The organism is Arthrobacter sp. NPDC058130 (assembly GCF_042884475.1).
Taxonomy (GTDB): Bacteria; Actinomycetota; Actinomycetes; order Actinomycetales; family Micrococcaceae; genus Arthrobacter.
In genome coordinates this window covers 168062-215856 of record NZ_JBHVTV010000009.1, presented here as the reverse complement: position 1 = coordinate 215856, position 47795 = coordinate 168062, and the positions used below count along the sequence as shown (strand labels likewise).

Below are 47795 nucleotides of genomic sequence, written 5' to 3'. Positions count from 1 at the left end.
AAAGCTTTCCACCCCCCACCATGCGATGAGGAGTCATATCCGGTATTAGACCCAGTTTCCCAGGCTTATCCCAGAGTTAAGGGCAGGTTACTCACGTGTTACTCACCCGTTCGCCACTAATCCCCCCAGCAAGCTGGGGATCATCGTTCGACTTGCATGTGTTAAGCACGCCGCCAGCGTTCATCCTGAGCCAGGATCAAACTCTCCGTTGAAGAAAAACAGACACAACCAGGCACCACGGGAAAACGCGGAACCAGGCTGCACAAAATTTGAAACCAGCTGTAAAAACCAGACCACACCACGGGGTGGCGGGCCCGGCAAAACAACCAATCCATTACAATAAATTGGTATCAACAAACTTGGCACACTATTGAGTTCTCAAACAACAGACACATTCGAATACTTGCCGAAACAATTCATTTCCATGAATTCCTATTTCGCTTTTCTTCGCTGCGATGTTTACAGCTTATTTCATTCATTTCCACTTTGCAAACCCGCGATTTTCATCGGAATTTCACTTTGTGGAGCGAATCCGCCCAGCAGAATTGAAGCAATTTTCACTATGTGCGCCTGGCGCATGAAGAATTGCTTCTCATTTGTGGGGGTTTGTCACCACTCCGTGGCGGCAACTCAGAAAACAATACACGCTCCTTCCCGGCCGTGCAAATCGGCTGGGAAGGAGCGTGCAGGGTGCGTTGTGGGGCGCTGATCAGGACACGGCGACTTCCACCGTGGCAAGGTTCTTCTTACCCCGGCGCAGCAGCAGGTAGCGCCCGTGGAGCAATTGGCTGGGTGCAATAACGGCGTCGGGGTCGGACACCTTCGCATTGTTGACGTAGGCCCCGCCCTCCCCCACCGTGCGGCGAGCGGCGGACTTGCTCTCCGAGAGACCGGAGGCAACCAGCAGCTCGATGATGCCCAGGCCGCCGGCGTCCACCGTGGCGGACGGCAGCTCGGAAGTCGCCGCCTTCAACGTCGCTTCATCCAGCGCGGAAAGATCGCCATTGCCGAACACTGCGGCCGACGCCGCAATGACCTTTTCCGTGGCGTCCACACCGTGAACGAGCGAGGTCACCTCATAGGCCAGTTTCCGCTGGCCTTCGCGGGCGAACGGCCGCTCGGCGACCGCGAGCTCCAGTGCCTCGATCTCGGCCCGGCTCAGGAAGGTGAACACCTTGAGGCGGTCCGTGACGTCGGCATCCGCCGTGTTGAGCCAGAACTGGTAGAAGGCGTACGGGCTGCACATGGCCGGATCCAGCCAGATCGCGTTGCCCTCGCTCTTGCCGAACTTGGTGCCGTCAGAGTTGGTGATCAGCGGTGTTCCGAGGGCGTGGACGTGTTTACCCTCCACCTTGCGGATCAGCTCCGTGCCGCTGGTGAGGTTGCCCCACTGATCCGAGCCGCCGGTCTGCAGCATGCAACCGTGGTCGCGGAACAACTGCAGGTAGTCCATGCCCTGCAGGATCTGGTAGCTGAACTCCGTGTAGCTGATGCCTTCCTCGGAACCGAGGCGGGATGCAACGGCGTCCTTGCGGAGCATGGTGCCGACGCGGTAGTGCTTGCCGATCTCGCGGAGGAAGTCGATGGCGCTCAGAGGCGCCGTCCAATCCAGGTTGTTGACCATCCGGGCGGCGTTGTCGCCCTCGAAGCTCAGGAAGCGACGGACCTGGGCCTGCAGGTAGCCCACCCATTCGGACACGGTGTCCTTGGTGTTGAGGGTACGTTCCGCCGTCGGCCGCGGATCACCGATCAGGCCCGTGGAACCGCCCACCAGCCCGAGGGGCTTGTGGCCGGCCAGCTGGAGCCGGCGCATGACCAACAGCTGGACCAGGTTGCCCAGGTGCAGGCTAGGCGCGGTCGGATCGAAGCCGCAGTAATACGTCACGGGGTCGCCGGCGAGGAGCTTTTCGAGCTCTGCCTCATCCGTGGAGACGTGGACAAGGCCGCGCCATTTCAGCTCCTGCCAGATATTGGCAAAGCTGGGGTCGTTCTGCTGGGCATCGAGAATATTTAGCTGGGACACGGAATCTAAGTTAGCAGGATCAACGGACCCGCATCACAGGTGACTCCGTGCCCCGGCCGCTCCAGGCCCGGCCTACTCCTCGATGCCGGCCGGGACGCTGGAGGCGGCGATGAGCCTCAGGCGCTGCGTGGGCCGGGTCATGGCCACGTACAGGTCCCCTACCCGGCCGTGCTCGTGGTTGAGCATGTCCGTCGGCTCCAGGACCACGACGCCGTCGAACTCCAGTCCCTTTGCCTCCCGGGGACTGATCACCACGATGTCCTGCGCGTAACTCCCCGCGCCGGTCCCTACACGGTGGCCGTACACGTCCCGCAGTGCCGCGTTGGCCGCGGGGAGGAGCTCGCCGTCGGCGATGACCGCCAACAGGCCGCCCTCGATGGCGTCCAGTTCCTCCGGGAGCACCTCCACCAGCTTGCTGACGATCTGGCCGGCGCCGACGCGATCGATGACCGGGGACCAGCGCCCTTCCCTGACGGCCTTGGGCGCGGAAACCACCAGGCCGGCCGCGGTGGCCATGCGGGCGGCGGCCTCGGCAATCTGGGACGGGGTGCGGTAGTTGACGGTCAGTTCCTCGAGCTGCCAGCGGTCGCCGAACATGGGGCCCAGGGCGCTGTGCCAGGAGTTGGCGCCGGCGACGGAACTGGTCTGGGCGATGTCGCCCACGATCGTGAACGACTTCAGCGGGCAGCGGCGGACCAGGAGCCGCCACTGCATGGGCGACAACTCCTGGGCTTCGTCCACCACAATGTGCCCGAAGGCCCAGGAACGGTCCGTGGTGGCACGCTCGGCAGCGGTCAGCCTGGCCTCACGCTCCTGGTTCTGGTCCACCAGTTCTTCGGCCGTGAACAGGGCGTCCACGCCGGCGGTTTCCATGTTCACGAGGGTCTGCTTGGCGTTCGCCAGGTCGCGGGCACGGTCCTGTTCCTGCTGCGCCAGTCCCCTTCCAGCGGCGGCATCGAGCTCGCCCAGCAATTCGGCGGCCTCATCGAGCAGCGGAACGTCGGACTCGGTCCACGGCGAATCCGCGGGGCGGAGCAGCAACGCGCGCTCCTCTGGGCTGAGGTTCGGGGTGCATGCCTCGAGGATGGCCGGCTTGCTCAGCAGCTCCCCCACGAGCTTCTCCGGGGTCATCGGCATCCAGCAAAGGTTCAGGGCGATCCGGACGTCCCGGGCCGAGCGGACATCCTCCGCCAGGTAGGAGCGGTCGGCGTTGTTGCCGATGTTGCCGGCCTCCACAAGCTCGGTCATCTGCTCGGTCAGCTCGCGGAGCAGGATCTTGACGAACGAGACGCGGGCCTCGTTGTGCGGTTTGCCCGTGGCGCGCGCCCGTTCCTTGGCGCGGCGGACCTGCCGCGGCGTGAGGACCAGCTTGCGGCCATCGACCTCAAGGATCCTGTTGCCGGCCGGAATGCGCTGCCGGTTGGCCACGGCGTTGGCGACCACCTCGGCCATGTCCAGCCGGCCCTTGATGGCCGCCACGGAGGAGTCCGGCTCGGCGACCGCGGCGATGCCAGGCATGAGCCGGCCCAGGCTCGCCATCACGACGCCGGTCTCGCCGAGGGAGGGCAGCACGCGTTCGATGTACTTCATGAAGGACGACGTCGGTCCCACCAGCAGGACGCCGGCGCTCTTGAGCCGGTCCCGGTGGGTGTAGAGCAGGTACGCTGCGCGGTGCAGGGCGACGGCGGTCTTGCCAGTGCCGGGACCGCCCTGGACCACGAGGGCACCGGAGATGGAGGATCGGATGATCCGGTCCTGCTCGGACTGGATGGTGCCGACGATGTCTGACATCCGGCCGGTCCGCTTGGAGTTCAGTGCGGCCAGCAGCGCCCCTTCGCCCTGGAGCGAATCGGTGTCGGCGAGCATGTCGGCGTCGAGGACGTCATCCTCGATGGCCTTGACCTCGCGGCCCTGCAGGATGAGGTGACGGCGGCGGCGAACGCCCTGCCGGTCGAACGCCGTGGCCTGGTAGAAATGGCCGGCCTCGGGCGCCCGCCAGTCCACCATGAGCCGCTGCAGGTCCTCGGTCGTCAAGCCGATGCGGCCGATGTACTGGGCTTCGCCGGAATCCAGGTCCAGGCGGCCGAACACCAGCCGGTCGTCGACGGCGTCCAGCTGGGCGAGGCGGTCCTCGTAGAGGGCCGCGAAGGCATCGCGCTCGGAGACGTTCTGCATGGTGCCCACGGCACCGGCACGGCGCACCTGGGCCAGCTGGGTGCGCTTCTCTGCCCGCAACTCATCGAGCCGGGCGTAAAGTCCGGCCACATAGTCGCGTTCATGGGCCAAATCAGCGTCGTGCATCGAACGTTCCCCTATCGAAAAAGACGGACCTACCATTCTACAGCCATTTCGGCAGACATAGCTGTTGTATGTCGCCGAACAGTGCCAAGGCAGTCTTCGTCAGGGAATTCTACCGATACGCCACGGATGGTCCAGCCGGCAGCACCTGCTAGATCCGCAGCAGGGAGCGGACGTTGTGGCCGGTCAGGGCCGTGCGGCCGCCCAGTTCGTCGAGTTCCATGACGACGCCGACGCCGGCCACCTGGATCCCGCACCGCTCGAACAGCCGCGCCGCGGCGCCGAGCGTACCGCCGGTGGCGAGCACGTCGTCGAGGATCAGCACCCTGCTCCCGGGCGCCAGATCCGTGGTGTGCAGCTCAAGGGTGGCGGTGCCGTATTCCAGGGCGTAGTCCTCGGAGAACACTTCGCGCGGCAGCTTGCCGGCCTTGCGGACGGTGATGACTCCGGTCCCGGTGGCGTACGCTGCCGCCGCCGCGAGCAGGAAGCCGCGGGCTTCCACTCCGGCGACGGCGTCGAACTGGCCTTGGAAGGGTCCCACCAGGGCATCGACGACGGCTCCGAAGGCGTTGCCGTCGGCGAACACCGGGGTGAGGTCCTTGAAGCTGATTCCGGGTTTGGGATAGTCCGGGATGGTGGCGCACAGGCGCTCGATCAGCTCATCCACGGGCAGTGCTGTCTTGGTCGGGTTCAGCTCGCTTTGATTCACTCATCCACCTTACTGGCTGGTAGCAGCACGTCCGGCGGCCCGCGCTCCCCGGGCAACCTCGCGGCCATCCAATGTTCATTTCGGCGGCGCCGGATTCGCCGGTCCCGTCCACCCGGCCGGTGATTGAATGCTCCAATGCGACACGATATCGTCCTCTCCGGCCACGGGGTCAGGCTGGTCCCATTGGCCCCGCACCACGCAGCGGGCCTCTTTGATTTTGTGGATCCCGGCATGTGGGCAGGCATGGCGGCCCCCATGCCGCGGACGGGCGGCGAACTGGCTGGACTCTTCGAGTCACGGCTGGATGATCCCGCCACTGTCCCGTTTGCCGTGACGGACGGGCGCACCGGCGCCCTGCTGGGCACCACGTCCCTCCGCGACTACGTCCCGGCCCAGCAACGCCTGGAAATCGGCGGGACCTTTTACGGGCGGCAGTTCTGGGGCAGCCACGTCAATCCGGCGAGCAAGCACATGCTCCTTGCCTACGCCTACGAAGTACTGGCAGTCCACCGGGTGGCGTTCCGCTGCGACGCCCGGAACACCCGCAGTGCGACGGCGATCGAACGGCTCGGCGCCCAATTCGAGGGGGTCCTCCGCGGCCACCGTGCGGCGCCCGGCGGGGGCCGGGCGGATACCGCCGTCTACTCGATCCTCGTCCGGGAGTGGCCGCAGGTGCGCGAGGACCTTCGCCGCCGCCTCGCCCCGTTCGCCGTCGGCGCCGACTTCGGGTTGAGCAGCTTCGCCGCCTCCTAGGAATTCCTACGTCCCCGCGGTTGGCGGCCCGGGTTCGGTAGGAGGCCCGGGTTCCGCTGCAGGCGGCCCGGGTTCCGCTGCAGGCCCGGCTTCGGTTGGAGGTCCGGGTTCGGCCGGTCCCGGCGGGCGCAGGAGTTCATTCGCAAGCCCGTAGGAGACGACGCCCAGCGCTATTCCCAGGGCGCGCTCGGCGTCGAACCGTCCGGCCGCCACACTGCTCAGCCGGGCGTAGTCCTCGGCCCACCCGGACCGGCGGAACCTGTCGGCGTCGCCGTGGAGGAGCCGCCCGTAGAGGACGTCCTCGAACAGGTCGTGGTCGTTCGCGGCGAATTCGGCCGTCCGTGCCTGGCGGTCCCGGATCATCTCGTTCGTGAACAACCTGGCCGTTTCGCCCGCGCCGTCGGCTATCCGGGCGTCCGCCGAGTAGTTGCACAGGCGCAGGGCCCGCACCACGAGTTTGAGCGAAACGTGCTCGTCCGGGACGATGAACTTCCGCAGCAGCGCCGCGCGGAACAGCTCAAGCCAGTGCCGGCGCTCTGCCTCGGCGGAGTCCGCCGCGGCCGGCGCCCGGGTGGGTGTGAACAGCTCAACCATGCGGAAGTATTCGGCGGCCAGCTGCGCAAAGATCTGGAGCCGTTCCAGCTCGCTGCCTGGTTTTCCGCGTTTCCCCTCGCCCATAGTGCTCCATCCTCCCTGGGCCGCTCCCGGGGCGCCGATGCTGCACATCAGGGTACGTGCCTGGCTACCCGCCCGGGGCGTTTGGCGCCTTTGCCGTTCTTGCCGGCTTTGCCGGCTTGTAGCGGGAGACGGTCGGGTCGCCGCTGAGCCAGAACCGCCAGGGGTAGTCGTGGCTGCCGCCGGCGCCGGACACGCCCACCCGGGGACCTGAGCTGACGCCCGCGACGCCATCCGGCGGATTCACGGGCAGTTCCAGCCGGAACGGCGGCGCCAGGGCATCCCGCCCGCTGTCCGCCGTCGTCAAGCCCAGCGCTGTGGCAAGCCGGGCGGGCCCGCTCGCGAGGTCGTCGTCCGATTTCGACGTCGGACGCCTGGCCCGGGCCAGATCATGTCCCGCCACCACTTCGCCGGCCCGCAGCAGCAGCGCCGACGCCACCCCTTCCGGTCCGCACACGATATTGGCGCAGTGGTGCATCCCGTAGGTGAAGTACACGTAGAGGTGGCCCGCCGGGCCAAACATCGGCGCGTTGCGGGCCGTCTGGCCGCGGAAGGTGTGGGAGCCCGGATCAGGGTGCCGCGAATCATGCGGTCCGAGGTAGGCCTCCACCTCGGTGATCCGCACGGAGACGGAGCCCTCGCGCCCGTCGTGCGTCAAGACGGCGCCGAGCAGCAACGGCGCCACGTGCCGTGCGTCGGCCGAGAGCGTCTCCCGGAGCGACACTGCCGTACCGGGTTGCGCGCCGGACTCAGTCATGTTCAGACTTTAACAAACGCCGCCTCAGATCCCACGGCCGTGTCCGAATTCCGCTAGCAGGCGCTTCGGGAAGCTGGCAGGATGGGGTCATGGACTTCTGGCAGCGCTACCGGGCAATCGACGCCCGGGACACCCGATTCGACGGGCAGTTCTACACGGCCGTCCGGACCACGGGGATCTACTGCCGGCCCTCGTGCCCCGCCCGGACGCCCAAAGCGGGCAACGTCACGTTCTATGAAACGTCGGCCGCCGCGCACGACGCCGGCTACCGGGCGTGCAAGCGCTGCCTGCCGGAGGCTGTGCCCGGTACCCCGGCCTGGAACGTGCGCTCGGACATCGCCGGCCGCGCCATGCGTCTCATCAATGACGGCGTGATTAACCGCGACGGCGTCGAGGGGCTGGCGGCCCGGCTCGGATATTCCTCGCGCCAGCTCAATAGGATCCTCAGCCACGAACTCGGCGCCGGACCCCTGTCCCTGGCACGGGCGAGCCGCGCCCAGACCGCCCGCACCCTGCTGGTCTCCACCGCCATGAAGGTCTCGGACATTGCCTTCGCCGCGGGATTCAACAGCGTGCGCCAGTTCAACGAGACCATCGGCGAGGTCTTCGCCATGACGCCGTCCGCGCTCCGTGCCACGGCCCGGCACCACCACGCCCCCGCTGCGACCACGGCGCTCACGCTCAATCTTCCGTACCGGGAACCGTTCGATCCCGGCGTCTTCGATTTCCTCGCCGTCCGCGCCATTCCCGGGATCGAGGAAGGCACGTCCCACTCCTACGCCCGGACCCTGCGGCTGACGCACGGCGATGCCCGTTTCCGGGTGGATTACGACGCCGGCGCTCCCGGGCGTCCGCTCGTGCTGACCATCGGCGCCGTCGATCTCCGGGACCTGGCCGCCCTGCTGAGCAGGGTCCGCCGCCTGTTGGACCTCGACGCCGATCCCGTCGCCATCGATGCCGCCCTCGCCGCCGATCCCCGCCTGGCCGCTACAGTGGCGCGCACGCCGGGGATGCGGATGCCCGGTGCCGTTGATCCGCAGGAACTGCTGATCCGGGCCATGATCGGCCAGCAGATCACAGTGGCTGCCGCGCGGACCGCCTTGGTCCAGCTTTCGGCGGCCGGGAGCGCAAGCCTGGTGCCCGCAGACGGCCTCCACCGGCTGTTCCCGACGGCCGCCCAGATTGCCGGGTCCGGCTTCGAACTGCTCCGCGGCCCGCAGCGGCGGATCGATTCCGTGCGCGGCGCGGCGGCAGCGATGGCCTCCGGAGACCTTGACTTCGGCTACGGCGATGACGTCCACGGGCTGGAGACCAAGCTCCTGCCCCTTGCCGGCGTGGGGCCATGGACCGTGGGATACGTCGCGATGCGCGTCATCGGCGCGCCGGATGTGTTCCTTGCCAACGACGCGGCCGTCCGCAACGGCATCCGGTCGCTCGCAGAGGCCCCCGGCGGCGCCGCGCTGAGCCCCGATTTCCGTGAGGTCAGCCCGTGGCGCTCCTACGCCACCATGCACCTGTGGCGCGCGGCGGCGGCTGCCCAGGCGACAGTGCGCAGGGCGTCGCAGACACCAACAACGGCGACAAAACAGACACCAACACCGACGACAAAACAGACACCAACACAGACTTCCGCGCAGACTCCGAAGAAAGCGAACCCATGAAAGCCCAGTTGTTGACCATGTCCACTCCGGACGGCCCTTTCACCATCATTGCCTGTGACGGCACTGTCCTGTCATCCGGCTGGACCGCCATTCCCGGCGAGCTGACCGGGCAAATCCATGCGGACCTGCTGCCGGGCGAATTCGAGACCGTTGCCGGGCTGGGCGCCATCTCCGAGGCCGTAGAGGCGTTCTACTCCGGGAATCCGGAGCCGGCCATGGCCGTGCCGGTGCTGCAGAAGTCCGGCCCCTTCCGCAACCATGCCTGGGACGTGCTGCGTACGGTCGCGCCGGGGCACCCCGTGACCTACACGGAGTACGCGGAACTGTCCGGCAACCCCAAGGCCGTCCGCGCGGCAGCCAGTGCGTGCGCCTTCAACGCGGCGGCCCTCTTTGTACCGTGCCACCGTGTGGTCCGTACCGACGGGACCCTGGGCGGCTTCCGCTGGGGACTGGCCGTCAAGGGCAGCCTGTTGGACCGGGAACGCGAACTCGCCCTCGCCACGGCGCGGCCTTAGCCCTTAGGCCAAAGGTCTTCCAGCCCGCCAAAGGCCGCGACGTGCTCAGTTGCTGACGGGCACGCCGGAGGGCCAGGGCAGCAGCTCCGGAAGGACGACGCCGTCGGCCGCCGCGGTAGCGCGCAGGCTGCCAAGGGTGGGGGTACGGCCGGCGAGCCACGCGGCGATGTCCGTCAGCATGCCGTTGATCACCGTCGAATGTCCGCCGCTCCCGATGGCCACCGCGGGCAGGCCGAGCGGCTGCAGCACAAAGCGCTGGCCCTCGGGCACCCGGGCGGAGAGGAATTCGAAGAGGTGCCCGCAGAACGGGCGGCTCCAGGTTTCCGGTCCGTGGCCGGTGCCGAGATCGTTGGCGTGGATGACGAGTTCGCGCCACAGGGCCAGGCCGCCGTCGAACACGACTCCCCCGCGGTAGGTGATGGGCTCGCGCCAGCCGGCCGCGTCGAGGGAGTCGAAGGCGCGCAGCGCCCTCTGGAGCGCTGATTCGACGTCGGCCCGGTGCTCGGCGAGGCTGTGGCCGGCCGCCATGTCGATGGCGCGGTTCCGCCCCTCGAACCCGCCGTCGTAGAGTTCGACACTTTCGCCGCGGGCGGCGTATTCGAGCTGGCGCGCCATTGCGTTGCCGATCCCGCAGATGTGGGCGAGCACGTGCCCGCGGCTCCAGCCGGGCAGTTCAGACGGCGCCTTGATGTCCCGTTCGGTCAGTTTCGCGGTGATTCCGGCCACGACGTCGGCGGCGCGGTGCAGTTCTGCCCGAAGGTTCTCTGGTGTGATGGAGGTCATGCCGCCCATCCTAACGGAGCCACCCAATTAACCCGCACTAACTGAACTGAACGCGGTTCAGCGGGGCGCGTAGCGGTGCCGGATGTGCCGGCGGTCGTGCCGTGCCTGCCAGAATTCGATCTCCCGCGGGCGGACGGCGTAGAGCTGCCAGTCTGTGTTTTCATTTTCGCTGCCGTCCGCGCCCGGCCGTGCCCGCCAGTCCGCGGCCGAAGCCTCGGCGGAGAGCTCCACGACGTCCCCGGCCACCCGGACTTGGCGGCCCTGCTGCTGCCAGAAGAAGTTCAGCGCCGCGTGCGGGTTGGCCGTGAGTTCCTGGCCCTTGCGGGATTCCCGTGAGGTGGCGAAATGCCAGCCGTCGGCGTCGATGTCCTTGAGGATCAGCATCCGCGACGACGGCCGCCCCTGCCCATCCGCCGTGGCCAGGCTGCACGCGTTCGGCTGCGGCACGCCGGCCGCCAGGGCTTCGGCGAGCCATAGCCGGAACAGCTCGGCGGGGTCCGCGGGCGCCGCATCCGGATCGAAGTCCGGCAGCACTTCGGGGAAATCTGGCAGGGCCCGCAGCATTTGGCGGAACGATTCGCTCATGCTCCCACCTTAAACGCCGCGAGTTGGCACTTCGCGGCAGTGTCATTGGACAACATTGCCGCGAAATGCCAACTCGCGTGGGGCGTAAGCGCCTCGGAGCCGCTAGCCCGCGTACTCGCGCACGCCGGCGAGTTCGCCCTCGAGGGCCAGCAGCTGGCGCTCGACGGCGGCCGGTGCGGTGCCGCCCTGGGAGTTGCGGCTGTTGAGCGAACCCTCGGTGGACAGGACCGTGCGGACCTCCGGCGTCAGGTGCTCCGAGATGGCGGCGTATTCCTGGTCCGTGAGGTCCCAGAGCTCGACGCCGCGGCTTTCGGCCTGCTTCACCGCGGCGCCCGAGAGCTCGTGCGCCTCGCGGAACGGCACGCCCTGGCGGACCAGCCATTCGGCGATGTCCGTGGCCAGCGCGAAGCCCTGCGGTGCCAGGGATTCCATCCGTTCGGTGTTGAACGTCAGCGTCGCGATCATGCCGGAGACTGCCGGGAGCAGGACCTCCAGGGTGTCGGCGGCGTCGAACACCGGCTCCTTGTCCTCCTGCAGGTCGCGGTTGTACGCGAGCGGCAGGCCCTTCAGGGTGGCCAGCAGTCCGGTCAGGTTGCCGATCAGCCGGCCGGCCTTTCCGCGGGCGAGTTCCGCCACGTCCGGGTTCTTTTTCTGCGGCATGATCGAGGACCCGGTGGAGTAGGAGTCGTGCAGGGTGACGAAGGAGAACTCCTTCGTGGCCCACAGGATCACTTCCTCCGAGACCCGGGACAGGTCCACGCCGATCATGGCGGTCACCCAGGCGAACTCGGCGAAGACGTCGCGGGAGGCGGTGCCGTCGATCGAGTTGTGCGCGGCCGAGAAGAAGCCCAGGTCCGCCGCGACGGCCTCCGGGTCCAGGCCGAGCGAGGAGCCTGCCAGGGCACCGGAGCCGTACGGCGAGACGCCGGCGCGCTTGTCCCAGTCGGCCAGCCGCTGCACATCGCGCAGCAGCGCCCAGGCGTGGGCCAGCAGGTGGTGGCTGAGCAGCACCGGCTGGGCGTGCTGGAGGTGGGTGCGGCCCGGCATGGCCACGCCCTGGTGGGCCTTGGCCTGGTCCACCAGCGCATCGATCGTGGCGAGCACGCCCCGGGCGATGATCCGTGCGTGGTCGCGCAGGAACATCCTGCCCAGCGTGGCAACCTGGTCGTTGCGGGACCGGCCGGCGCGGAGCTTGCCGCCGAGCTGGGTTCCGGCGCGCTCGATCAGGCCGCGCTCCAGGGAACCGTGCACGTCCTCGTCGGACTCGGCCGGCAGGTACGCGCCGGAGGCGACGTCGTCGTCCAGCCGGCCCAGTGCATCGAGCATGCCTTCGAGTTCGGCGTCGTCCAGCAGCCCGGCCTTGTGCAGCACGCGTGCGTGTGCCTTGGACCCGGCGATGTCGTAGCGGGCCAGCCGCCAGTCAAAGTGCGTGGACTTGCTCAGCGCCGCGAGGGCGTCCGCGGGGCCGCCGGCGAACCGGCCGCCCCACAGCGCACCGGTGTTGGTGGCCTCCGATTTTGTCCCCGGGCGCACCCCGGCCTCGCCTCGCTCGGCCGGGGACCCCTGCGCCCGTGGGCCCTGCTGCTGACTCACTTTCCGGCGACGCGGATGTCGCGGCGGGAGGCAACCTTGGCGGACATGCCCCACAGCTCGATGAAGCCGCGCGCCATCGACTGGTCGAAGGTGTCGCCGGTGTCGTAGGTGGCGAGGTCGAAGTCGTAGAGCGAGGTGTCGGAGCGGCGTCCGTTGACGACCGCCTGGCCGCCGTGCAGGACCATGCGGATGTCGCCGGAGACATACTTCTGGGTGTCCTCGATGAAGGCGTCGAGCGAGCGCTTGAGCGGGGAGAACCACTGGCCGTCGTAGACCAGCTCGGCCCAGCGCTGGCCGACGGTCGCCTTGAAGCGGGCCTGCTCGCGCTCGATCGTGATGTCCTCAAGGTGCTTGTGGGCCGTGATCAGGGCCATGGCACCGGGGGCTTCGTAGATTTCGCGGGACTTGATGCCCACCAGGCGGTCCTCGACGACGTCGATCCGGCCGACGCCCTGGGCGCCGGCGCGGCGGTTGAGTTCCTTGATGGCCTGCAGCGGCGTGACCTTGACGCCGTCGATCGCGACCGGAACGCCGGCCTCGAAGGAAATGATGACCTCATCCGGTGCCGGCGGGAATTCCGGGGTGGCGGTGTAGTCGTAGATGTCCTTGGTGGGGGCGTTCCAGATGTCCTCGAGGTAGCCGGTTTCGACGGCGCGGCCCCAGACGTTCTGGTCGATCGAGTACGGGTTCTTTTTGGTGGTCTCGATCGGCAGTCCCTTTTCCTCGGCGAAGGCGATGGCCTTGTCGCGGGTCAGGGCGAGGTCGCGGACCGGGGCGATGCATTTCAGGTCCGGTCCCAGGGTCTGGATGCCGACTTCGAAGCGGACCTGGTCGTTGCCCTTGCCGGTGCAGCCGTGGGCGACCGTGGTGGCGCCGAATTCGCGGGCGGCCTTGACCAGGTGCTTGACGATCACCGGGCGGGAGATGGCCGAGACCAGCGGGTAGTGGCCCTGGTAGAGGGCGTTGGCCTTCAGCGTGGGCACGCAGTACTCGTTGGCGAACTCGTCGGACGCGTCAGCGACGTAGGCCTCGACGGCGCCGCAGCCCAGGGCGCGCTGGCGGATGGTTTCCAGCGATTCGCCGCCCTGTCCGACGTCGACCGCCACGGCGATGACCTCGGCGCCGGTGGCTTCACCGATCCAGCCGATGGCTACGGAAGTATCCAGGCCACCGGAGTAGGCCAGAACAATACGCTCAGTCACTTCACATGCTCCTTAGTTGTTTGGTTCATCAGTCTTTGTTTCAAGCCTGTCACAAGCCGGTGCTGCCCGGTCCCGTGAAGGGCCCATGGTGTGGCTTATTGGCCGGCTTCCTCGGCGAACTGCAGGAAGCGTGCGGCGATGTCCGCGCCGCCCAGGGGGTCCCGGGTGACGAGCAGGACGGTGTCGTCCCCGGCGATGGTGCCCAGGATCGAGGGCATCACGGAGTGGTCGATGGCGAGGGCCAGGAAGTTCGCGGCGCCGGGCGGGGTCCGGAGCACCACGAGGTTGGCGGAGGCCTCGGCGGTGACGAGCAGTTCCCCGCACAACCGGGTCAGCCGGGCGTCGAGGATTTCCTGCGTCACACCGCTTTTGGCCGCCCGTTCGCCGCCTTCCCCGGGGACGGCGTAGACCAGCACGCCGTCCTTGCCGCGGACCCGGACGGCGCCGAGTTCCACGAGGTCGCGGGACAGCGTGGCCTGGGTGACCTGGACGCCGTCGTCCGCGAGCAGCGCGGCGAGCTCGGCCTGGGAACGGACCGATTCGCCGGTCAGGATCGCTGTGATCCGTGCCTGCCGGGCCGTCTTGGTGGCCGGGCTGGCCCCCGGAGAGGCGGGCTGGACGGACATCAGGCCAAGCCGTCCACCGGTGCCGGCCCGTCGACTGGCGCCAGCCCGTCAACCACAGCCAGGCCGGAGCGGTGCATGAGCCAGGCCATGAGCGCCTTCTGGGCGTGGAGCCGGTTTTCCGCCTCGTCCCAGACGATGGACTGCGGGCCGTCAATGACGTCCGCGGCGATCTCGTAGCCCCGGTAGGCCGGCAGGCAGTGGAGCACGACGGCGTCCGCCGCCGCGAGCTTCATCGCCGCGGCGTCCACGGAGTACTCGCGGAACAGTTTCATCCGCGCTTCCTTCTCCGCCTCCTGGCCCATGGACACCCAGGTGTCGGTGGCAACGACGTCGGCGCCGCGCAGGGCCTCGGCGGCATCCTCCGTCACCAGCACCGATCCGCCGGTTTCCGCGGCGCGTTCCTCGGCGGCGGCGATGATCTCCGCGGACGGCAGGTACCCCTCGGGGCCGGCGATGCGGACGTTCATGCCGGCCGTGACGCCGGCCAGCAGGTAGGAGTTGGCCATGTTGTTGGCGGAGTCGCCCAGGTAGGCCATGGTCAGGCCCTTGAGTGCGCCCTTGTGCTCCTTGACGGTCAGGAGGTCGGCGAGCAGCTGGCAGGGGTGGTAGTCATCGCACAGGGCGTTGATGACCGGAACGCGCGAGTTCGCGGCCATGGCGACGAGCCCGGCGTGAGCGCCGGTGCGCCACACGATGGTGGACACCATGCGTTCGAGCACCTTGGCGGTGTCCTCGACCGATTCCTTGTGCCCGATCTGTGCCTCGCCGGGGTTGATGATGAGCGCGTTGCCGCCCATGTCCGCGATTCCGGTGGCGAAGGAGACCCTGGTCCGGGTGGAGGTCTTGTCGAAGATGACAGCCACCGTCTTGCGGCCGCTGCCATCCGCGGCGAAGGGCTGCACGCTGTAGGGCGCGGCCTTCATCCGGACGGCGAGTTCGAGGACCTCGGCCTGCTCGGCCGGGGTCAGGTCCGTGTCCTTGAGGAAGTGGCGGGTCTGGCTCTTCGAAATCTCAGTCGCGGTCACCGGGCGTCCTTTGCGGTCTGGAGGAGGGTCGGCAGGGCGGCCAGGAAGCGGTCGGCCTGCTCGGTGGCCAGGATCAGCGGCGGGGCCAGCCGGATGGTGCGCGGGCCGGGGCTGTTGACGATGAACCCGGCGTCGAGGCCGGCGGTGACGACGCCCGGGGCGACGTCGGCGTCGAGGTCGAAGCCGATCAGCAGCCCCTCGCCGCGGACCTCGGTGACGCCGTCGATTCCGGCGAGGCCGGCGCGCAGGTGCTCTCCCACGCTCCGGACGTGGGCCAGGACGTCCTGGTTTTCGAGGACGTGCAGGGTGGCGAGGGCGGCCGCGGTGGCCACCGGGTTGCCGCCGAAGGTGGTGCCGTGCTGGCCCGCGGTCAGGAGCGCGGACGTTTCCGGTCCGAACGTCACGAGGGCGCCGATCGGGAAGCCGCCGCCCAGGCCCTTGGCGAGGGTCACGGCGTCGGGCACAATCCCGGCGTCTTCACTGGCCAGCCACTTGCCGGTGCGGCCGATGCCGGTCTGGACCTCGTCGAGGATCAGCAGGGCGCCGGCCGCGGTGGTCGCCTCGCGGGCGGCCTTGAGGTAGCCCGGGGGCAGCGGCCGGACGCCGGCCTCGCCCTGGATGGGTTCGAGGAAGACGGCGGCGGTGGTGTCATCCACGGCGGCGCGGAGGGCCTCGATGTCACCGAACGGAACGTGCACGACGCCGCCGGGCAGCGGCGCGAACGGCGCCCGGTACGCTTCCTTCGCGGTGAGCGCGAGGGCGCCCATGGTGCGTCCGTGGAAGGCGCCTTCGAGCGCGATGATCTTGGTGCGCGGCTGCTCTTCCGATCCACTGTTCCGGCGAGCCAGCTTGAACGCGGCCTCGACGGCCTCGGTGCCGGAGTTGGCGAAGAACACCTTGGAGCCGGCCGGCGCCTTGGACAGTTCCAGCAGCTTCTCGGCCAGGGCGACCTGGGTGGGGCTGGTGAAGAAGTTGGAGACGTGGCCCAGCGTGGCCAGCTGGCTGGAGATCACCGAGGTGACGAACGGGTGGGCGTGGCCGAGGGCGTTCACCGCGATCCCGCCGAGCAGGTCCAGGTACTCCTTGCCGTCGGCGTCCCACACGAGGCAGCCGGCCCCGCGGACCAGGACCCGCTGCGGTGTGCCGAAGACGCCGAGCAGGGAGGAGGAGTAGCGGGAGAGCCAGTCGGCGCCGCTACTCTTTCCAGTCATTACGGAAGCTGTGGGGGCCGAGCCGGCGATGGGGGCCCGGGTGTGGTCGGGCACCGCGAAGCGGGCGGGGGCCCCATCGCCGGTCGGACTCACGCCTACAGTTTCGTTCATGCGTTCACTTCCTCATCGGGTACGACCTGGGTGCCGATGCCGGCGGTCGTGAAGGTTTCCAGGAGCATCGAGTGCGGCAGGCGGCCGTCCACGATGTGGGCGCGCTCGACGCCGTCGTCAATTGCTTTCAGGCAGGCCGCCATCTTCGGGATCATGCCGGACTCAAGGCGCGGCAGCATCTCGCGGAGCTCCGAAGCAGTCAGCGAGGAGATGAGCGATGACCTGTCCGGCCAGTTGGCGTAGAGGCCTTCGACATCGGTCAGGATGACCAGCTTGGAGGCGCCCAGGGCCGACGCGACCGCCGCCGCCGCCGTGTCCGCGTTGACGTTCAGTACCTGCCCGGTGGTGGATCCGTCGGCGGCGATTTCCGGGGCGACGGTGGAGACGACCGGGATCCGGCCGGCCGCGAGGATGTCCACGATGCCTTCCGGGTTGACGCCCACCACTTCCCCGACCAGTCCCAGGTCCACTTCTTCGCCGTCCACGACGGTGCCGGTGCGGACGGCGCGGAGCAGGCCGCCGTCCTCACCGGACATGCCGACGGCGTAGGGGCCGTGCGAGTTGATCAGGCCCACGAGCTCACGCCCCACCTGGCCGGTGAGGACCATCCGGACCACGTCCATGGCCTCGGGCGTGGTGACGCGCAACCCGCCCTTGAACTCCGATTCGATCCCGAGCCGGCTGAGCATGGCGTTGATCTGCGGGCCCCCGCCGTGCACCACCACGGGGTGGATGCCGACGTGGTGCAGGAACACGACGTCCTCGGCGAAGGCGCGGCGGAGCTCGTCGTTGACCATGGCGTTGCCGCCGTATTTGATCACCATGGTGCTGCCGGCAAAGCGCTGGATCCAGGGCAGCGCCTCGATCAGCGTGGCGGCCTTGTCCCGGGCATCGGACTGGGAGGTGGTCTCGCGGGTCTGGGTGTTCATGGGGATTCGTCCTTCTGGTCGTCCCTACTGCTCCGTCCCTGTAACGGGACTAGCTTGAGTAGGCGCTGTTTTCGTGGACGTAGTCGTGGGTGAGGTCGTTGGTGAGGATCGTGGCCTCGGCCCCGCCGGCCTGCAGGTCGATTTCGACCAGGACCTCGCGCGGCTCCAGGTCCACAAGGTTCCGGTCATCGCCGATGCTGCCGTTGCGGCAGATCTGCACACCGTTCATGGACACGTTCAGCTGGTCCGGATCGAACGCCGCGTCGGTGGTGCCGACGGCGGACAGCACGCGGCCCCAGTTGGGGTCTTTGCCGAAGATCGCGGTCTTGAACAGGTTGGAGCGGGCGACGGCGCGGCTGACGGTCTCGGCGTCCCGCTCGTTCGCGGCGTTGAACGTCCGGATCGCGATGTCGTGGCTGGCGCCCTCGGCGTCGCCGATCAGCTTGCGGGCCAGCTCGGCGCACACCTGGGTCAGGCCCGCGCCGAAGTCGGCGGCGGACGGCGCGGCGCCGGAGGCTCCGGAGGCCAACAGCACAACGGTGTCGTTGGTCGACATGCAGCCATCGGAGTCCGCGCGGTCGAAGGTGACTCGGGTGGCGTTGCGGAGTTCGGCGTCGAGCGTGTCCGGCGCGATGTCGGCGTCCGTAGTGAGGACCACGAGCATGGTGGCCAGGCCCGGGGCCAGCATGCCGGCGCCCTTGGCCATGCCGCCGATGGTGAACTGGGTGCCGTTGGCGTCCGTGCCGGTGAAGACGGCCTGCTTGGACACGGAGTCCGTGGTCATGATCGCGGTGGCGGCAGCTGGGCCGCCGTCGGCTGCCAGGCCTGCGGTGGCGGCACCGATGCCGGCGAGGATCTTGTCCATGGGCAGCTGCTCGCCGATCAGTCCGGTGGAGCAGACCACGACGTCGGTGGCAGAGACGCCGAGGGCTTCGGCGGTCTTCTCGGCCGTGGTGTGGGTGTTCTGGAAGCCCTGGGGTCCGGTGCAGGCGTTGGCGCCGCCGGAGTTGAGGATGACGGCGTCCACCCGGCCGTCCTTGAGGACCTCGCGGGACCAGTGCACGGGGGCCGCGGCGACGCGGTTGGACGTGAAGACGGCTGCGGCGGCCTTGGACGGGCCGTCGTTGACCACGAGGGCCACGTCCGGCTTGCCGGACGCCTTGAGGCCGGCCGTCACGCCGGCGGCGCGGAATCCCTGCGGTGCGGTGATGCTCACGGTGCGACTCCCTGGAGGTTGAGGCCGGCGGATTCCGCCAGGCCGAGGGCGATGTTCATGGACTGCACGGCGCCGCCGGCGGTCCCCTTGGTGAGGTTGTCGATGGCGCAGCAGACGATCACGCGGCCGGTGTGCTCATCGAAGGCGAGCTGCAGGACGGTGTGGTTCGAGCCCTGGACCGACTTGGTGGAGGGCCACTGGCCTTCGGGGAGCAGGTGCACGAATGGCTCGTCGTCGTAGGCCTCGGCCCAGGCGGCACGCAGTTCCGCGGCGCTGACACCTGAGCGGACCTTGGCGGTCGCCGTGGTGAGGATGCCCCGGCTCATTGGCGCCAGGGTGGGCGTGAAGGAGACCGTGACCGGTGACCCCAGCGCCTTGGAGAGTCCTTGTTCGATCTCCGGGGTGTGCCGGTGTCCCCCGCCGACCCCGTAGGGGCTCATGGAGCCCATGACTTCGGCACCGATCAGGTTGACCTTGGCGGCCTTGCCGGCGCCTGAGGTGCCGGACGCGGAGACGATCACGACGTCCCCGCCCTCCAGCAGCTGGTTGCTGAAGCCTGGTGTGAGTGCCAGGAGGGCCGACGTCGGGTAGCAGCCGGGGACGGCGATCCGGCTGGCGCCGCGGAGAGCGACGCGCTGGCCGGGCAGTTCCGGGAGGCCGTAGGGCCAGGTGCCGGCGTGCGCGGAACCGTAGAACTTCTCCCAGGCTTCCGGGTCCTCGAGGCGGTGGTCCGCGCCGGCGTCGATGACCAGAGTCCCGGCCGGCAACTGCGCCGCGATCTCCGCGGACGCCCCGTGCGGGAGCGCCAGGAATACGACGTCGTGTCCGGCCAGGTTTTCCACGGTGGTGTCTTCGAGGATCCGGTCCGCCAGGCCATGGAGATGCGGCTGCAATTCCCCTAGTCTGGAACCGGCGTTGCTGTGGGCCGTGATGGCGCCGATGGTGACGTCGGGATGACCGGCAAGGAGCCGCAGGACCTCGCCGCCGGCATAACCGCTCGCCCCGGAGACGGCAACAGAAATAGTCATAAGCACGACTATACAGCAAGAGTATGCATAGATGCCGATATTTATGCATGGATGGGCCTGTGTCCAGTTGCCGTGCATTCCGCGCCGGCTCAGCGGTCCGCAGAAACCCGGGGCGTATGCTTGGTAAAGGGTGATCCAGACCGTGCAGGTGCGAATGTCAGCTGCAGCGTTGCCCGTAATCGTGATGAGGCCAGCGCTACATGACCGCCACTTCCACCCTTCCCACCCAAACGCCGGCTCGTCCGCCGTCCCGCGTCCGGCAACCCAACGCCGTCGTCCTGAGCTATTCGGAACTCCTGAAGAGCGTTAAGGCGGCCGGCCTCCTTGAACGGCGCGTTGGCTTCTACATCACCCTGTTCACCAGCCTCGTGCTGCTGATGGCCGCCACCTGGTTCGGCTTCGCGCTGATCGGTGACAGCTGGTTCCAGCTCCTGATCGCCGCTGCCCTGGGTATTCTTTGCACGCAGCTGAGCTTCCTGGCCCACGAGGCCGGGCACCGCCAGATCTTCGCCTCCCGCCGTGCCAACGACTGGGCCGCACGGCTGCTCGCCACCTCTGTGGCCGGCATCAGCTACTCCTGGTGGGAACAGAAGCACGGCGCACACCACAACCACCCGAACGTCATTTCCAAGGACCCGGACATCGCGCCGGGCCCCATCGCCTTCCACGCCGAAGCAGTGGCCGCCCGGCAGGGGCGCTTGGCGTTCCTGACCCGCAAACAGGGGTGGTTCTTCTTCCCACTGTTGTTCCTGGTGGGCCTGGGCCTGCAGATCGATTCGGTGAAATTCATCGTCCGCCGGGCCAAGGTCACGCACCGCTGGGTTGAAATCCCGATCCTCGCGGCCCGGCTCAGCCTGCTGCCGGTCCTGGCCTTCACCTTCCTGCCCCTGGGCATGGCGTTCGCGTTCATCGGCGTCCAGCTGGCCGTGTTCGGTTTCTACATGGGCGCATCCTTCGCGCCGAACCACAAGGGCATGCCGGTCCTCCCGGCGGACAGCCGCGTTGACTTCTTCAGCCGCCAGGTCCTGACCTCCCGGAACATCTCCGGCGGCCGTTTCATGGACATCCTCCTTGGCGGCCTCAACCGGCAGGCCGAGCACCACCTCTTCCCCGACATGGCACGGCCCCAGCTGGACAAGGCTGCCAAGATCGTCCGCGAGTACTGCGCGAAACACCAGGTTCCCTACACGGAAACCACGCTGCTGCAGTCGTACGCGATCATTGTCCGCTACCTCAACGACGTCGGACTCGCCGCCGGCCGTCACTTCGAATGCCCGATGGCAACGGTCACGCGCCGCTACTAGCAGGCATCACGTGACGGCCGGTTACGAACGGCCCCTTCATGGTTACCGCCGGTGTCCCTAGGATGTACCCAGGGACCGGGACAGAGATTCCCGCCCGGAAAAGGAGCCACATGATGCACGCAATCGTCGCCCGCCAGGCCGGCGGCCCCGAGGTCCTGGAGCTCGACGAAACAGCCCGTCCCGTTCCCGGGCCCGGCCAGTTGCTGGTCAAGGTCGCCGCCGCGGGCGTGAACTTCATCGACACCTACAAGCGCAGCGGCGTCTACAAGGTCAGCTATCCCTTCACGCCCGGCTCCGAGGCCTCGGGCACCGTGGAGGAAGTCGGCGACGCCGTCACCGTGTTCGCTCCCGGCGACCGGGTGGCGACGGCTGAGGGTATCAACTGCTACGCGGGCTATGCACTCATCGATGAGGACAAGGCCCTCCCGGTTCCGGACGGCCTGGACGATTTCACCGCCGCGGCCCTGCCACTGCAGGGCGTGACGGCCCACTACCTGATCAACTCCACCTTCAAGGTCGAGGCCGGCCACACCGTGCTGCTCCACGCCGGCGCCGGGGGCGTCGGGCTCCTCGCGATCCAGCTCCTCAAGGCCAAGGGCGCCGATGTCATCACGACTGTTTCCACGGACGAGAAAGAGCAGCTGGCCCGCAAAGCCGGAGCCGACCATGTGCTGCGCTACGACGGTTTCGCGGAGCGGGTCCGGGACCTGACCAACGGCACCGGCGCGGACGTTGTGTACGACGGCGTCGGAAAAGACACGTTCGACGCCTCCCTGGCGTCGCTGCGCATCCGGGGCACGCTGGTGCTCTTCGGCGGAGCGTCCGGCCCGGTCCCGCCGTTCGACCCGCAGCGGCTCAACGCCGGTGGCTCGCTGTACCTCACGCGGCCGACCATGGCCCACTATCTTCGCGACGCCCGGGAACGCCGCTGGCGCTCCGACGAAGTCTTCGCCGCAGCCGCCAACGGCAGCCTCAAGGTCAGGATCGGCGCCCGCTACGCCCTCGCCGAGGCAGCCCGTGCCCACGATGACCTTGAACAGCGCCGCACTACCGGGAAAGTCATCCTGGTTCCCTAAGGCCACACGGTCACCCAAGCCGCGCGGCAACACCACCCGTTCATCTCCTGCAGGGATAATGCGCCAGTGACCGAGCAACGACTGACCCCGAGCGAAGCCCCTGACACCGGTTCGGTGCAGAGTCTTCCCGAAACCCGTGCCACCGTCTACGAGCCCCAACTGGCGGGCGCACTCGCCGCCCCGCCGGAGCGGACGCTCATCGACATCCTCCGCGATACCGCCGCGCGTTTCCCGGATGCATCCGCCCTCGACGACGGTCACCGCTCGCTCAGTTATGCCCAGCTCATGGATGAAGTCCGGGCCACGGCGAGGAAACTGCACCTGGCCGGGCTGGGTGCCGGCGACAAGATCGGCATCCGGATTCCGTCCGGCACCAACGAGCTGTACGTCTCGATCCTGGCGGTGCTGCTGGTCGGCGCGGCTTATGTCCCGGTAGACGCGGACGATCCTGATGAGCGGGCCAAACTGGTCTTCGGCGAGGCCAGGGTGGCCGCCATCCTTCGCGCCGGCGGGAAGATCGTGACGGACAGCAACCACCCCCGGCCGTTCCCCGGGGCGAGGCCGCCGGGTCCCGATGACGACGCGTGGGTCATCTTCACCTCCGGCTCCACCGGCACACCCAAGGGGGTTGCGGTCCAGCACCGCTCAGCCGCCGCGTTTGTGGACGCCGAGGCCCGCATCTTCCTGCAGGATGATCCGGTGGGCCCGCAGGACCGGGTGCTGGCGGGCTTGTCCGTTGCCTTCGATGCTTCCTGCGAGGAGATGTGGCTCGCGTGGCGCCACGGCGCCTGCCTGGTTCCGGCGCCCCGGGCGCTGGTCCGGACGGGGATGGACCTGGGCCCCTGGCTGATCAGCCACGGCATCACGGTGGTCTCGACAGTGCCCACGCTGGCCGCGCTCTGGCCGGTGGAGTCGCTGGAAAGCGTCCGGCTGCTCATCTTCGGCGGGGAGGCGTGCCCGCCGGACCTTGCCGAGCGGCTCGCCGTCGAGGGACGGGAAGTGTGGAATACGTACGGGCCCACCGAGGCAACCGTGGTCGCGTGCGCCGCGCAGCTGGGCGGGCCCGGTCCCGTCCGGATCGGCCTGCCGCTGGACGGCTGGGACCTCGCCGTCGTCGACTCCGATTCGCTGCCCGTCGCCGAAGGCTCCGTGGGCGAACTGATCATCGGCGGCGTCGGGCTGGCCCGGTACCTTGACCCGGTCAAGGACGCGGAAAAGTACGCCCCCATGCCATCTCTGGGCTGGCCGCGCGCTTACCGCTCAGGCGACCTCGTCAAGTACGAGGCGGAAGGCCTCATCTTCCAGGGCCGCGCCGATGAACAGGTCAAGCTCGGCGGCCGCCGGATTGAGCTCGGAGAGATCGACGCCGCCCTGCAGTCGCTGCCGGATGTCGCCGGCGCCGCGGCGGCGGTGCAGACCACCGCGGCCGGCAACCAGATCCTGGTGGGCTACCTTGCCGCCGTTTCCGGTGTGGACATCGATCTGGCTGCGGCGCGCGAACTGCTCGGCGAGAGCCTGCCGGCGCCCCTCATCCCGCTCCTGACGCTCGTCGATTCCCTGCCGACCAAGACCAGCGGCAAAGTGGACCGCCATGCCCTGCCCTGGCCGCTCAGCGGCACCGGAGCCACCGAGGCCGAAGGCGCCCCGCTGAACCTGCCCGAGGATGCGCAGTGGATCGTGGAGCAGTGGAGCGCCGTGCTGGGAAGCCCGGTGACAAACCTTGACGCCGATTTCTTCGCCTACGGCGGCGGCTCGCTGGCCGCCGCGCAGCTCGTGTCCGCCCTGCGCGTCCGCTATCCGACCATTACGGTGGCCGATATCTACGCGACACCCCGGGTGGGCGCCCTCGTGGACGAGGCCCGCCAGTCGCTCCCGGAGGGCGGGGCTGTCGCTGCCCAGGAGCGGGCGGTCAGGCCCACGGCCAGGAAGTCCCAGGCCTTCCAGACCCTCCTGGGCATTCCCTTGCACATCCTCGTCGGCATGCGCTGGCTGACCTACCTGATGGCCGCCAACAATCTCCTGGCCGCGTTCGCCGGCTTCAGCGCCGCACCGACCGTTTCGTGGTGGTGGGTCGGCGCGTCGTGGCTGGTCTTTGTCAGCCCGGCGGGGCGGATGCTGATCTCCATCGCCGCGGCCCGCCTGCTGCTCCGCAATGTGGTGCCCGGGACGTATCCACGGTCCGGGCGCGTGCACCTGCGGCTCTGGCTCGCCGAACAGATCCAGGATCTTGCCGGCGCCATCAGCCTGACCAGCGCGCCCTGGGTGCCCTACTACGCGAAGGCGCTCGGCGCGAAGATCGGCGAGAACGTCCAGCTGCACTCGCTGCCGCCCGTCACCGGGCTGCTGTCCCTGGGCACCGGGTCCAATATCGAGCCTGAAGTCGATCTGTCCGGCTGGTGGATCGACGGCGACCGTGTCCACATCGGCGCCATCCGGATTGGCCCCCGCGCCAGCGTCGGCGCCCGCAGCACGCTGATGCCGGGGGCCACTGTGGGCGCCGGAGCGCAGGTGGAACCGGGCTCCGCCGTGATCGGCAAGGTCAAGGCGGGGCAGCTGGTGGCAGGGTCCCCGGCCGAGCGCCGCGGCAAGGCCAAGCACTCGTGGCCGGACTCCCCGTCCGAGCACCGGCTGATCGGCCGGCTGTGGTTCGCCGGCTTCGCCGCGGCATCCGCTGTGCTGGCGCTCATCCCCTATGTTTCCGCCGCCGCCGCGGCCTTCGTAATCTTCGGCTTCATCCAGGGCAGCTCCTCATTGTCCGCGGCCCTGCCCGGCCTTGTGCTCTCCATCCCCCTGGCCGCGCTGGCCTGGTTCGTGACCAATCTGCTGCTGATCCTGGCCACCACGAGGCTGCTGAGCATCGGCCTCGCCGAGGGCTACTACCGGGTCCGGAGCCGGATTGGCTGGCAGGTGTGGGCGACCGAGCGGGTGCTGGACCTCGCCCGGGATCTGCTGTTCCCGGTTTACGCCAGCCTCTTCACACCGGTCTGGCTACGGCTTCTTGGCGCCAAGGTGGGCCGCAACGTCGAAGCCTCGACAGTGCTGCTGATCCCGAGCATGACCACTGTGGGCGAGGGCGCCTTCCTGGCTGATGACACCATGGTGGCATCCTACGAGCTCGACGGCGGCTGGATGCGGATTGCACCGGCCAAGATCGGCAAGCGGTCCTTCCTGGGCAACTCCGGCATGACGGCGGCCGGGCGCAACGTGCCCAAGAACTCCCTCGTGGCGGTCCTCTCGGCGACGCCGGCGAAGGCCAAATCCGGGACATCATGGCTCGGCAGCCCTCCCGTGCGGCTGCGGCGCACCGCTATCGCCTCCGACGACACGCGGACGTACCAGCCGCCCCGGAGGCTGAAGGTCGCGCGCACCCTGTGGGAGCTGTGCCGCTTCGTCCCGGTCATGCTGACCGTCGCGATCGCCGTCGGTGTGATGCTCGCGTTCGACTGGTTGGCGACGATGTTCAACTACGGGGTCGCCGCCGTCCTGGGCGGGGTGGTGGTCCTGATAGCCGGGGCCACGGCGGCAGGCAGTGCAGTGGTGGCGAAGTGGCTGCTGGTGGGCCGGATCCGCAGCGGCGAGCACCCGCTGTGGAGCTCCTTCATTTGGCGGAACGAGGTGGTGGACACGTTCATCGAGATGGTCAGCGCGCCGTGGTTCGCGCGTGCCGCCACCGGGACACCGGCGCTGGTCTGGTGGTTGCGGGCACTCGGCGCCAAGATCGGCGGGGGAACCTGGTGCGAAAGCTACTGGCTGCCCGAGGCGGACCTTGTCACCCTCGGCAGGAACTCGACCGTCAACCGCGGGTGCGTCGTCCAGACCCATCTGTTCCATGACCGGGTCATGAGCATCGACACTGTTACGCTCGATGACGGAGCCACCATGGGGCCGCACGGCGTCATCCTGCCGCAGGCCAGGATCGGCAGCGGCGGCACGGTGGGGCCGGCGTCCCTCGTCATGCGGGGCGAAACCGTCCCCGCCGGCACGTACTGGATGGGCAACCCGGTCAGGCCGTGGGACGGGCCGGCACCGCCCGTCAGGCCCCAGTAGGCCCGGCCCGCGCACGTCCACCAGCACCACAAACCCGAAGGTCCGTCCATTGAGCACCAGTGCAGCAAGCAGCAGCGCCGCAGCCGGCGGAGAGATCAGCCGGGAAATCAGCAGGGAAATCAGCCAGGCCATCAGTCCGGCGGCAGGCGCCCCGGACCCCTACATGCCCGGCCACGGGACCAATGCCTACCGCGTCACCCGGTACGAACTCGACCTGGACTACCGGGTCAGCAGCAACCGCCTTGCCGGGCACGCCGTCCTGCATGCTGTTACCCAGCTCCCGACGTCGGCGATCGTCCTGGACCTGGCCGGACTGCGGGCCACCAAGATCCAACTCGACGGCCGCAGGGTGCGCAGGTTCACCCAGCGGGCCGAGCAGCTCGTCGTCTACCCCGACATTCCGCTGCTCGCCAACGAGGCGTTCACCCTGGACATCCGCTACGAGGGCTACCCTGCACCGCGCCGCGGCCTGTGGGGCGAAGTCGGCTGGGAAGAGCTCTCCGATGGAGTTTTGGTCGCCGGCCAGCCCAACGGCGCCGCCTCCTGGTTCCCGTGCAACGACCATCCGCGGGACAAAGCGAGCTACCGCATCACGGTGACGACTGACGCGAACTACCGGGCCGTGTGCAACGGGGTGCTGCTCTCGCGCACCAGCAGGGCCAGCCGCGAGACCTGGGTGTACGAGCAGGCCGAACCCATGGCCACGTACCTCGCCACGGTCCAGATCGGCCGCTACGAGCTCCTGACGCTCAATGCCGAGCGGCCATCAGGCCACGTGCCGCAGTATGTGGCGGTCCCGGCGTCGCTGGCGGCCGCGGCCCGGGCCGCCCTGGCCCGTCAGCCCGAGATGATGCGGACCTTCACCAACTGCTTTGGGCCGTACCCCTTCCCGGAGTACACCGTAGTGGTGACCGGTGACGTGCTGGAGATCGCCCTGGAGGCGCAGACGCTGTCCATCCTGGGCCCGAATCATTTGCGGCAGGACTGGGAGTCGCAGCGGATGATCGCCCACGAACTCGCCCACCAGTGGTTCGGGAACTCGCTTACGACGGCGACGTGGAAGAACATCTGGCTGCACGAGGGCTTCGCCTGCTACGCGGAATGGCTCTGGTCCGAAGAGGCCGGCATCATGTCGGTGGCGGCCCGGGCCCGGGCTGCGTGGCGCAGGCTGGCCGCTTCCCCGCAGGACCTGATGGTGGGCGATCCCGGCCCGGAGCTGATGTTTGACGACCGGGTCTACAAGCGCGGAGCCCTGGCCCTGCACGCGCTGCGGGTGCGCTGCGGCGACCTTGCGTTCTTCGCCCTGCTGCACGACTGGACGGACCGGTTCCGGCACGGCACCGTGACCACGGCCGACTTTATCGTCGCGGCCGGCCACACGACGGGCCTCGACGCAGAGGCCCTGCTGCACCCCTGGCTGTTCGACGACGCGCTCCCGCCGCTCCCGCAGGCAGCCCCGCCGACGCTCTGACGGCCCGGCCGTTGGCGCAAGCCGGGACCGCGGCCGGACCGTTTCCGCTACGGAAGGACCACGACGGCGACAGCCGCCACGAGCTCCGCGGGCAGGCCTGACTCTTCCGGCAGGAGATCCCGCAGCCCGGCATGGCCGTCCACGTGTGGGCCCAGCACATCGAGGCTGTCCGGAGCCGTCTGCAGCCCCGTGCCCACCATCTTCAGCCAGGCCTCCTTGCGCGCCCACAGCCTGGCGCGGCCCCGCAGCAGCGAAGTGCCGTGCAGCCCGGCGAGGTGCCGTTGTTCCGCCACGGTCAGCACCACGTCGTCGAACCCGACGAAGTCCGCCCGGGCCGGATCCTCGACGTCGATGCCCAGACGCTGGCCCGGCTCCGGAGCCACGACCCCGGCCAGCAGCGTCCAGCCGGATGCGCGGGACAGGCTCAGCAGCAGCGGCGCGGCGTGGCCCCGGAGCAGGTAGCCCGGCCGGCCGTGGGAGATGTTCGCGCCGGTGCCGCACCGGGGGCAGCTGTACCAGGCGGTGAGGTCCGACGTTGGCACGCCCAGCAGGTCGGCGGCAAAGCGCCGCTGGGCGAGCCGCCCGCCCAGGAAGTCCTCTCGGGTCCGCGCCGTCATGGCCCGGGCCCGGTCGAGCTCGGCGCCGTCCAGAAGGGACCGGGCGTCGCGTTCCAGCTCCGGCGCGGCGGCCGCGACTCCGGGGTCGCCGGCGGCTCCGGGTACGCGAAAGGGCGGGCAGGCACGCACAACCAGGTGTGATGCCATGACCCGCCCCTTTCAGCTCGTCAGCGCTGTCCTTCGTGCAGTTCTCAGCGCTGCACCGCTCCGAAGCGTTCGTGCGCCACCGCGACCGCGCCTTCGCGGGCCGCGGACGCCTCGTCCGCCGTCAGGGTGCGGTCGTCGGCGCGGAACCGCAGGCTGAACGCCAGCGACTTCTTGCCTTCCTCGATGCCCTTGCCCGCGTAGACGTCGAACAGGGCCACGTCCTCAAGCAGTTCGCCGGCACCTTCACGCAGCGCCGTGAGCACCTCTTCGGCCGGAACCTCCTGCGGCACCACGAGGGCCACGTCCTGGGTGGCCACCGGGTACGTCGAGATGTGCCGGGCCACGATCACGTCGGCGGCGGCCTCGAAGAGGGCGTCGGCATCCAGTTCCAGCGCCACGGAACGGGCCGGCATGTCCTGTGCCGCCAGCAGTTTCGGGTGCAGCTCGCCGGCGTAGCCCACCACTTCGCCGGTGCGCAGCGCAATCTGCGCTGCCCGGCCCGGGTGGAAGGCCTGGTGCCGGCCCTGGCTGACCAGGAGTTCGACGCCGAGCACGTCACCGACGATCCGGGCGATGTCCACCGCGTCCGCCCAGTCCCAGGCCCGCGGGGCGTGGCCCGGGGCGGCCGGTGAGTCGTGCCCCGTGAGGACGGCGGCAAGGTGCAGCGGCTGGTCCGGGACGCCGTCGTACAGGCCATCCAGAACCTCGTCGCCGGGCTTCACGCCGAGCGGCGGGATTGAGGCGGTGCCAAGCTGCTCGCCGGGCAGGAACACGAGCCCGGCCTCGAAGAGCGCGAGGTCGCGGAAGCCGCGGGAGTGGTTGCGCTTGGCCACCTCGATCAGGCCCGGCAGGACGGAGGTCCGCAGGAAGCCGTGCTCCTCGCTGATCGGGTTGGCCAGCTTCAGGGCCTTGCGCTCCGCGCCTTCGGCCGGGACGCCAAAGATGTCATTGGCGGCCTTGGAAACGAACGGGTAGCTCAATACCTCGGTGAGTCCGGCGTCGGCGAGGGCCTGGATCAGGCGGCGGCGCTGCTGCTGGACGCGAGTCAGGCCACGGCCCGGCGGCGCCACGGGCAGGGTCGCCGGGATCTGGTCGTAGCCGACCAGGCGGGCGATTTCCTCGGTGAGGTCGTCCTTGGTTTCGAGGTCGCTGCGCCAGCTCGGGGCGGTCACCGTGTGGCCGTTGCCGTTTTGCTCGACGACGGCGCCGAGGTCTTCCAGCGAGGTCACGATGTGTTCCACGGTGAAGTCGATCCCGATCCGGGCCGCGGCGTACCCTGCCGGCAGTTCGATCGTGACGGCGTCAGGTGCCGTGCCGACGTCGGTCCCGGCCTCATCCGCCGTGCCTCCGGCGAACTCGACCAGCAGGTCCACCACGCGCTGGGCGGCAACGTCCGCTACCTGCCAGTCCACGCCGCGTTCGAAGCGCTTAGACGCCTCGGAGGGCAGTTTGTGGCGGCGGCGCGAGCGTGCGATCGAGACCTCGTCGAAGTGTGCGGCCTCGACCAGGACGTTCGTGGTGGAGTCCGACACTTCCGTGTGGGCACCGCCCATGACGCCGGCAATGCCGATGGGCCCGGAGGCATCCGTGATCAGCAGATCCTCGGCGTCGAGCGTGCGCTCCTTGTCATCCAGGGTGGTGATCTTCTCCCCTGCCGTGGCGCGCCGGACCACAATGTCGCCGGCCAGCTTGTCCAGGTCATAGCAGTGGTTCGGCTGCCCGAGCTCAAGCATGACGTAGTTGGAGATATCCACCGGAAGGGAGATGGACCGGATGCCGGCGAGCCGGAGACGGGAGGTCATCCACGGCGGGGTCGGCCGGGTAGCATCCACGCCGCGCACGGTGCGGGCCACAAAGCGGTCGCAGCCGGGCTTGCCATAGATGGGGGCGTCGTCGTTGAGCTTGACGCCGTGGCCGCCGGACAGGACCGAGGGGACTTTGACCTTGGACGCCGGGTCCGTGAACACGGTGCCGGTGGCGTGCGCATATTCACGGGCCACGCCGCGGATGGAGAACGCATACCCGCGGTCCGGCGTCACATTGATCTCGGCAGCCTGGTCGTAGAGGCCCAGCAGCTCCATGGCGTCGGTGCCGATTTCCGGATCCAGTCCGATCCGCGACAGCACCAAAATGCCGTCGTGGTCCTCGCCGATACCCAGTTCGCGCACGGAGGCGATCATGCCGGCAGACAGGTGACCGTAGGTCTTCCGCGCGGAAATGTGGAAGTCGCCCGGCAGCACCGCACCGGGAAGGGTGACCACCACTTTGTCGCCCTCGACGAAGTTGTGGGCGCCGCAGATGATGCCCTGCACGCCGGAGGGGTCAATGCCGTCGCCCGTGAGGGACTGCGGCTGGCCCTCGGGAACAACCCGGACCTGGCACCAGTTGATGGTCTTGCCGTTGGTCTGGGGCTCCTTGACGATGCTCAGGACCTGACCCACCACGATCGGCCCCCGGAGGGTGTCCGTGGGGCGGTGGACTGCTTCTTCTTCAAAGCCGACCTTGACGAGTTCGGCCATGACGTCTTCGGCCGATGCTCCGGCCGGTACCTGCGCGAATTCACGCAGCCAGGAAAGTGGGATACGCACTGTTAGATCTCCATCCCGAAGTGCTCGCTGAAACGTACGTCGCCTTCAATCATGTCGCGCATGTCGCCAACCTCATTGCGGAACATGAGGGTGCGTTCGATGCCCATGCCGAAGGCAAAACCTGAATAAACGTCCGGGTCGATGCCGGCGGCTCGCAGGACGTTGGGGTTGACCATGCCGCAGCCGCCCCACTCGATCCAGCTGGGTCCGCCCTTGGCGCCCGGGTGCCAGATATCCAGCTCCGCGGACGGCTCGGTGAACGGGAAATAGTTGGGACGCAACCGGATCTGGGCTTCCGCGCCGAACATCTGGCGCGCAAAGTGCTCCAGGGTGCCGCGAAGGTCTGCCATGCTGAGCTTCTTGTCGATGGCCAGGCCCTCGAACTGGTGGAACACCGGGGTGTGCGTCGCGTCGAGCTCGTCGGTGCGGAAGACCTTGCCCGGGCAGAGCACGTAGATGGGCAGCTCGCGTTCCAGCATCGAGCGGACCTGCACCGGTGAAGTGTGCGTGCGCATCAGCAGGTGGGCCTCGGGCGGCTCAACGAAGAACGTGTCCTGCATGTCCCGGGCGGGGTGGTCCGGCTTGAAGTTCAGGGCATCGAAGTTGAACCATTCGGACTCGACCTCGGGCCCTTCGGCAATTTCCCACCCCATGCCGACAAAGATGTCCGCCACGCGGTCCTGCAGCGTGGACAGGGGGTGCCGTGCACCGGCCCGGCGCCGGCGCGGCGCCGCCGTGACGTCCACGGTCTCTTCGACCAGGATCCGCGCGTCGTTCTCGGCTTCGAGCTCGGCCGTGCGGTCCGCGAGCGCTTTGTTGACGCGGCCGCGGGAGGCGCCCATGAGCTTGCCGGCGGCGGCCTTCTGGTCCTTGGGAAGCGCGCCGATCTCACGGTTGGCGAGGCTCAGCGCGGACTTTTCGCCCGTGTGCGCGAGGCGCACGGCCTTGAGTTCATCGAGGGTGGTGGCGGCGGCGATGGCGGCAACGGCCTGGTCTACGGCAGCGGTAATGGCGGCTTCATCCAGAGGATTCGGGACGGCGGCGCCCGGCAAAGTTTCAGTCATCTACTGTTCTTAGCTACGAGTCGGATCATGCCAACAGCCCACGGCACGGGCACAGGGCGCGGGCGCGGGTTGCCGGCAAGGCTTATGGTCACAGTTCATTGTCACAGTTACTGCATCAAACACAGGTCACTGCATCAAACACAGGTCACTGCATCAATCACAGGTCACTGCATCAGGGCCGGCCGAAATCACTCCGGCAGGCACCCACTCCAGTCTAGTAGACGGCCGTCAGCCGCACGGCAACGGCCAGGCGTTCGTGAAGCTGCCGTCCCGCAGCTCCTGACCACCAGGCACACCCCCGGCTACCATGGCCTCATGACGTCCGGACAACGGCTTCGGCAGGTCGCCAACGTGCTGAACGGGTCCACCCTCCTGGGCCTGCTGCTGGCAGCCTGCGCCCGGACATCCATCAGGTCCGGTCCGCGCGGACTGCTGATCGCGAGCCGCTACCGCTGGCGGCTTCCGTTTGCCGCGGCGTTCACGGTGGGCAACGTCATCCTGTTCCGCGCCGGCCCCGAATCCGCCGGCGCCAATCCAGCACTCCTGGGGCACGAGGAGCGCCACAGCACCCAGTACGCCTGGTGCCTCGGACTGCCCTTCCTGCCGCTGTACTTCATCGCCGCGGGCTGGTCCCTCGTACGCACGGGCAACCCGGGCAGCGCCAACGTCTTCGAGCGCCACGCCGGGCTGGAAGCAGGCGGCTACCCCCGGCCCCGCGGTTCGGGGACCGATCAGCGGACCCATCAGCGGACGCACCGGAGAACGGGCGCGACTGCCCCCGAAGGTTATGAGGCCTGACATGACAGAGACCCCCAGAAGCATCTCGGTCACCGGAACCGGCAGCGCCGAGGCGGTGCCGGACCTCCTGACGCTGTCGATCGGAGTTGAATGCCGCCGGGATACCGTGGCCGAGGCCTACGGCGACGCAGGCACACGGTCGGCCGCCATCACGGCGGAGCTCCGGCAACACGGGGTGGACAGCGCCGACATCTCCACCTCGGGGCTGAACGTGCGGGCCGAGGTGAACTGGCAGGACGGGAGGGGCCAGACCGTCACGGGCTACCTGGCCTCGAGCACCCTCACCGTCAGGATCCGCGGATTGTCCGAGTCCTCACAGATCCTTGCCGCGGCCGTTGCTGCCGGTGGCGACGCCGTCCGGCTCAACGGGCTGAGCCTCGGCTTCACTGATTCCGCCGCCGTCGAGGCCCGGGCCCGCGAGGCCGCCTGGCAGGATGCCCGCACCACGGCCGCGCACTACGCCGCCCTCTCCGGGACCGGACTGGGCAAGGTTCTTTCCCTCACCCAGCACACCGGCTTCCAGGCGCCGGTCCCAGTCGCGAAGATGCAGCGGGCGGTGGCAGCGGACTCGCTCGCCGTCGAGGCCGGCGAGTCGAGCGTCACCGCCACGGTCGGCGTCGTCTGGGAACTGATCGACTGACAGTCCGACTGACTGCCCAGTGCGCGCATGCGGCCTCCGCGGACCCGTGAGCTGCAGGAGCGGCCCTCGGCCGCCTGGTGGTCTGCCCGCTAGTGCGTTGCGCCGGCAGCGAGCCGGAGGTCCGCCGTCGTCGCAAGCGCGGTTCGGACGACGACGGCGAGCGCCGCCGCCATCTGTTGCGCCGGCAGCGCCGGGGTATCCTGGCCGAGGCGCCGAAGACGCAGGGCAGTTCCACCGCCTGGACGTCGAGCCCTTCGGACTGGAGCTGCCGTGCCGCCGAGCGGGCCGCGGCCCACGACGGATTGGCCGTTTCGCCGCCGAACGGCTCAAATCCGGTCAGGAGAATCATCGCCCCCGCCTAGCAGTCCGCCCGCGGCCGGCCCCGCGGACGCTGGCGGCATCCTTGACTTTAAGTCGAACATATATTCGAATGGAGTCATGAGATGGGACGCACAAGCACTGGAACGCGACGCCTCCCCGGGTGCCCCAGCCGCTTCGCCGGCCGCCGCTGCCCTGCTGCCGTTGGCCGGACTCGTGCGGTCCGTGTCCACCCCGGAGTTTGCCGGGATCACCTTCCATGAGGTCACCGCCAAATCGGTGCTCAACAAGGTGGTCGCCGGTTCGCGGATGCCGTTCGACTGGACCATCAACCCCTACCGCGGCTGCAGCCACGCCTGCGTCTACTGCTTTGCCCGCAAGAGCCACACGTATCTGGACTTCGACGCCGGCCTGGACTTTGACAGCCAGGTGGTGGTCAAGATCAACGCCGCCGAGGTCCTGCGCAAGGAACTGGCCAAGCCCTCCTGGCGACACGAACACGTGGCCCTGGGCACCAACACCGACCCGTACCAGCGCGCCGAGGGCCGCTATCAGCTCATGCCCGGCATCATCGGTGCCCTCGCCGATTCCGGCACTCCCCTGTCCATCCTGACCAAGGGCACGCTCCTGGCCCGGGACATCCCGCTCCTGAAACATGCCGCGGCCCAGGTGCCCGTAGGGGTGGGCATCTCGCTCGCCATGACCAACGAACAGCTGTCCGAAGCCGTGGAACCGGGCACACCGGGGCCACGGGCCCGGCTGAAGCTGATCTCCCGGCTGCGGGAGGCCGGCCTGCCCTGCGGCGTCATGGCCATGCCCATCCTGCCGTGGCTCTCCGACAGCGACGACGCCCTCGACTCCCTCTTCGGTGCCCTGGCCGCGGCCGGCGCCACGGGAGTCACGGCCGGTGCGCTGTACCTGAAGCCGGGCACCCGCGAATGGTTCATGCAGTGGATCGCCCGCGAACATCCGCAACTGGCCGGCAAGTACCGGCGCCTCTACGGCAGCGGCTCCTATGCGTCCAAGGAATACCGGGCATGGCTGGCCGGCCGCATCCGCTACTTCAAGGACCTGCACGGCTTTTCCGGCTCGCAGGGATTCAGCCACAGGGATCTTGACGGCGGCAGCGACCATGACGACGCCCGGCAGGAGGAAGCCCAGTACCCGGCCGGAAGCATCCCGGACACCGCCTGGCACGCAAACGCCAGCAACGCAACCACCGGGCACGCAATCGCAGCACAGCCCACACTGTTTTGAAGCCCAGCCCCTGGAACGTTGTCCCTAGAGCGCCGTGCCCCTGGAACGCCGTGCTCCTAGAGGTCCGTGCCCCTAGAGCGCCTTGACCGCGCCGAGCACCTTTGCCAGCGATTCCTTGGCATCCCCGAACAGGAGGGTGGTCTTGGGATCGTGGAGGAGCTCGTTCTCGATCCCGGCGAACCCCGGGCGCATCGACCGTTTCAGGAATACGATCTGCTGCGCCTGCACTACCTCCAGGATCGGCATCCCGTAGATCGGCGAACCGGGCGAGGTCTTGGCCGCCGGGTTGACGACGTCGTTGGCGCCGACCACCAGCACGATATCCGTGTTCGCGAACTCCGGATTCACTTCTGAAAGTTCTCGCAGTGACTCATATGGCACGTTGGCCTCGGCCAGCAGCACGTTCATGTGGCCCGGCATTCGTCCCGCCACGGGATGGATGGCAAACACCACGTCCACACCGCGGGCTTCCAGGGCCGCGGCAAGCTCGGCCACGGTGTGCTGGCCCTGGGCCACGGCGAGCCCGTAACCGGGGACAATCACCACGCGCTGGGCATAGCCGAGCTGGACCGCGACGTCCTCCGGCGAGGACGAGCGCACCGGCCGGTCGCTCACCGCGGTGGATCCCGCCGTCGAACCGCCCTTGAACGCCCCGAACATGATGCCGCCGACCCCGCGCCCCATGGCCGAAGCCATGACCTTGGTCAGGATGGTGCCGCTTGCGCCTACCAGCGTCCCGGCGACGAGCAGCAGCACATTGCCCAGGACCACACCGGACGCTGCCACCGCCAGGCCTGTGAAGGCATTCAGCAGGGAGATCACGATCGGCACGTCTGCCCCGCCGACGGGCAATACCAGGAGCAGCCCGGCGGCGAGCCCCAGGCCCAGCAGCGCGAGTGACCAGCCGAGCGACCCCGTGAGGACCACCAGCCCTCCGGAGATGACCGCTCCCAGCAGGACGGCCCCCATCACCCAGGGCATGCCGGGAAACAGCAGCGGGCGGGTGCTGATGAGTTCCTGCAGCTTGCCCACAGTCACCGCGGAGCCGGCGAAGGACACCGCGCCCACGAGCATGGTGAAGACCACGGCCAGACGGACCCAGGGGTCCTCGTTGTGGCCAAGTTCGAGTACGGCGACCAGGGCGGCGGCCCCACCTCCGACGCCGTTGAAGAGGGCCACCAGTTGGGGCATCTGGGTCATCTGCACCCGCCGCGCCACCGGCACGGCAACGACGGAGCCGACGGCGATGGCGCCAAGGATGGGAGCAATGTTTTCCAGCCGCGCCGAGAAGAACACGGTGACCACGGCCAGGAGCGCCCCGGCGGCACCGATGAGGTTGCCGCGGCGGGCGGTCCGTGGCGAGCTGAGGCCCTTGAGCGCCAGGATGAAGCAGACGGCGGCCGCAAGGTACAGAAGGGCTGTCCACTCGGCGGTCAGGAGGCTCATCGGACCTCCCCCGCGGCGCCGCCGGAGTTCGCATCGCTGGTGCGTCCTTCTCCTTCGACTCCGCCAGCCTTGGCGGGGACGGCACGTTCCTGTGCGTCTGACCGTTTGTGCACGCTGAACATCTCCAGCATCCGGTCCGTGACCACAAAGCCGCCCACCAGGTTGACGGTGGCCAGGACGACGGCCAGGAGCGCGATGCCAAGCACCCACGGATCACTGGCCTGTCCGGCGACGATAATTGCGCCAACCAGGATGATGCCGTGGATGGCATTCGCGCCCGACATGAGCGGCGTGTGCAGCTTGCTGGTCACCTTGGAAACGACTTCGAAGCCGACGAACACCGCGAGTACCACCACTGTCAGCAGCGCGACCGGGCCCATCATGCGTCCTCTCCCAATGCTCCCAATGCTGCCGCGGTGGGGGCATGGAGCACGGCCCCGCCGTGGGTCAGGCACGAACCGGACACGATGTCGTCGTAGAAGTCCGGGGCGACGGTGCCGGCGTCCGTCATGAGGGCCAGGAAGTTGCTCACGTTCCGGGCATAGAGCCGGGAGGCATCCGACGGCATGGCGGATGCCGCATCCTTCAGGCCCACGAGCGTGACGGTTCCGCCGTCGACCGGCACCTGGACGTCCTGGCCGGCGATCACACCTTCTACGTTGCCGCCGGACTCCGCGGCGAGGTCGACGACGACGGACCCGGCCCGCATGATGCCCACCATGGCGGTGGTCACCAGCAAGGGAGCGGGGCGGCCGGGGATGGCCGCCGTGGTGATCAGGATGTCCGCTGCCGCGACGTGCGGGGCGAGCAGGCTGCGCTGGAGTTGCGCCCGGTCCTCGCCGAGGGCACGGGCGTAGCCGCCGGTTCCTTCTGCCGCCGCGTCAACGTCCAGGTTGATGAAGGTGCCGCCCATCGAGGCGACCTCGTCGGCGGAGGCGGCCCGGATGTCGTTGGCTGATACGCGGGCGCCGAGCCGTTTCGCCGTTCCGATCGCCTGCAGCCCGGCGACGCCGGCCCCAAGGACCAGGACCCTCGCCGGCGGGATGGTTCCGGCGGCGGTCATGTAGAGCGGGAAGAACCGCGGGTACCGCACGGCGGCTTCCAGCACTGCGCGGTAGCCGGTGACCAGGGACTGCGAGCTGAGCGCGTCCATGGACTGTGCCCGGGAGATCCGCGGAAGCAGTTCCAGGGCGAACGAGGTGATCCCGGCGGTGGCCAGCGCCCGGACGGTGGGCAGCTCCGAGGCCGGCGACCCCAGGCCGATGGTGACGGTGCCGGGCCGGAGCCTTGCCACGCCCGCCGGCGTGAGCGGGCGGACATGCAGCAGGACGTCCAGGGCCTCGTACGGGAGCTCGGAGATCACCGTCGCGCCGGCCTCTTTGAAGGCGGCGTCCGCGAACCCTGCCTCGGTTCCGGCGCCGCTCTCCACCAGGACATGGAGCCCGAGGGCCGTCAGCTGCTGGACCGTCTCCGGTGTGGCCGCGACGCGGCGTTCCCCGGTTCGCTGCTCTCGTCCGACACCGACCTGCACGGGCCACTCCTCTCGATTGCGTTCAGAGTAGGCACATGCCTGACGGTTTGGCGAGAGGTGGGGCCCGGAAGCCCGCTGGAGCGCTGGGGTCAGCGGCTGAGTGCGGCTCCCACTCCGCGGGGCCCGGTGGCGCGGACGGCTGCCAGGAGGGCCTCGACGATGGGAAAGTCCGCCGGGATCCACGGCAGGTCCAGGACCTCGGCCGGGTTGCTGAGGTCGAGCCAGCGCAGTTCGTCGTGGTCCTCCAGCGGCCGGGGCTCTCCGTCGGCCAGCTCGGCAAACCAGACCCGCATCGCCGCTTTCTCGTTGAGTGGCCAGCCGGCGGCGGTCTCCGCGGGCAGCTCGGACCCCAGCCGCACCAGTACGCCCAGCTCCTCGCTGAGCTCGCGGTGCAGGGCATCCTCGGCCGCTTCGCCGGGCTCCACCTTTCCGCCCGGGAACTCCCACATGCCGGCAAACTGCGGAGGCGCCGTGCGCCGCGCTACAAGGAGCTTGCCCGGTTCGGCCAGCGAGTCCACTACTGCGCCACCAACGACGCCAATGAGTCCAGTCACGCCCCCAAGTCTATGGCGATCGCCCGGTCGGGCGCCCGGTGCCGGGACGGGAGACCTGTCCCGCCGGGTAGGGGACAATGGTGGAGGGGCCGCCCAGGCCAGCTGCAGAGTATTCGCCAGTTGCGGAATACTCGGCGCCCCCTCCAGGTTCTTTAAAGCATATTTATCTGGCCGACCCCTCCGGACCTTCCCGGAAATCTCCCCGAAAAGACGAATGACAACCACCACACACGCCCCGGCGTCGTCCAAGTCCGGCACCCGTCACCTTGCCCTGGCCATCATTGCCCTGGCGATGGGCGGCTTTGGCATCGGCACCACCGAATTCACCATGATGGGCCTGCTCAAGGAGATCGAACAGGGCCTGAACATCAGCACCCCCGAGGCCGGCCACCTCATTTCGGCCTATGCCCTCGGCGTCGTGATAGGCGCACCGGTGCTGGCCGCCGTCGGGGCCAAGCTCCCCCGGAAGTATCTGGCGCTGGGGCTCATGCTCTTCTTCAGCATCGCCAACCTCAGTTCCTTCCTCGCCCCGGACTACGGCTCCATGCTGGTGTCCCGGTTCGCCGCGGGCCTGCCCCACGGCGCTTTCTTCGGAGTTGCGGCCGTGATCGCTGCGTCGCTGGTGGCGCCGACCAAGCGCGGGTGGGCCATTTCGATGGTCATGGCCGGGCTGACGGTGTCCAACGTCATCGGTGTCCCCTTCGCCACCTGGCTGGGCCAGAGCTACGGCTGGCGGCTCCTGTTCCTGTTGGTCGGCCTGATCGGCATCATCACGCTCGCCATGCTGTGGAAGTTCGTCCCGTTCCAAAAGCCGCACGCGGATGCCAGCCTCCGCCGTGAACTCGGCGCGCTCAAGCGGCTCCAGGTCTGGCTCGCCATCCTGGTCGGCATCGTCGGCTTCGGCGGTTTCTTCGCGACGTACACGTACATCGCGCACACCATGACTTCCGTGGCCGGGCTGCCCGCGCCGTGGCTGCCGCTGGTCGTGGCACTGTACGGAGTGGGCATGGTGGTGGGCAATATCGTTGGCGGCCGGATCGCCGATAAATCCGTCATGGGCACCATCTACTGGGTGCTGCCGGCCACGGCCGTGGCGCTCGTGGTCTATGCCATCGCCGTCCACTGGGCCTGGTCCGCGCTGGTCATGGTGTTCGTCGTTGGCGCCGCCGGGTCCATGCTGGTCCCGGCCCTGCAGACCCGGCTCCTGGATGCTTCTCCCGACGCACCGTCGCTGGCTTCCTCGCTCAACCATGCGGCACTCAACGTCGCCAACGCCCTGGGGGCCTTCCTGGGCGGCCTGGTGATCGCCTGGGGCTGGGGTTATATCGCGCCGGCACTTGTGGGCGCGGTCCTTGCCGTCCTGGGCCTCGGGGTCGCCGCCGTCAGCGGCGCCGTGGAACGCAGGCGGCCGCTGACCTCCTAGCCGACCCGTCCACCGTTTCAGAAGGCGCACGCGTTAATCGGCGGCTCAGGTTCAGAGGTGAAAGAACGGCAGCCCTGTCCAGCTGTGCACCGGACAGGGCTGCCGTTTCTTATGGACCGCGTTGGCTTTTCGTGATCCGACGGTGCCGGGCGGCTCAGGGGGCGCTGACGCGCTGCACGTCCGGTTCCAGGTAGATCACCCGGGCGATCGGGACCGCCTCGCGGATCCGGACCTCGGCCTCGTCGATCGCCCTGGCAATGTCCTGGCCCGAGTCCGTTCCGGCGATGCTGATCTTGGCTGCCACCAGCAGTTCCTCAGGTCCAAGATGCATGGTCTTGAGGTGAATGATCGTGGTGCCGCCTGCCTCGATCGCGGTGCGGATCTTGGCGACGTCGTCGCGGGTGGCCGACTCGCCCAGCAGCAGGGACTTGGTCTCCATGGCCAGCACCACGGCGATCGCGACGAGCAGCAGGCCGATCATCGCGGTGCCCAGGGCGTCCCAGATGCCGTTCCCGGTCAGGAGCGTCATCCCCACGCCGAAGAGCGCGAACACCAGGCCCACGAGGGCGCCGAAATCTTCGAGCAGGATCACCGGAAGTTCCGGCTGCTTGGCATTGCGGATGAACTTGACCCAGCCTTGCTTTCCCCGGAGGGGGTTGGATTCGATAATCGCCGTCCGGAATGAGAACGACTCCGCAATGATCGCGCCGATCAGGACGGCGAGCGGAACCCACCAGAAGTCCCCCTCGATGGCGTGCGGGTGCTGGAGTTTCTCCCAGGCCTCATACAGCGCGAAGAGGCCGCCGACGCTGAACAGCACGATCGAGACGATGAAGGCGTAGATATACCGCTCGCGGCCGTAGCCGAAGGGGTGTTCGGGACTGGCTTGCCTCTGCGCGCGCTTGCCGCCGACCAGGAGCAGCAGCTGGTTGCCGGAGTCTGCGAGCGAGTGGATCGCCTCCGCCAGCATGGACGAGGACAGCGTCAGAAAGTAGGCGACGAACTTCAAAACGGCGATGGTCAGGTTGGCGGCCAGTGCCGCGAGAATCGCCTTGGTACCGCCGTTTGCAGCCACGTGAGCTTCTCCTTATGGGGTTCTTCCGGGGTGTACACGGACACCGGAAAACCCAGCGCCCACAAGGAATACCGTACCTGTTTCCAGGCTGCCGCCGAACCGCGGAAGGGCCAGCGCGGCCACGTAACGATTGGGCACTCCCCTGCTGACAAGTAATCCGCCCTATGTTAGCTTGAAGCCATGTTCGGGATTCACAATTTGGATGCCGACAAATATGTAGGAGGAGACATGGGCTTTCTTGGCTGGATCATTCTCGGACTCATAGTAGGTGCAATCGTCAAGGCAGTTATGCCCGGCAGGGTTGGCGGCGGCTGGGTTACCAGCCTCGTACTCGGCGTCGTCGGAGCAATTGTCGGCGGCTGGATCGGCGACCTTCTGTTCGGCGGCGGCAAGATGGAATTCTGGAATCTCGGTTCCTGGCTCCTGGCCATTGTCGGCGGCCTCGCTGTTGCGGGCATCTACGGCGCCATCACAGGACGCAACAAGACCACTTAAATTTCGCATGGCGCCGACCGCATTCCGCGAGTTCAGCGCCAGTAACAGTACGACGGCGGGACCCACCACTTGGTGGGTCCCGCCATTTGTTTGGCCTGCTTGTCCGCCAGGCGTCTCCGCTTGGGCCGCCTGCCGTGCGGAAAGTCCCTTACGTTGCCTGCTGGGAGCGGGCGCTGGCGTAGAGGCAGACGGTGGCTGCGGTGCCGAGGTTCAGGCTCTCCGCTTCCCCATAGACCGGTACCGCCACCCTGTGGTCGGCCAGTGCAATCTCGTCCTCGGACAGTCCTTGTGCCTCGTTGCCGAAGAGCCAGGCAGTGGGCTTTTCCAGCGCATACGCCGATTCGGCGGCCGAGGCTCCCAGCCGGCGGGCCGCGTTCTCGTCCTGGAGGCGGTCCAGGTTCAGCTGGCCGTATCCGTCCGCGGCGAGCACGCCGATCCCCCGTTCCTTGCAGCGGGCCACCAGCTCCGCCACGTCGGCGCCGAGGACGATCGGCAGGTGGAAAAGGGATCCCGCCGTCGAGCGAACGGCCTTGGGGTTGTAAATGTCGACGCTGGATGCGGTCAGGATGACGGCGTCCGCGCCGGCCGCGTCGGCTGCCCGGAGCACGGTTCCCGCGTTGCCGGGGTCACGGACCTGGCACAGCACGGCAACCAGCTGCGGGCCGGCATCGAGCACCTGTTCAAGGCTCACGTCCAGGAAACCGCAGACCGCGAGAATGCCCTGCGGATTGACCGTGTCCGCCATCGCGGCCAGCACTTCGTCGGTGGCGAGGTATGCCGTGGCGCCCTCCGCGAGTGTCTCCAGGTCCGGGTGCCGGTCCAGGCAGGCCTCGCTCGCGTAGACCTCATGTACAACGCCGGACTTCCCGGCGGCAATCCTTTTCTGGTGCAGGGCCAGGGCCTCCCGGACAGCCTGCGGGCCCTCCGCCAGGAACTCGCTGCGCTTTAAACGGGCCGGGCGCCCGGCAAGCTGTGCCACCTTCCTCACCCGATCAGCTCGGGGATTGGAAAGTGGAAAGTCTTGCGGGCGCCCGGTTTCGTTCATATAAGAACCTTAGATGCTTTCGCAGCCGGTTCTTGAACGAGGCAGTTTTTCAACTGCGGCAGGAACTACTTTGCGGCCTCGGCGTCAGCCTTCTTGGCAGCAGGCTTCTTCGCGGGAGCCTTCTTGGCAGCCTTCGGAGCGGCCTCGGCCTGGACGGCCGGAGCGGACGTGTCGGCGGGCAGCGAGTCCTTGGCGACCTTGACCAGCGCGGCGAAGGCGTTGGCGTCGGAAACGGCAAGCTCGGCCAGCATGCGGCGGTCAACCTCAACCTCAGCGGCCTTCAGGCCCTGGATCAGTCGGTTGTAGGTCAGGCCGTTGGCGCGCGATGCAGCGTTGATGCGCTGGATCCAGAGACGGCGGAAGTCGCCCTTCTTCTTCTTGCGGTCGCCGTAGCTGTACACGAACGAGTGCAGCAGCTGCTCTTTTGCCTTGCGGTACAGGCGTGAACGCTGTCCGCGGTAGCCCTTTGCGCGTTCGAGGATAACCCGGCGCTTCTTGTGGGCGTTAACCGCCCTCTTCACACGTGCCACGTGCGTACTCCTTAGAAATTTCTGATCCCAAGCGTCTACTGCCGGATTTGTCCGGCTGGCCTGAGAAGCCTTTTTGGTAGTTGACTGCTGCCAGGTGGCGAACAGTCAGAGAACTTGGAACTTAGATGCCGAGCATCTTCCGGATGACCTTGGCGTCGCCCTTGAAGACGATCTTGTCGCCGGCGAGGCGACGGGTCAGCCGCGAGGACTTGTGCTCGAGGTAGTGGCGGCGGTTGGCCTGCTGGCGGCGCAGCTTGCCGCTGCCGGTCAGCTTGAAGCGCTTCTTAGCACCACTGTGGGTCTTCATCTTCGGCATGGGAACCGATCTCCTTACGTATCCGCAGAAAAGTCTGCAGCTCTTTCGTGCAGCCACCCCTGCGGGCGGCGTGCTGGTTGCTTGCTGCCGGACATTGCTGTCCGGCAGCCGTGAACTAGTTGGTCTTCTTGCTGCCAGGCTTGGCGGCAGCCCGGGGGGCGGCCGGCCGTGCGGCGGGCTTCGGCGCTGACGGCCTCGGCACCGGCTTCGGAGCAGCAACCGGCTTCGGTGCCGCCGCCGGAGCGGCTGCCTTTTCCTCGGGAGCCTTGGCTGCTGCCGCCGGGGCCGGAGCGGCCTTCGGGGCCGCAGGAGCCTTAGCAGCCGCCGGCTTCTCGGCCGCCTTGGGAGCTGCTTCCTTCGGCGCAGCTTCCTTCGGTGCTTCCTGGACGGGAGCCTCTTCGGCCTTGGTCTCCTCAACCGGGGCCTGCGGGGCTGCCGCCTCTTCGACCTTGGCCTCTTCGACCTTGGCTTCTTCGACCGCGGGAGCCACCGTTGCGGGCGCTTCCGTCGCGGGAGCCTCCGCCGAAACGACGAAGCCTTCCGGCAGGAGGTCGGACAGCGACTGGGTCAGCGGGGCATTGCCACCGGAGACGTCGACGCGTCCCGAAGCCTTGGCCTCGTTCTCCGCCTTGGCTTCTGCGCGCTGCGTTGCGCGGCGGGCCTCTGCCTTGGCTTCAGCCTTGTTCTTCAGCGGGCCAACCACCATGACCATGTTGCGGCCATCGATCCGCGGGCTGGACTCCACCACACCAACTTCGGCGACGTCGTCGGCGAAGCGCTGGAGCAGGCGGATGCCCATCTCGGGACGCTGCTGCTCACGGCCGCGGAACTGGATCATGGCCTTGACCTTGTCCCCGGCGCCGAGGAAGCGGAGCGCGTGGCCGCGCTTCGTCTCGTAGTCGTGGGTGTCAATCTTCAGGCGGAAGCGGATTTCCTTCAGGACCGTGTTGGTCTGGTTCTTCCGGGCCTCGCGTGCCTTGACAGCGGCTTCGTACTTGTACTTGCCGAAGTCCATCAGCTTGCACACCGGAGGCTTCGCCTGCGGTGCAACTTCAACGAGATCAAGATCGGACTCGGCAGCCAAACGCAGGGCATCCTCAATACGGACAATTCCTACTTGTTCGCCTGCAGGGCCGACCAGCCGCACCTCGGGGACGCGGATACGCTCATTGATTCTTGGCTCGCTAATGTTAAAGCTCCTGTGTTCGTGAGGGGTATTCCACCGGCAAAAAGAGAAGGCCCCCAATTGCCGGAGCAATCGAAGGCCTCGAGATCGGAACTGCCTCCCTCAGCGAGGGGCATGCACTTCCTGTGGACCGGAGTCCCAGGTAGTGCCCGACCAGTACCCGGCAACCTTGACTCCCAAAGGGAGGGGCTTCCCGAGGGAAGTTTCGCGGCTGACGCGGGTGGGAGAGATCTCCGCTTGCAAACTAAAGTCAACTCTACAGAAAGATGCCCGCTCAACGCACATGTGCGTCGCCGGGTTTACCAAAACGGTGGTTTCCCACTGGCTTGGAGTCGTACTGCAGAATAACGACATTTAGTCGGTCTGTGACAAGCTTACCAGCATGAGCACTTCAGACAGCAATTCCCACGTCTTCGAGCCCGCAGCCGCCAAGAACGACGTATCGCAGCAGATCCGCGACATCTCGGAAGTTCCCTCGATCGAGGTCATCACCACGGCCGCCGTCCACTTGATGAGCGCGGCCGCGGTAAAGCTCGGCCTGGCGGCCGAGGAAAATGCCCAGGAACTCAAGGACCTGGATGAGGCCCGCAAATTGATCACGGCCCTGGCCGGTCTGGTGACGGCGGCGGCGCCCGAAATCGGCTCGCAGCACGCGGGTCCGTTGCGCGATGGACTGCGCTCACTCCAACTCGCCTTCCGTGAGGAATCGATCATTCCGGATGCTCCGGGCAAGGGCCCGGGCGAGAAGTACACCGGCCCGGTCAACTAAGCACAAACGTCAGAACCAAAGCGGCGGCGGCCGGACCATTGAGGTCCGCCCGCCGCCGTCGTCGTTAACGCCCCTTGCTGTACAGGTGCGGCAGGCGGCGTCAGCGCATGGTCAGACGTGGGCGAGCCGGCGGCGGCGCACCTGCTGCAGGGCGAGTCCCACCAGGCAGAGGGCCACGCCGGCCAGTCCCACGGAGAAGAAGCCGGCCGAGGGGCCGATGACGTCGATGAACAGCCCGGCGAGCGGCGCACCCAGGGCCACCCCGCCGGTAAGCGCCGAGCCGTACCAGCCCATCGCCTCGCCGCGCCTTCCCTCGTCAACCAGCTCGGCCACCTTTTCCGATGCCGCGGACAACACCGGGGCGCACAGCAGCCCGGGCAGCAACGCGAGCAGGCTGAGGGTCCAGACGTCGGTCGCGAAGGCCATCGGGATGGTGAGCGCTGACATTCCCAGCAGCAGCAGGATCGGTGAGACGGGCCGGTGCATGGCGCCATAGAGTAGGCCGCCCACCACCGAGGCCGCGCACCAGAACAGGAAGACGATCCCGATCTCGGCCTCGTGGCCGCCGGTCTGGAGGGCCGCCACGATCCCGACGTCGGTGCCGCTGAGGACCATGCCGACCCCGGCCGCCACGGCGAACACGGAGGCCACGGCGGCGGTGAACCAGCTGAAGTTGTGGATGACCCTGTGCCGGAGGCCGGAGCGGCGTTGGCGCCGTTCCTCGGCGGCGGCTGCCAGGGGCGCCAGTTCGGCTGCGGCCTCCTGCAGATGGGCCGGCGCGGCGGCGACGACGGCGGCTTCCGCGCATTCGAGCTCTTCCGACTCGAGTTCGGCGTCGGGGGAAGCGCTCCGGGTGGGCGGGTTGAACCACATGAGGAAGAGTCCGGCGACGGAGGTGGCCACTCCCACGATTGTCAGACCAAGCACGGATTGCCCGCTGGTGGCGACGACGGCACCGACAGCCGGGCCGATCATGAAGACCAGCTCGGTGGCGATCGCGTCCAGGGCGAAGGCCGTGCGGCGCTGTTCCCCGGGGGCCAGCACGCCCAGTGACTGCCGCACGACGCTGAAGATCGGCAGGGTCAGCAGGCCGCCGATGAACACCAGGGGCAGCAGGACCTCGTAGGACACGTGCGGCACGACTGACCAGATCACGGTCTCGGAGACGACCGACGGAATGAGCGCCTTGCGCAGCCCGACGGTGTCGACCCGGCGCCCGCGCCACGGCGCCCCGACGGCGATTCCGACCGTCATCACGGCGGCCGCAGCGCCGGCGGCAGCGTAGCCTTGGCCGAGGGTCAGGACGATGTGGAGGGTCAACAAAACCCCGGCCGCCGAGTGCGGTATGCGGGCGATCATCCCGACCAGCAGGAGCCGCCTGATGGGCTGGACGGCCAGCAGCTGACGGTAAAGCGCGAAGTTCACGAAACTACATCCTTCTGGTACTGCCCACGGCAGCACCGGGATGTCCCCCCGTTGGACCGTCAGCTATGGTGCTGCGCGCTGCAGCTTGACCTCGATCGAATCAACCCGCTCGGCAAAAATTTCATTCCGGGCCCAGGCGTTGTTGAGGCCGGCGACGATGGACTGCACGCCGGCGGCGTCGAGCCCGTCTTCAAGGTAGAGGACCACACGGAGTTCCGGACCTGCTCCCCCACCGGGGAGCCGCCTGCCATCGGCCATGGCCGAGGCAACTCCACCCCCTGGATGAATTTCAACACGGCGGACGGCCGGAAAGCCAGCCGCGCCTTCCCCGAGGGCACCGGCGAGTTCCGGATCGGCATACGACGGCGTCCAGGTCTTTTGCTGGGCGAGGGCCCACACCGCCGGCCGGCGCACCACGAAAGTGACCTCGGAGCCGGGATCCAGCACCAGGAGCTGGGCGCCTTCCGCGACCGCGGACAGCGCGGCCCGGGCCGCGTACACGGCGACCGGCCTGGCCTCCGGATGCCACGCCTCCAATGCCGCCGCCGAGGTGAACACCGGCATGGCCGTCCGCCCGTCCGGCGCCTTGAGCGTCACGAGGGCCATGTCGGCCTGCTTGTCGCCGTGCAGTTTGTCCCCCTGCAGTTCCTCCCCGTGCTTCCCGGCCGCGCCTTCGCCCTCTTCGGCGAGCTGGGCGAGGATCGGCACGAACACCCGGGCGGTGGCAAGCGCGGCCACCACGGCCGCCTCGTCGCCCGTGCCCTCGGCGAGATCCGCCAGGGCCGCGAGGTAGCCGGCGTCGGCGGCGCCGTCGTCATCCTCGAAATTGTGGATCTTTGCGTCATCGCCGGACAGGCTGCGCCCTGCCCAGGGCTGGCCGGCGGAGTCTGTGGGCCCGCCGGCGCCGGCAAGCGCGGCCGCGATGTGGCCGGGCAGATGCCGGACGGGTCCCGCCCCGGTGCCCGCGGGCAGT

At 68.3% G+C, this 47795-nt stretch carries 43 protein-coding genes and 1 rRNA gene (1 of these 44 cut by a window edge); 13 read left to right on the top strand and 31 right to left on the bottom strand.

The window, feature by feature from the left end; translation table 11 throughout:
- From ACFVTM_RS16120 to ACFVTM_RS16105, 4 genes are all read right to left on the bottom strand, one after another.
- Window positions 1–212: ribosomal RNA gene (locus ACFVTM_RS16120) — 16S ribosomal RNA — on the bottom strand; the annotation flags it as partial.
- A 497-nt stretch (window positions 213–709) separates the two neighbouring features.
- Window positions 710–2023: a tyrosine--tRNA ligase gene (gene tyrS, locus ACFVTM_RS16115; protein ID WP_390204587.1), complete on the bottom strand. Its 1314-nt coding sequence runs from the start codon at window positions 2021–2023 to the stop codon at window positions 710–712.
- Between the two features lie 72 nt (window positions 2024–2095).
- The gene (locus ACFVTM_RS16110; protein ID WP_390204586.1) at window positions 2096–4324 is read right to left on the bottom strand and encodes a HelD family protein; all 2229 of its coding nucleotides are present in this window, start codon (window positions 4322–4324) and stop codon (window positions 2096–2098) included.
- 148 nt (window positions 4325–4472) lie between these two features.
- Window positions 4473–5030 (bottom strand): adenine phosphoribosyltransferase, encoded by a 558-nt coding sequence (locus ACFVTM_RS16105; protein WP_390204585.1) that lies wholly within the window; start codon window positions 5028–5030, stop codon window positions 4473–4475.
- 135 nt (window positions 5031–5165) lie between these two features.
- Between ACFVTM_RS16105 and ACFVTM_RS16100 the strand changes: the two genes are divergently transcribed.
- Window positions 5166–5783: a GNAT family N-acetyltransferase gene (locus tag ACFVTM_RS16100; RefSeq protein ID WP_390204584.1), complete on the top strand. Its 618-nt coding sequence runs from the start codon at window positions 5166–5168 to the stop codon at window positions 5781–5783.
- A 6-nt stretch (window positions 5784–5789) separates the two neighbouring features.
- Here ACFVTM_RS16100 and ACFVTM_RS16095 read toward each other — a convergent pair whose 3' ends face one another.
- On the bottom strand, window positions 5790–6461 hold the full coding sequence (locus tag ACFVTM_RS16095) for a hypothetical protein (protein WP_390204582.1): 672 nt from the start codon (window positions 6459–6461) through the stop codon (window positions 5790–5792).
- 64 nt (window positions 6462–6525) lie between these two features.
- The gene (locus ACFVTM_RS16090; protein ID WP_390204579.1) at window positions 6526–7215 is read right to left on the bottom strand and encodes a DNA-3-methyladenine glycosylase; all 690 of its coding nucleotides are present in this window, start codon (window positions 7213–7215) and stop codon (window positions 6526–6528) included.
- Between the two features lie 89 nt (window positions 7216–7304).
- Here ACFVTM_RS16090 and ACFVTM_RS16085 point away from each other — a divergent pair, with 89 nt between their 5' ends.
- Together ACFVTM_RS16085 and ACFVTM_RS16080 are read left to right on the top strand one after the other, a co-directional pair.
- The gene (locus ACFVTM_RS16085; RefSeq protein ID WP_390204577.1) at window positions 7305–8876 is read left to right on the top strand and encodes an AlkA N-terminal domain-containing protein; all 1572 of its coding nucleotides are present in this window, start codon (window positions 7305–7307) and stop codon (window positions 8874–8876) included.
- On the top strand, window positions 8873–9391 hold the full coding sequence (locus ACFVTM_RS16080) for a methylated-DNA--[protein]-cysteine S-methyltransferase (protein ID WP_390204575.1): 519 nt from the start codon (window positions 8873–8875) through the stop codon (window positions 9389–9391). The genes ACFVTM_RS16085 and ACFVTM_RS16080 overlap by 4 nt, the downstream gene beginning before the upstream one ends.
- A 45-nt stretch (window positions 9392–9436) precedes the next feature.
- Here the strand turns inward: ACFVTM_RS16080 and ACFVTM_RS16075 are convergent, their stop codons facing one another.
- From ACFVTM_RS16075 to argC, 10 genes are all read right to left on the bottom strand, one after another.
- Complete coding sequence (locus tag ACFVTM_RS16075) at window positions 9437–10174, bottom strand: maleylpyruvate isomerase family mycothiol-dependent enzyme (protein ID WP_390204574.1); 738 nt, start codon at window positions 10172–10174, stop codon at window positions 9437–9439.
- A gap of 57 nt (window positions 10175–10231) precedes the next feature.
- Window positions 10232–10759, bottom strand: a complete 528-nt coding sequence (locus ACFVTM_RS16070) for a pyridoxal 5'-phosphate synthase (RefSeq protein ID WP_390204572.1) — start codon at window positions 10757–10759, stop codon at window positions 10232–10234.
- A 102-nt stretch (window positions 10760–10861) separates the two neighbouring features.
- Window positions 10862–12292: an argininosuccinate lyase gene (gene argH / locus ACFVTM_RS16065; RefSeq protein ID WP_390204571.1), complete on the bottom strand. Its 1431-nt coding sequence runs from the start codon at window positions 12290–12292 to the stop codon at window positions 10862–10864.
- 56 nt (window positions 12293–12348) lie between these two features.
- On the bottom strand, window positions 12349–13554 hold the full coding sequence (locus tag ACFVTM_RS16060; protein WP_390204569.1) for an argininosuccinate synthase: 1206 nt from the start codon (window positions 13552–13554) through the stop codon (window positions 12349–12351).
- Between the two features lie 95 nt (window positions 13555–13649).
- Window positions 13650–14180, bottom strand: a complete 531-nt coding sequence (locus tag ACFVTM_RS16055; RefSeq protein ID WP_079551248.1) for an arginine repressor — start codon at window positions 14178–14180, stop codon at window positions 13650–13652.
- Window positions 14180–15205, bottom strand: a complete 1026-nt coding sequence (gene argF, locus ACFVTM_RS16050) for an ornithine carbamoyltransferase (protein ID WP_390204567.1) — start codon at window positions 15203–15205, stop codon at window positions 14180–14182. Before argF ends, ACFVTM_RS16055 begins: the two co-directional genes overlap by 1 nt.
- Entirely contained in the window at window positions 15202–16416 is a 1215-nt protein-coding gene (locus ACFVTM_RS16045; protein ID WP_390204611.1) for an acetylornithine transaminase, read from the bottom strand. Before ACFVTM_RS16045 ends, argF begins: the two co-directional genes overlap by 4 nt.
- A 107-nt stretch (window positions 16417–16523) precedes the next feature.
- The gene (gene argB / locus ACFVTM_RS16040) at window positions 16524–17456 is read right to left on the bottom strand and encodes an acetylglutamate kinase (protein ID WP_390204565.1); all 933 of its coding nucleotides are present in this window, start codon (window positions 17454–17456) and stop codon (window positions 16524–16526) included.
- A 49-nt stretch (window positions 17457–17505) separates the two neighbouring features.
- Window positions 17506–18672 carry a bifunctional glutamate N-acetyltransferase/amino-acid acetyltransferase ArgJ gene (argJ, locus tag ACFVTM_RS16035; protein WP_390204564.1) on the bottom strand — a complete coding sequence of 389 codons (1167 nt, stop codon included), beginning with the start codon at window positions 18670–18672 and terminating at the stop codon, window positions 17506–17508.
- On the bottom strand, window positions 18669–19700 hold the full coding sequence (argC, locus tag ACFVTM_RS16030; RefSeq protein ID WP_390204562.1) for an N-acetyl-gamma-glutamyl-phosphate reductase: 1032 nt from the start codon (window positions 19698–19700) through the stop codon (window positions 18669–18671). Before argC ends, argJ begins: the two co-directional genes overlap by 4 nt.
- A 200-nt stretch (window positions 19701–19900) precedes the next feature.
- Here argC and ACFVTM_RS16025 point away from each other — a divergent pair, with 200 nt between their 5' ends.
- The 4 genes from ACFVTM_RS16025 to ACFVTM_RS16010 all read left to right on the top strand — a co-directional run bounded on the left by ACFVTM_RS16025 (window position 19901) and on the right by ACFVTM_RS16010 (window position 27598).
- On the top strand, window positions 19901–21004 hold the full coding sequence (locus tag ACFVTM_RS16025) for a fatty acid desaturase family protein (protein WP_390204560.1): 1104 nt from the start codon (window positions 19901–19903) through the stop codon (window positions 21002–21004).
- A 110-nt stretch (window positions 21005–21114) separates the two neighbouring features.
- The gene (locus ACFVTM_RS16020; protein WP_390204558.1) at window positions 21115–22080 is read left to right on the top strand and encodes a quinone oxidoreductase family protein; all 966 of its coding nucleotides are present in this window, start codon (window positions 21115–21117) and stop codon (window positions 22078–22080) included.
- Between the two features lie 114 nt (window positions 22081–22194).
- The gene (locus tag ACFVTM_RS16015) at window positions 22195–26127 is read left to right on the top strand and encodes a Pls/PosA family non-ribosomal peptide synthetase (RefSeq protein WP_390204610.1); all 3933 of its coding nucleotides are present in this window, start codon (window positions 22195–22197) and stop codon (window positions 26125–26127) included.
- Window positions 26128–26176: 49 nt separating this feature from the next.
- Window positions 26177–27598 (top strand): M1 family metallopeptidase, encoded by a 1422-nt coding sequence (locus ACFVTM_RS16010; RefSeq protein WP_390204557.1) that lies wholly within the window; start codon window positions 26177–26179, stop codon window positions 27596–27598.
- A gap of 47 nt (window positions 27599–27645) precedes the next feature.
- On the opposite strand, the gene ACFVTM_RS16005 is transcribed toward ACFVTM_RS16010, so the two are convergent.
- The 3 genes from ACFVTM_RS16005 to pheS are packed head-to-tail and all read right to left on the bottom strand — an operon-like array spanning window position 27646 to window position 32014.
- Entirely contained in the window at window positions 27646–28362 is a 717-nt protein-coding gene (locus ACFVTM_RS16005; RefSeq protein ID WP_390204555.1) for a 4'-phosphopantetheinyl transferase family protein, read from the bottom strand.
- A 44-nt stretch (window positions 28363–28406) separates the two neighbouring features.
- A complete protein-coding gene (gene pheT, locus ACFVTM_RS16000; protein ID WP_390204553.1) occupies window positions 28407–30950 on the bottom strand; it encodes a phenylalanine--tRNA ligase subunit beta in 2544 nt (847 codons plus the stop codon).
- 2 nt (window positions 30951–30952) lie between these two features.
- Window positions 30953–32014: a phenylalanine--tRNA ligase subunit alpha gene (gene pheS, locus ACFVTM_RS15995; protein ID WP_390204551.1), complete on the bottom strand. Its 1062-nt coding sequence runs from the start codon at window positions 32012–32014 to the stop codon at window positions 30953–30955.
- A gap of 315 nt (window positions 32015–32329) precedes the next feature.
- Here pheS and ACFVTM_RS15990 point away from each other — a divergent pair, with 315 nt between their 5' ends.
- Both ACFVTM_RS15990 and ACFVTM_RS15985 read left to right on the top strand, forming a co-directional pair.
- The gene (locus ACFVTM_RS15990) at window positions 32330–32812 is read left to right on the top strand and encodes a hypothetical protein (protein ID WP_390204550.1); all 483 of its coding nucleotides are present in this window, start codon (window positions 32330–32332) and stop codon (window positions 32810–32812) included.
- A 1-nt stretch (window position 32813) separates the two neighbouring features.
- The gene (locus tag ACFVTM_RS15985) at window positions 32814–33452 is read left to right on the top strand and encodes an SIMPL domain-containing protein (protein WP_390204549.1); all 639 of its coding nucleotides are present in this window, start codon (window positions 32814–32816) and stop codon (window positions 33450–33452) included.
- Here the strand turns inward: ACFVTM_RS15985 and ACFVTM_RS15980 are convergent.
- Window positions 33412–33801, bottom strand: coding sequence for a hypothetical protein (locus ACFVTM_RS15980; RefSeq protein WP_390204548.1), 390 nt, complete (start codon window positions 33799–33801; stop codon window positions 33412–33414). The two genes, ACFVTM_RS15985 and ACFVTM_RS15980, sit on opposite strands and share 41 nt — an antisense overlap.
- 89 nt (window positions 33802–33890) lie before the next feature.
- Between ACFVTM_RS15980 and ACFVTM_RS15975 the strand changes: the two genes are divergently transcribed.
- Window positions 33891–35027, top strand: coding sequence for an Rv2578c family radical SAM protein (locus ACFVTM_RS15975; protein ID WP_390204546.1), 1137 nt, complete (start codon window positions 33891–33893; stop codon window positions 35025–35027).
- 72 nt (window positions 35028–35099) lie between these two features.
- Here ACFVTM_RS15975 and ACFVTM_RS15970 read toward each other — a convergent pair whose 3' ends face one another.
- The 4 genes from ACFVTM_RS15970 to ACFVTM_RS15955 form a co-directional block, all read right to left on the bottom strand.
- Window positions 35100–36473: an NAD(P)(+) transhydrogenase (Re/Si-specific) subunit beta gene (locus tag ACFVTM_RS15970; protein WP_390204544.1), complete on the bottom strand. Its 1374-nt coding sequence runs from the start codon at window positions 36471–36473 to the stop codon at window positions 35100–35102.
- Complete coding sequence (locus ACFVTM_RS15965; RefSeq protein WP_390204608.1) at window positions 36470–36853, bottom strand: NAD(P) transhydrogenase subunit alpha; 384 nt, start codon at window positions 36851–36853, stop codon at window positions 36470–36472. Before ACFVTM_RS15965 ends, ACFVTM_RS15970 begins: the two co-directional genes overlap by 4 nt.
- Complete coding sequence (locus ACFVTM_RS15960; protein ID WP_390204542.1) at window positions 36853–38004, bottom strand: Re/Si-specific NAD(P)(+) transhydrogenase subunit alpha; 1152 nt, start codon at window positions 38002–38004, stop codon at window positions 36853–36855. The genes ACFVTM_RS15965 and ACFVTM_RS15960 overlap by 1 nt, the downstream gene beginning before the upstream one ends.
- Before the next feature lie 89 nt (window positions 38005–38093).
- Window positions 38094–38558 carry a (deoxy)nucleoside triphosphate pyrophosphohydrolase gene (locus ACFVTM_RS15955; RefSeq protein ID WP_390204541.1) on the bottom strand — a complete coding sequence of 155 codons (465 nt, stop codon included), beginning with the start codon at window positions 38556–38558 and terminating at the stop codon, window positions 38094–38096.
- 214 nt (window positions 38559–38772) lie between these two features.
- Here ACFVTM_RS15955 and ACFVTM_RS15950 point away from each other — a divergent pair, with 214 nt between their 5' ends.
- On the top strand, window positions 38773–39981 hold the full coding sequence (locus ACFVTM_RS15950; protein ID WP_390204540.1) for an MFS transporter: 1209 nt from the start codon (window positions 38773–38775) through the stop codon (window positions 39979–39981).
- A gap of 154 nt (window positions 39982–40135) precedes the next feature.
- Here the strand turns inward: ACFVTM_RS15950 and ACFVTM_RS15945 are convergent, their stop codons facing one another.
- Window positions 40136–41056 carry a cation diffusion facilitator family transporter gene (locus ACFVTM_RS15945; RefSeq protein WP_390204539.1) on the bottom strand — a complete coding sequence of 307 codons (921 nt, stop codon included), beginning with the start codon at window positions 41054–41056 and terminating at the stop codon, window positions 40136–40138.
- Between the two features lie 228 nt (window positions 41057–41284).
- Between ACFVTM_RS15945 and ACFVTM_RS15940 the strand changes: the two genes are divergently transcribed.
- Window positions 41285–41551 carry a GlsB/YeaQ/YmgE family stress response membrane protein gene (locus tag ACFVTM_RS15940; RefSeq protein WP_090956472.1) on the top strand — a complete coding sequence of 89 codons (267 nt, stop codon included), beginning with the start codon at window positions 41285–41287 and terminating at the stop codon, window positions 41549–41551.
- Between the two features lie 148 nt (window positions 41552–41699).
- On the opposite strand, the gene ACFVTM_RS15935 is transcribed toward ACFVTM_RS15940, so the two are convergent.
- The 4 genes from ACFVTM_RS15935 to infC form a co-directional block, all read right to left on the bottom strand.
- Window positions 41700–42596 (bottom strand): TrmH family RNA methyltransferase, encoded by an 897-nt coding sequence (locus ACFVTM_RS15935; protein ID WP_390204537.1) that lies wholly within the window; start codon window positions 42594–42596, stop codon window positions 41700–41702.
- A gap of 65 nt (window positions 42597–42661) precedes the next feature.
- Window positions 42662–43126, bottom strand: coding sequence for a 50S ribosomal protein L20 (gene rplT / locus ACFVTM_RS15930; protein ID WP_390204536.1), 465 nt, complete (start codon window positions 43124–43126; stop codon window positions 42662–42664).
- Window positions 43127–43247: 121 nt separating this feature from the next.
- Window positions 43248–43442 carry a 50S ribosomal protein L35 gene (rpmI, locus tag ACFVTM_RS15925; RefSeq protein ID WP_009358635.1) on the bottom strand — a complete coding sequence of 65 codons (195 nt, stop codon included), beginning with the start codon at window positions 43440–43442 and terminating at the stop codon, window positions 43248–43250.
- Between the two features lie 115 nt (window positions 43443–43557).
- Window positions 43558–44589 (bottom strand): translation initiation factor IF-3, encoded by a 1032-nt coding sequence (gene infC / locus ACFVTM_RS15920; protein WP_390204534.1) that lies wholly within the window; start codon window positions 44587–44589, stop codon window positions 43558–43560.
- Between the two features lie 421 nt (window positions 44590–45010).
- On the opposite strand from infC, the gene ACFVTM_RS15915 reads away from it, so the two are divergent.
- Window positions 45011–45397 carry a DUF1844 domain-containing protein gene (locus tag ACFVTM_RS15915; protein ID WP_390204532.1) on the top strand — a complete coding sequence of 129 codons (387 nt, stop codon included), beginning with the start codon at window positions 45011–45013 and terminating at the stop codon, window positions 45395–45397.
- 111 nt (window positions 45398–45508) lie between these two features.
- Here ACFVTM_RS15915 and ACFVTM_RS15910 read toward each other — a convergent pair whose 3' ends face one another.
- Window positions 45509–46822, bottom strand: a complete 1314-nt coding sequence (locus ACFVTM_RS15910; protein ID WP_390204530.1) for an MFS transporter — start codon at window positions 46820–46822, stop codon at window positions 45509–45511.
- A gap of 63 nt (window positions 46823–46885) precedes the next feature.
- Window positions 46886–47795, bottom strand: the 3' portion of a protein-coding gene (locus tag ACFVTM_RS15905) for an SseB family protein (protein WP_390204528.1). It continues 47 nt past the right edge of the window; only the last 910 of its 957 coding nucleotides appear in the window; the start codon falls outside the window, past its right edge; it ends in the stop codon at window positions 46886–46888.

Bases quoted from the DNA above. Each gene is read 5' to 3' on its own strand.
- ACFVTM_RS15990 (WP_390204550.1), top strand. From the start codon at position 32,330: ATGACGTCCGGACAACGGCTTCGGCAGGTCGCCAACGTGCTGAACGGG.
- ACFVTM_RS15935 (WP_390204537.1), bottom strand. From the start codon at position 42,596: ATGAACGAAACCGGGCGCCCGCAAGACTTTCCACTTTCCAATCCCCGA.
- ACFVTM_RS15985 (WP_390204549.1), top strand. From the start codon at position 32,814: ATGACAGAGACCCCCAGAAGCATCTCGGTCACCGGAACCGGCAGCGCC.
- ACFVTM_RS16100 (WP_390204584.1), top strand. From the start codon at position 5,166: ATGCGACACGATATCGTCCTCTCCGGCCACGGGGTCAGGCTGGTCCCA.
- ACFVTM_RS16095 (WP_390204582.1), bottom strand. From the start codon at position 6,461: ATGGGCGAGGGGAAACGCGGAAAACCAGGCAGCGAGCTGGAACGGCTC.
- ACFVTM_RS16110 (WP_390204586.1), bottom strand. From the start codon at position 4,324: ATGCACGACGCTGATTTGGCCCATGAACGCGACTATGTGGCCGGACTT.
- ACFVTM_RS16020 (WP_390204558.1), top strand. From the start codon at position 21,115: ATGATGCACGCAATCGTCGCCCGCCAGGCCGGCGGCCCCGAGGTCCTG.
- ACFVTM_RS16080 (WP_390204575.1), top strand. From the start codon at position 8,873: ATGAAAGCCCAGTTGTTGACCATGTCCACTCCGGACGGCCCTTTCACC.
- ACFVTM_RS16090 (WP_390204579.1), bottom strand. From the start codon at position 7,215: ATGACTGAGTCCGGCGCGCAACCCGGTACGGCAGTGTCGCTCCGGGAG.
- ACFVTM_RS15950 (WP_390204540.1), top strand. From the start codon at position 38,773: ATGACAACCACCACACACGCCCCGGCGTCGTCCAAGTCCGGCACCCGT.
- ACFVTM_RS16055 (WP_079551248.1), bottom strand. From the start codon at position 14,180: ATGTCCGTCCAGCCCGCCTCTCCGGGGGCCAGCCCGGCCACCAAGACG.
- pheS (WP_390204551.1), bottom strand. From the start codon at position 32,014: ATGACTGAAACTTTGCCGGGCGCCGCCGTCCCGAATCCTCTGGATGAA.
- argB (WP_390204565.1), bottom strand. From the start codon at position 17,456: ATGAACACCCAGACCCGCGAGACCACCTCCCAGTCCGATGCCCGGGAC.
- ACFVTM_RS15975 (WP_390204546.1), top strand. From the start codon at position 33,891: ATGAGATGGGACGCACAAGCACTGGAACGCGACGCCTCCCCGGGTGCC.
- ACFVTM_RS15980 (WP_390204548.1), bottom strand. From the start codon at position 33,801: ATGATTCTCCTGACCGGATTTGAGCCGTTCGGCGGCGAAACGGCCAAT.
- ACFVTM_RS16075 (WP_390204574.1), bottom strand. From the start codon at position 10,174: ATGACCTCCATCACACCAGAGAACCTTCGGGCAGAACTGCACCGCGCC.
- ACFVTM_RS15970 (WP_390204544.1), bottom strand. From the start codon at position 36,473: ATGAGCCTCCTGACCGCCGAGTGGACAGCCCTTCTGTACCTTGCGGCC.
- ACFVTM_RS15915 (WP_390204532.1), top strand. From the start codon at position 45,011: ATGAGCACTTCAGACAGCAATTCCCACGTCTTCGAGCCCGCAGCCGCC.
- ACFVTM_RS15965 (WP_390204608.1), bottom strand. From the start codon at position 36,853: ATGGGCCCGGTCGCGCTGCTGACAGTGGTGGTACTCGCGGTGTTCGTC.
- ACFVTM_RS16025 (WP_390204560.1), top strand. From the start codon at position 19,901: ATGACCGCCACTTCCACCCTTCCCACCCAAACGCCGGCTCGTCCGCCG.
- rpmI (WP_009358635.1), bottom strand. From the start codon at position 43,442: ATGCCGAAGATGAAGACCCACAGTGGTGCTAAGAAGCGCTTCAAGCTG.
- argC (WP_390204562.1), bottom strand. From the start codon at position 19,700: ATGACTATTTCTGTTGCCGTCTCCGGGGCGAGCGGTTATGCCGGCGGC.
- ACFVTM_RS16005 (WP_390204555.1), bottom strand. From the start codon at position 28,362: ATGGCATCACACCTGGTTGTGCGTGCCTGCCCGCCCTTTCGCGTACCC.
- ACFVTM_RS16045 (WP_390204611.1), bottom strand. From the start codon at position 16,416: ATGACTGGAAAGAGTAGCGGCGCCGACTGGCTCTCCCGCTACTCCTCC.
- ACFVTM_RS15940 (WP_090956472.1), top strand. From the start codon at position 41,285: ATGGGCTTTCTTGGCTGGATCATTCTCGGACTCATAGTAGGTGCAATC.
- ACFVTM_RS16085 (WP_390204577.1), top strand. From the start codon at position 7,305: ATGGACTTCTGGCAGCGCTACCGGGCAATCGACGCCCGGGACACCCGA.
- ACFVTM_RS16070 (WP_390204572.1), bottom strand. From the start codon at position 10,759: ATGAGCGAATCGTTCCGCCAAATGCTGCGGGCCCTGCCAGATTTCCCC.